The organism is Reichenbachiella versicolor, from assembly GCF_003171675.1.
Lineage (GTDB): Bacteria > Bacteroidota > Bacteroidia > Cytophagales > Cyclobacteriaceae > Reichenbachiella > Reichenbachiella versicolor.
Map to the genome: position 1 here is coordinate 115,343 of NZ_QFZQ01000002.1, position 57,671 is coordinate 173,013.

A 57,671-nucleotide genomic window follows, 5' to 3' on the forward strand; every position below is an offset into this window, starting at 1 on the left:
GATCTTAGATCATGAGCTACAATTGAAAACATCCTAGCCTTTGATTTATTAGATTCGGTCAAAGCATACTCCTTCTCTTTCAATTGTTTATTGAGAAGCTCTGAATTTTCTAATGCATTCATTAACTGCGTTTTGAAATGAATGATAAAATAGAATATTCCAAAATACATGATTACCAAAATAGCTATCAACTTATAGTAATCATCCAATTCAACTTCAATACCACTGTTTATACGTAGATAATTGAGAAAAGCTAAGGTGAAAAAATTGAGTACAAATGAAATGTTTAACCCTATGCCATTTAATAGTATTATGATAGCAACAGAACCTGGTATTAGAAAGTTTTCAATTTCATTGGCTCGCCCTTGTGAAATTGCGTGTATCGCACCTATAACTACTCCCAAATGGTAACCAAATAGGAAAAGGTATACTGCCAAATCATATCTCTCATTGTGATTAAGAAATAAAACAGGTAATAATATTAAAATCAACACACCAAGATCGATAATGATACCTTGATAGTTGCCAATAATAGTATTCATTACTATCAAACCAACATCAAGGAATACACTCAATACTACTAGCCTGTTGACGATTTGCAACTTGCAAAGCTCATAGGTGGTCAGTGACTCCTTTATCCCTAGGGAATAGAGTCTATTTATCACATAAATCATCTAATCGATTGAATTTCTAAAAATCAGTAATTACATAGAACCGACGGGGAGATTCTATAGAAATTAGCCAAAATTCATCAATAATAAACCATTGAACGCAAGTTATTTAGGCAAACCAAGCTTTAAAATTCAATCTTGGTCAAATCATGTACCACAAAATGTCTTGTAATTCATATCATAACCAGCAGGCACAAGATCTAATTCATGAACGATCTTATCTGATTGATCATTGTATGGATTCGTCAATCTATTTAGCAAAGTTTCAAACGAGGATAAATCTCCTTGATTGGCTTTATCTAATGCTTGTTCTACCAAATGGTTTCTTGGAATAATCATTGGGTTTGCTCGATCCATTAGCTGCAGACCTTCCTGTCGATTTTGCTTTCTATCTACAGCTTGGCTCCATCTCATGTACCATTCATTAAACGCCTCGTCTTTAAGTAATTTTTCCGCCAATGAATCAAACCTCAACGAAATAAAGAAATTAGTATAATCCAAACTATGTTTTTCCATCAGATCAAATAAATCATCGACCAGAGCCTTGTCTTTAGATTCATCAACATGGACAATACCTAACTTCTTATACATAGCTACATCTCGTCTTACATTGTACATTGATGGAAATTCATCTATTAAAGCTTGTGCTTGTTCGATAGCTTTGTCTTTATCTTCATCTATTAATGGTAAAAGAGCTGATGCTAACATCCCAAGATTCCATTGAGCAATTGGTGGTTGATTGGCATAGGCATAGCGTCCTGTTCGATCAATAGAACTAAACACTGTCGATGGTGAATAAGTGTTCATAAATGCACATGGTCCATAATCAATAGTTTCCCCAGCTATAGACATATTATCCGTATTCATTACACCATGTATAAAACCAACTCTCATCCAATCAACGATCAGATTTGCTTGTCTTTCCATAACGGATTTCAAGAAATCTATTGCTTTAGATTTTGAATCAACTAGCTCTGGATAATGACGCTGAACCGCATAATCCAACAAAGGTTGTGGTTGCTTGGCTATAAAACTCGCATATTCAAAAGTTCCTACTCGAATATGACTTTTAGCTATTCTAGTTAATACTGCTCCAGATTCGACTTCCTCTCTGTAAACTGGTAACCCTGTTTTAGTCACTGCCAAACTTCTAGTGGATGAAATACCTAAGTGATGCATAGCTTCACTAATCAAATATTCACGTAACATTGATTTTAGAGTAGCACGCCCATCTCCTCTTCTTGAGTAAGGAGTCTGACCAGAACCTTTGAGTTGAATATCATACCTTTCATTTGATTCAGTGACCTTCTCGCCTAGCAAGACAGCTCTTCCATCTCCTAACATCGTAAAGTTACCAAACTGATGTCCTGCATAAGCTTGCGCTATTGGAGTACTATTAGGTACTACTCCACTTCCTGAAAGAACTTCTTGGATTTCAATCTTACTTTCGTTCAAACTAGGCAAACCTAGATCCTTGGCTAACTCATTATTGTATAATAATATTTCAGGATTAGTTGCTGGTGCTGGAGCTTGTTTCTGATAAAAGTCTTTAGGAAGCTGTTCCAGATACGTATTATCGAGTTTCCACATATTTTCTTGATTATTCTCCATCATACGCATGTTCTATCAACATAGATATGTCTACATAGTCCAATGCTTCTTCAGCACAAGCTGTAAGAATCACTGGTGGAGCCACTTCATGATCATATGCTTCTTTCCAACGTAAAACATTGAGACACCATTTATCTCCTGATTTCAGCCCAGGAAACATCATCTCAGGCCTAGGACTTACTAGATCATTACCTCTACTGACACTAAAAAAAAGGAATTCTGTTGTCATTACGGCACATACTGTATGCTGTCCAGCATCTTGTTCATTCGTACGACAATAACCATCTCTATAAAACCCTGTAAGGGGATCAGAGCAAAATGCTACTAATGGCTCTCCAAAAACATTCAAATCCATGACTGACAAAACTAGGCCTTAGCTTTGACATATATTATAAAGAACTTTAAAAGAGAACTTCAGGCAATGGCATCAATCCAGTTTTTAATGGAATCTTTTTTTACGAAACCATTTTGATTATTTATTAGAAATTAACTTAAACTCTGTTAATTATCACTCCAAGATTAAAGGTGAAGTTTAGACAAATACTTTATAGCCTTAATTCCAGGCATAAAAAAATAGGCTCCCCCTTTTACATCTACGAATTTTTCAAGTCTTCTTACTCTAGTCCTTAGAAGATCTCCAGGTGCCGTAAAATCTCCAAAGACTCCATTATTCTTTTCAGCATCACTCACTTCTCCCAATAATGGATCTGCTTCACTGTATAATTCAGAAAACTTAGGATTGTTGACCCAGGTGTGTTGAATAAACTCAAACTGACGACCTATATTGGCATTGAAACACAGAAAATGAAGTCCTACTTTTCTATTTCCTGTATTGCCATCTTTGAGCATTAAGTCTGGCTCCATTGTTGGATTACCATTATTATCTAAACTAGGTTCACCATATGCTCGTCCACGACGTATTATCCGATGTTTATTAGCATCTACCATAGCATTTTTAGCTTCCTTGTCATTGAAATGTTTCCTTTGCAATGGTGAATTCCTTGGATTGGTTCTTCTTACATGAGATGCCATGGGACACTTATCGCCCTCTTTATCATCTGGATAATATCCAAAGTTATCTTTGTCTTTGAGTGTCGGATCGTCTTGGTCTGGTGACAATGTAATAGGACAACCACTTCTCCATCTACCTATCATTTTAGCTGCAAGTTTCTCGCTTACAGATTTATCAATTTCTCCGGATTCCAACTTTGAATGATCATATACATAATTCCAAAACTTGCCTACATGCTGCTCTAACTGACGAAAAACCAAATAGCTTCCATTTTTTCCAAAATCCTTAGCACCAGTTTCATCAATATCAAGAATATCATCTGTATCTGTTTCTTTTTTTACCTTCGGACTGTTAGGGAATTTTTGATAAGCATTAGGATAACCCAATACAAATTCTCCTGCTGCTATTATATTGTTATATGAACCTCCTTCCTGTAAAACGGAAGTTGATATATTTTTTCCCAAATCAGTCTTGTGCTTATCTAACAAACCAGCTACCCTAGGCTGCCCTATACCATCCCTAAAACCAAAATGCTCTTTGCGATCGGGTAAAAAATGAGTCTCTAGTCTCTTGATCTGAGACACTCCACCAGAGGCAAACTGTCCTGCTTCGTCACTATATAATTCCTCCAATAAAGTCTGATTTCCAGCATATAACAATAATAACACATGTATTGAGTCATTTGTAGGACCTCCCCATTCCCAATGTTTGGGATCACTAGTATTAAGATCGCCAAGAATGTTTTTGCGATGGTCTGTCACCATACCATCTTCAAACTCAATTGAGAATTTCTTCTCCCTATCATAGGCCTTTTCTATACCTAGTCGGTTAAGTCCTAATTGTGTAAAAGCTACATTGATACATTTATCAGTTGATGAGGGTTTATTTTCACCATTGTTGATACGATTAGCCAGATTTGCGAGCCATTTTTTAGTTTTTGACGAGTTATCAATTTTTAATAAAACGTAACAAGCCGCTTCTAGAGTACCGTAACCTCGTCTTATGATTCCTTGTATATCATTGATTTCTAACTGTATCATAGCAGTAATGGTTTTAATTGGTAGTTTGCACTTAGAATAGTTTTAACCATTCTGTAGCTTCTTGTTTTGACATTCGTCCAGCAGCAAGACCTTCTCTTATTTGCTTATTCTGAATGATGTTTTTGACTGTTAAATTACTATAAGCGGTATACCATACATCAGTGGTCACTTGCTGGGCTCTTGCCCAGCATTTAAACCTTTCTTCATCTTTAGATCCCCCCCATAATAGCCACCTTGTCCTTGGATATAAAACAGTATTACTCCAAACTCCTGTCAACCCTTTGGATGCCTTATCAATAAAATCACCAAGATAACTTTCCCAGCTACTTCCATAGTTGCTCATAAACATGAGTGCTCTCCCTTCATCCACTATGACCCATCTAGCGAAATGAATGGTTGGAATTCCTCCCAATTCTCCTTTGGTAAAAACATACCTTGCAAGTGTCTCTATACCAGCAAAAACTGTTTTTAATAAAAAACGCCTTCTAAAACCTTTCTTAATATCTACTAATAGAGACATCTCGTTTTGCACTACCTTATCTTCTCTCGCTGTATGATCTTTGGCTCTTTGATCATAACGTGTATAAGGATATATCTTGTCTGTCTTCTCTTTTCTCCTGATCATTAGCCAAAAAACCAATGCTAATGGCAGCCTTACAATCATTTCTATTCCTGACTTCCAACCTGTTCTTCTAAATAGTTTCCAGCCTATAGGAACTCTATCAGGGCTTTCAATAGACCAATTAAATTCAGAGCTACTTCTCACTTGATCTTTAATATCTTCTCGGATTAATTGAGGATCATTGACGTCCGACCAGCCTTTTGTATTGCTATTTTGATCAATAAAGTCTTGAATAAACTCTCTTAGTTTTCCTTCCTTTTGTATCCGAGCTACGGACATACCTTGGGCACCCACATGAAAGGCTCCATAAGTAGCTCGAATCTTCTTTAAAAAACGAAATCTATCTTTCTTAGACGGCGAATTGGGGTATTCATAACAATGAAAAAAAATCTGATCCATCCCATCTGATGCCACTTCTACTATTTCATGAAGATGATCGTTCTCACTACCGTCATAGTTGGTAGAAAACATTAAAAAAGGTTCATTTAAGTTCCTAAAAGTAGCTTCTTCAGTAAAGGATTTGTCTACTATTACAAAACGAGCAAAATGTATGGATCGAATATCACGGAAAGGGAAAATTGCTTTTTCGTTATTTTCAAAAGTTTGATCTAGATCCTTTAGAATACCTCTAAGTTCTTCAATGCTACCAGGTCTAATTTTCGCTAGCATAGATAATGCTCCTTGACTGACAAAGTCATTCATATGCTTGGTGATAAGATGGTTGTAACTCACAAATCGAGAAGTTCTTTTACCATAATTTATCAATCAAAGACGTTATATACAAATTGAAACACACATAACTATCTAGTAGTTAAGATTTTCAATCTTACAATTAGGCCAATACTATATAAACTAACTTACACTCTTGAAACGTTGCTATAACCCTAGACAAGTTCAATTCATTTGAACAGCGAATCACGTAATATTTTCAAAAAAACTATCAAATGAGAGAATGTAACCTTCTTTCAAATCAAGGTTATTCAATCAAATTTTGATTCTTTAAAAATTTAGTCAGGTCATCGATAATCTCTTGTACCTCTATAGATTTTAGCTGATACAATTCATCTTGTTTGACATTATGTGAATAATGATCCCAGTTCTTTTTAAGCTTTTTCAATACTCTAGGCGTGATGTCAAACTCCCCAAAGTCTAACAATTCTTTTGCTAGCATAGAGCTTTTATATGATCCAGATAAATAGATTTTGAATATATCAACGTACGACTTGCTGATATCAAATCCCTCAAGCATACCTGTAAGATCTCCCGCTATATTTTTATTCTCTTTCCAGTGGATAGCTTTTAACAAAGCTGGTAGGGCAACTGCATTATCGCTAATACCACTTAACGTTTTTGATGCTAAATATCGAGTATTTTCACTGGTATGACTAAGAAGAGTTATCAAAGATTGTACTACATTCTCATCCGCTGATTTCACTAATTGCTCCACAGCAAAAGAGGAAGAATCGGACAATTCTCCCTCTAGTATTTTAAGATATTTTTCTGGATTTATTTCAGACACTTATTGTTGTTTTCTTTCATAGAATATCTCAGCTCTTCTATTCTTAGCATGAGCTGTTTCACTATCATCGTGATGCATTAGATCAGTCTCTCCCATACCTTCAACTGCAACATCATGATGTTTCACACCTAAGCGGTGTAGATATTTTGCTACCGCATGTGCTCTTTTCAATGAAAGCTTCTTGTTGTAAGTATGACTTCCTCTTGTGTCAGTATGTCCTTTTATTGCTACTCTATATTCACCGCCTTCAAGTATACTTGAATATAGCTGCTTGAGCATATGTTCTCCTGACTCGCTTAAAGAATGACTATTAAAATCAAAAAATAATGATGATTGCCCTGACTTATCTGTCCTAGCCAAGTATGCTATGTGTTTTTCTTCATAGAAATTTTTCAAACTATCTGACCAGTGACCTACTTTGTCATGAGAAATAGACACTACAAAAGACTGAGGATCAAACTCATTGTGCATTTCCATATGAATTAATGTTGGCTCTTCACCATCTTCAAGATTGGCATTAGCAGTAGGAGCTCCTACTACATGTGGTACATGAAAGTTGTACACATGATCATCCTTTTCTCTGAAAAATACATCTACATAATATTTTTCTTGATGAAGCTTTTTACCATCCTTATTGAAGGTCATAACCATGTTTTCATTGACAGGAACGAACATTTCATAGTGTCCGTTTTCATCTGAATAAGTCCTAAAATAGAACTGATCATACTCAATCTCTATCTGACAATCAGGGATTGGTTCCTTAGTCTTATCATTTAGTACAAGTCCTTCAATTTTAAATTCGTTAAACATCATGACTCTGTATAAATCTAGAGAACCATAACCTCCTTTCCTTGTAGAAGAAATATAGGCTACTTTACCATGAATAGAGAAATATATATCCTCAGAAACAGTATTTATTGGAAAGTCTAAATTTTCAGGTTTAGACCACTTTTTAGTCGTCTTGTCATAGGTTGATTTAAAAACATCAAAGCCTCCTAAACTATGATGACCTCTTGAACTAAAATATAAAGTACTGTCTTCTGCTAAAAAAGGAGCATCTTCATCAAATTCAGTATTAAGCTCATCCATTGGTATAGCCTTTCCCCAAGTACCGTCAGTCTGCTTATAAGATACAAATAAATCTAGATCCCGTCCATGAGACCTGAAGTCAGATGCAAAAATGATAAAAGACTCATCATCAGCTATAAAACAATGTGTATCAACTCCGTCTTCTCCATGAATATCAATTAGTTCATCTTCTTCCCATGCCCCATTTTCTAAATGAGATTTGAAAAGTCTACCGTTATGAAATGTTATTAACTTCTTTCCATCATCATACACTTGAACCGTGGCATCATGTCTCTTTTCGTGACGTGTATGAAATTCAAAAGGATCAGCTACATGCCATGCATTCAAACTGTCGATAGATGTATCGTGAATGGTTTCAAATGCCATTCCATCATGTGCAGTATATTCACTAGAGTCGTTTCGTGTGGTATAGAGTAACTCTCCAGTTCCATGAAACATTACTGCAGCATACTCTCTATACTTTGTGTTTACCTCAGGTCCAAAGTTTTGAATTACATATCCTTTGTAGTCTCTATAGTGTTGTTTAGCGTAGTCGATTCTTCTTTTCATATCGTCTACATGATATGCAGCTGTATCTTTTATAAGCATTAGCTCCTTGTATGCTTCATCAAATTCTTCCAAAAAATAGTGTGACACAGCAAGCAGAAAGTCTAAATCTTCATTTCTCTCATCAGTCAATAAAATAACATCCTTAGCTGCGTGAGGAGCATGAAGTTCAAGATGTACTTGAGCTTGAATAGCTATAAGGTCCAAATCTCGATACCCTGAATCTAATAGCACTTGAAATTGCTTTTCTGCCTGAATGAAGTTCCCGCTATTGAAAAGTCTTACTCCTTTTTTGAAGGACTTATTTGATAAAGCTGAATCTTGTTTTTTTTCTGCAAATGATAATTCCGTGCCCAATAGGCACATTAAAATCAGGATAGTAGTTAGTAGGGTTTTCATTTTTAATAATACGGGATATAAGTGAATCAAATACGAAAGTATCTCATTTTATTGTAATTCATAGAATACTATGAAAATCAAATTATTAAACCGTTTCACACCAATCCGACCCAATCATCTATGCTATCATATAGTCTGTTGGTTTTTTTCCAAATCGTTTCTGAAAACTTGAATTGAAATGGGTCACATTATTGATCCCAACACACTTAGCTACCTCTGAAGGGTTTTGCATGTTTTTTTCCTTTATAAGCTTCAAGGCCAGTTGAAGTCGGATCTCTTTAATGTGTTCAAATGGTGTAGTGTTGGTTAATTTTTTGATCATTCTATAGTACTTTCTTTCACTGACAGAAATTCGGTCAGCCAAAAAAGTTACGGACAGATGCTGATCGTCAATATTTTTTAAAATCACTTGCTCTACTTTCTTCAATAGTGATTTTTCAATATCATCTAATGTCTCTTGATTGTTAATAAATAATGCATCTGGGTTGCCATTATTCCATAAATCCTTCTTCTCAAGAAGATTATCTATTCTAGTTAGTAATTCATTAGGATTGAATGGTTTACATAAAAAATCGTTCACTCCTCTCAGAAGTACTTTTTCCTTATCTTCATCAGAGGTTCTTGCTGACAATACCAGTGCTGGAATTCTCTTTAGCTTTTCATCTTCTTTTAGGTTTTCTAATAGTTCAAAGCCATCCAACCAAGGCATCATAAGATCAGTAATCAATAAATCAACTCTTTCTTTTCTCAATATTTTCAAAGCCTGTATTCCATTACCAGCTAGTAATACATCATGTCTTAGTCCTACTATATCTTTGATATGATCTCGAACCTCTGGATGATCCTCTACTATGAGTACAGTTCTTCTCTCTTCATTATTGGCAACTTCTATTTTATCTAGATTGACTACTATATCATCTGCAACGGGCTTATCATCTACATCTAGATATAGATTGCTCTTTTCAGAACTATAGCTGAGCTGTTCGATATGATATATATGTTTCTCTTCTACGTTGTAGGCTATTCTTAAAAAAGACACGAAAGTCGATCCTTGTCCTAGTTTACTGTAAGCCTCTACATTTCCTCCATGCTGTTCTATTATTTCTTTTACCACAGCTAAGCCAATTCCAAATCCTTCTCTAGCTAAATAAGACCGGTCTGGGGACTGATAATATCTTTCGAATATATAGGGAATTTTATCTGGTGATATCCCTTCACCTGTATCTGTTATTGAAATCATCAACTGATAATCCACCTGAGTCAGTATCAATTCTATCTTATCTCCATTAACTGTATGTTTCAGTGCATTAGTAAGAAGGTTAAAAAGTACTTTTTCTATCAAATATGGATCTGCATGAATAATAGGTGGATCAAAAGATTCATTGGTATAGGTCAACACAACCCCTTTATTTTTCGCTACATCAGTGAACATATCAGTGAATAAACTCAAGAGTTCTTCCACATTAATATACTTTTTATTCAGCACTAGCTTTCCATCTTCCAATTTAGCCAACTCATTGATCTCATTAGTCATGTGAAGAATTCTCTCTGTATTTATTTGTGCAATTTTCAATTGTCGTTCAGCCTTAGAATTGAGAAATACTTCATCATTTGATAGTAAATAGTGTAAAGAGCCAGTGATTAAAGTCATTGGACTCCTTAGATCATGAGAAATATTGGCTAAAAACCTCGACTTGGCATTATTAATAGCTTTTAGTTTATCAGCCTGTTCTCTATTAACTACTGAACGTCGAAATATCATTCCACAAAGCCCAATAATTACCAAAATAAGAAAAAGAATAAACCAGAATTGAGTGTTAATAACCATCTGTTGATCATCACTCGACACTACTGGCTGAGCTGTAAGTATCTGAGATGCTAAAAGTAATAGACTAACTACTAAAAATAGATTCCAAGATGAAAGCACGATGGCCTTTAAGGCTAAGACAATCTTTTTCATTTAATCAAATTCAACAGAACTAACGAGGGGCTCTGTGCTAATTTAATAAATGAAAAGGACAGATTTAGAAGAGTTAGCAGCAATATGTTATCAACTTTAACATTGCGTAATGGTAATTGCCAATATTTAAGACTTTGACCTACAGCCTATTGGATTTCTTAAAACAGATATAAGAATATTACCATCCTAAAGCATAGTAAGAAAAGCTTCTATTATAAGTTTAGTCTAAAGATGACTTAGTGGTTTAAACAATTAATAAATTACAACGGTAAATTGAAGAGAATTACCTCAAGAGTAGTTCTTAGATAATATTAGAAATATAAGCACCTAAAGGCTATCAAAACCACGCATAATTAATATACTTTGTCCGTAAATTAAGACAATCCGGTACTTCAGTATTTTAGGAGTTTTCTACTTATTTATTGAAATTCGATGTTACTAATTTAGATGCGTTCAATTAACAGATCTATTGATGTTTACGAACATACCAATATAGTTCAACTTATAACTTGATCGGCAGAGTAAAATAAAAAGAACTCCCCTTTCCTATTTCTGAATCTAACCAAATATCTCCTCCATGAATTTTAATAATTTTCATACAGTTTGCTAAACCTATACCAGTACCTTCATACTCACTTCGGTTATGCAGTCTTTCAAACAATTGAAATATTTTATCAAAGTGCTCTTTTTCAATACCAATTCCATTATCAGAAACACAGAATTTCCACAGACTGATAGTCTTTTCGCAAGAAATATGAATTCGAGGTGCATCACCTACATTTCTGAACTTTAATGCATTACTTATCAAGTTTTGGAATAGCAGACCTATTTCTAGCTTATAGGCTTTTAAAGTAGGTAAATTTTCAACGGTCACTTGAGCATTAGTTTCTTTTATTGATTTATCTAAATCTTTCGTTATGTTTTTAATTAATAGTGAGATATCAACCTCTTGCAACTCTCTTTTTTTTCCTATTCTCCCATATTCTAACAAATCTTTAACCTTATTACTCATCCTGTCCGCACCTTCCTGTATATGATTTAAGTATTCTTTTAAAGAATCATTATTAGCAGAATCAGCCTCTTGAGAAGATAAAGAAATCAACATTTGTATAGTTTTAAGAGGCTCTTGTAGATCATGAGAAACAACATAAGCAAACTGTTCAAGCTCCTTATTCGATTCTTTCAGAACTCTTTCATTACTCACTAATCTACCATTGACTTCCTCCAAAGTGTTGTTCATATCCTCCAACATTCTCTCTACTTCTTTTCTAGCATCTATTTCAACCAATAGTTGCTCATTGGATGTAGTAGTTTTCTGTAATTCATCTAACATTTTGTTAAAAGAGCGAGCTAGTTGTCCCAACTCATCTTTAGCACCATGATTTATTCGACAGTTCATATTTCCTTTCGCAATCTCACGGATACATTTCATTAACTTTTCCATAGGGTGATGAATTGATCTCCAGAAGGCAAGAGAAAGCGTAATGATGATCAGAATATTTAATGCCAACACAATACCTAAATTAAGATTGGTATGATATATAGCTTTATCAGGTGCTATACTTCTAATTTCAAGTAACCTTATTTCCTCCAATTTCAGACTATCCATTTGAAGTCTAATTTGCTCCATTAGGGATTTGCCTAAATCAGTATTAATTACTTTCTGAGAAGCTTCAAAACCATCACTCTTTCTTAATGCTATTGTTTTGTCCAGTTCGGCTATTCTTTGAGCCAATAGATTTTTCACTTCTACGATACGTCGTGTCTGTTTGGCATTATCAGAAGTTAACTGTTTGAAATCCTCTAAATCTTGATAGATAATAGCAATGCTCTTGTTGAAAGGTTCCAGATATCTTTCATTACCAGTAATTACAAAGCCTCGTTGCCCCGTTTCGAGATCTACAATTTCTTTCTCAATACTTGATATCTCACTTAAAGCTTGATGTGTATGAATTATCCAATCTGTACTATGAATAAGGTTTTTAGAATTATTATAAAGCAAAATAACAATAGCTATTACAACTAATTGAATTGTGGAAACAAGAATTAGGAGACGTTGATTAATCTTAAGCCTGTAGAACATTCTTTAGTTTTATAGTTATTTAATCAAAATTGTCATAAAGATTAATGTTCATTACTTAAACTACTTAAAATCAGACACACCAATTAACTTCATCTAATCACTAAATGATTACATAGTTAATTATGAACTTTCTGATTTATTGTGTTTTGAGTCTTTTACACTATTTCCTTTAACAAAATTAGATTTTAAGTTCAGCACAGGTATGGACTTTCTTGAAACTAAAATTTAAAACGTGCTGATTTTAAAAGTAGTTCATCAAACCGATATTATAATTATCGATCTACTCATTAGATAAATTGATATAATTTAATTTTTTAGTCGAATAGTCATGATTGTACTAATCAAGAATCAACAAAAATTATTCTCTGGACATTGATATTTAGCCATAGACTCAATAAATAGTACATATCCTCCCTATTTCCCCTAGTATACTTTACAATAGCTTATCACAAATTTCCAATTGCTTTATTAATATTGAAGATTATGAATAAATTAATACGATCTCAATTAATCACGCCTACAGGAATGGAACGTCTCAAAGAAGAGCTAGACCACTTATGGCGTATAGAAAGACCTGATGTTACTAATAAAGTCTCTTGGGCTGCAAGCCTAGGTGACCGATCTGAAAACGCAGATTATCACTATAATAAGAAACGTTTAAGAGAAATTGACAAGCGTCTTCTGTATTTAAGAAAATGTATTGATGATTTCAAAGTGATAGACTATCACCCACACATGGATGGCAAAGTACATTTTGGAGCTTGGGTAGACATAGAAAATGAAGATAAAGGTTTCAAGAAAAAACTACGCATTGTTGGATACGAAGAACTGATTGGAAATAAGGATTATATCTCTATGGACTCTCCTATGGCCAAGGCTTTGATGGAAAAAGAAGTTGGTGATGAAGTAGTTGTGGAGACCACTGCTACTAGATTCATATGGAAGATTAAAAGTATTGAATATGAAAAGGACTGAATATTAATTTTATAGTTGTGCTTTTAGAATCTTTGTTTCAATATTTCAATAATAAAGCAAGGTTAAGACCTTATTATCTTATGTCATGCGAATATTGGAGCGGAACTTAAGACCACATTTTAACACAACCTTATTTGATTAACTTCGGTAAGAAGAATTTTGATACTTTAAATCATACTGTAGCATGTCCAAAATACTCGTTCTATTTGCTCATCCAACCTATGAACACTCTCGGGTAAACCAAGCTCTAATTGAAAGCATAAGTAAAAAAAAGGGGGTAATTGTTCATGACTTATATGAAAAATATGCTGACTTCAATATTGATGTCAAGTATGAACAGGAACTACTTTTGAAGCATCCAATTGTCATTTGGCACCATCCCTTGTATTGGTATAGTTGTCCCCCACTGATGAAACAATGGATTGATATGGTACTGGAATACAATTGGGCGTATGGTCCAAATGGAAATGTGCTTAAGGGTAAAAAAATTATGAATGCCATTACTACTGGAGGAAGTCGAGAAGTTTATTGTACCGAAGGATCTAACAATTACACTATTAACACATTTCTAAAACCATTTGAGCAAACCGCAACTTTATGCGGAATGGACTATTTACCTCCTTTTTCTGTGATGGGAACCAATTTAATTACAGATGAAGAATTAATAGAAGCTACACAGCAGTATAACGTAGCCATTGACCTGTTACTTCAAGAACAACTTTCTGACAATGATCTTGAACAATGCGAATATTTAAATGATTTACCAGAATTAAAAGATATCGAATTATAATGAGTGGAGACATACTTTTTAACGCCATTATATTTTTAGCTGGAGCTATTATATGCGTTCCTATTGCTAAAAAATTCGGTTTGAGTTCGGTTCTTGGATATTTATTCGCAGGTATCATCATAGGTCCTTATGTCCTAGGTTTTGTAGGTGAAGAGGGCGAAGACATCTTGCATTTTGCAGAATTTGGAGTAGTTATTATGCTGTTCCTAATAGGGTTGGAAATAGAACCGTCAAGTTTTTGGAAAATGCGAAAGAGCATAGTAGTTATGGGAGGAGCTCAGGTAATTATTACCTTAGTAATGGCTGACATCATATTCATTCTACTAGGATTCGACTGGAAAGTATCCTTAGTCATTTCCATGGCAGTGGTTCTTTCTTCTACAGCAATAGTGTTACAAACCTTGAAAGAAAAAGGATTAATGGACACGTCCTATGGTGCAGCTTCATTTTCAATTCTTCTTTTTCAAGATATCATTGTAATCCCGATGCTTGCGATTATACCTCTATTGAGCGACCCTGAAAAAGTAATACATGCAAGTGATGATCATGGTATCAATATTTTAGAAGGCTTGCCTTTAGCCGTACAAGGTGGAGCAATTATTCTTTCCGTCGTATTAGTCGTATTAATGGGTAAATACCTGATCGTCCCTATGCTAAGATTGGTAGCTATTACTAAACTGAGAGAACTGCTATCAGCCTCTGCTTTACTAATTGTATTCTTACTGGCGCTATCTATGGAGATAGTTGGATTAAGTCCGGCTCTTGGAGCCTTTCTAGGAGGCGTAGTACTCGCAACTAGTGAATTCAAACATGAACTTGAAAGTAATCTTGAACCATTCAAGGGTCTATTATTAGGGCTATTTTTCATGGCTGTAGGAGCCTCTATTAATTTCATAGTGATCAATGAAAACCCGGGTATGATTGCGGGATTGGTGACAGGTATCATCATTATGAAAGCAATAGTAATTTATGCTGTAGGCCACCTATTTAAGTTAAAACAAGACCAGAAGTTATTGCTTAGTGTAGGTTTAGCTCAAATCGGTGAATTTGCCTTCGTATTACTTTCATTTGCTTTTCAACTTAGTATTTTGGATCGAAACCAGCTTGACATGATGCTGGTAGTAACAGCACTAACAATGACTTTAGCTCCTATTTTAGGAGTCATCAATGAACGCGTTGTTTTACCACATGTAGGCACAAAGGAAATAGCATCAAGACCAATGGACCATATAGCCAAAGCTCAAAAAATAATACTTGTTGGTTTCGGACATTTTGGAAGTACTGTTGGCCGTTTTCTGAGATCCTACGGAATAGAGGCCACTGTATTGGATCACAATTCTAATCAAGTTGACCTACTTCGTAAGATGGGATTTGAAGTGTACTATGGTGACGCTACCAGAATGGATCTATTAGAGTCTGCTGGTATAGCTGATGCTGAACTTTTAATTTGTGCTATTGATGATCCTGACACTACCAATACTCTGGTAACTATGGTTCAAGAAAAGTATCCAAAATTGAAATTGATGGTAAGAGCCAAAAGCCGATATGATGCCTATGAATTGTTGAATATGGGAGTTGAACATGTCTATCGAGAGTCGCTAGAGACTTCTGTAAAACTAGCTGGAGATGTTTTATCGCATTTAGGGTTTAGGAAATATGGAATAGTACGACAAGCTCAGAACTTTATAAAGTACGATGAAAAGAGCCTGAGAAGACTAGCATCTCAACCAAGAAACACTGAAGAATATATTTTCAGAGTTAAAGAAGAAATAGCTCAATCAGAAAAGTTGCTTGAGGAAGACCTTAAGCGAGGTTTGATAGACACCAACCATCACTGGAACAGTGAATTGATGAGAAAAGATTCTTATACTGGAGAAAGTTGAATTTAAGCATTCAAGATAAGCTAGAGACTGATTATTACTCTGTAATATATTAGTCTCTAGTTCATCTTTTAAATCAATTAATCTTAACTAAGAACACATCTGATAAACACCTCTTAATCAAATGTTTAATCTCTAAATTATCCCAGAGACAGATAAACATCATTCTACATCTATTGAATTGAAGACAAGGTTCTTATATCTTTAAAGTTCTCTTTCATTACACACCTCACTATGTCTGACTCTTTTGCCGCTACTGAAACTGGGATTGAAACTATGCCTACAGATTGGATATACAATGACATTCAAATAGCGTTTCCCATAAAAGACTTTCCACACATCAATTCTCTTATTTCGCAGTATGCGTTACACATGAAGAGCCATAACGACTCTATTTATCAGTGGGCTAAGACTTTTACTATAGTACAAAAACAGCAAGCTACTAAATCTCTTTCTAATGAATTAATCTACCAAACTGGTTCAAACCAAACCAAAAAACGAGTTGTCGAAGATAAGATACTTGAATTAGCAGAGAATCAATTGATCATAGGAGGTGCTGGTAGTGGAAAAACTACGACTCTCAAAAGATTATACCTTCATCAAAAGACGTCTGACTTAAAAAACAGTAGATATAAGACCGCTATTTTAATCAGGTTAAGAGAATTAAAGTCTGAAAGTATATCACACGAAATACTTAAAATATTAAATATCAAGACTCACCTCAAAACATTCGAAAGCGTCTATTTTATTAATGACAGTCTCGGTCAACGAGTTCAAAAAACAAAACTTACGAGATTAGAATATGTTGGTGAGCAAAAAATTGATGAGTTTGTTACGAATATTCTAAATGCTGGGAATACTATTCTATTTTTAGATGGGCTAGATCAAACCCCATTGAACGTACAAGCCGACATCAAAAGAAATATCGAACAAATTGCCTCTAGTTTAACAACTTCTAAAATAATCCTTACCTCTAAAGGAAATTATGATAAGACTAAAAATAAGGGGTTTAAGACATACCAAATATCGCCATTAGATTCAGTCTCTGCTGCTACTCTGTCCAAAAACTCTTTGAATGATAATAGTGATCTTTTTTTCAAATTATTAACCCAAAAAACATACGTAGATATAGCCTATAAGCCTCTTATATTTAATTTATTGGTATATCATTTTGAACATTATCATGAGCTTCCAAATTACTACTTCGAAATATATAATAGAACCTCAACCCTACTAGTCAAAAAATGGCACCAAAACAGTGAACTTATAGCTTCATTTGATGCAGATCAAAAACTTGATTTTTTAAAAGAAATAGCTTTTTATTTCTCATATCCAGAACAAAAAATCACTTTCTCATTAGAGAATATTAACGCTGTATATCAACATCTCTACTCAAAGTATGACTTACCAAAAACAGGTATTGAAATCATATTACAAGAAATAGAAATTCATACTGGCTTGATCGTAAAAGGATCAGATAGCCATTATGAATTCTCTCATCTTACAATTCAAAAATATTTATTTGCTGAATATTTAGTAAATAAACCTATTGATGCGAAAAGTATTGAACAGTTTTTACAAGTTCCTGAAGCTTACGCCATTGCAACATGTATAACTTCATCATCAGAAAGTTGGATGGCTAATCTATTACTTAATCCCAGTTTTGGACGTTCTAAATTTCATGGTAAGAAAAGGCGCAAGGAACTTTTCAACTTATCTCTGTTCACCTATCTCGAAAGATTGATCAATGAATCACCAAGGTTTTCGGTTTCAATGGATTTAGGGTATGTAGTGATCTATCTATTATTTCATGCGAATGAAAAAAAGACAATTTCATTTAAAAACACACTTAACAAGCTCTTTTTAACCCCTAACGTTCAAAAGAGTTTTTTATTAGCACTAGAAAACTATGATGTTAGTAATAGAAACACTGACGCTTACTACATTAAGCTAAAGAAGGATGTAGAGCAATTTGATGAAGTTAAATATCCTGTAGAAGGCTACTTACCAAAAAACATCGCCATTCAAATCGAGAGACAAAAGTTTTAAATTGGATAAATAAAGTGATTCCTTCTTTGAAAAAAGGTCACAAACAGTCTTTGCAACTTCCAGTCAATAAAATTGACATGGTTTCAATTTTATAATCTTGTATTTGAGGAATTTCCATATTTATATCAATACACTCTGTTTTTCCACACTGAGTGCACTGAAAGTGAGGATGAACTTGCGTACAACCCGTATTAGAACAGCATTTGTATTTCGAATACCATTTAGCTCCATTTTTTCCTATGAAAGAATGAAGCTCCCCATCGTCTTCTAATCGATCAAGTATTCTATACACAGTTGTTCTATTCATTTCATCACCTAGCTTATCGAGCAGTTCTTGAATAGAAATTGCTACCGTACTATTCTCAAAGAGTTTTAAAAGAGAATTAACTGATTTTGTCTTTCGGATAACACCCATACCGCAAGTTTATCGCACCTATGTTGCGTTTACAAGCTAGCTGATTATTTTTGCAACCGTGTTGCGATATTAAAATTCTTTGATGATACGATTACAAAAAATTACACAACCAGATACACTGGGTGCGACTGCAAGTACACTTTGTATTGCACATTGTCTGGCTACTCCTTTATTATTTATTGCCAGTGCTTCATATAGCACAGAGTCACCTACATGGTGGAAGGTAATAGACTTAGTGTTTTTAGGCATTTCATTCTTCGCTATACTACAAACAAGTAGAACGACTACAAAAGCATGGATAGGAAATGCACTCTATGTAAGTTGGGGTATACTCACCGCGGCTATCCTTAATGAAATATTCGAAGTTGTACACTTACCTGAACTAGCAGTTTATATACCTGCTATAGCTTTGATTAGTCTTCATATTTACAACCAGAGATATTGTAAATGCGTTGGAGATAACTGTTGTTCAAACTCATAATTTTATGGAAGATAAAGTACTTGAAGAGATAGAAATCATAGGTGATAATCATGCATCTACTAATGTAGAAACACCTATGCGTGACGATGCCTTCGATAAGTCTAATGATGAAAAAATCACCAATATTCAAAAGTATTTTGGTCTAATCATGGAAGAATTGGGCTTAGATATGAATGATGACAGTTTATCTGGAACTCCCTATAGAGTAGCAAAAATGTATGTAAAAGAGCTATTTTATGGTCTAGACCCAAAAAACAAACCGAAGTTATCGACCTTCGAAAACAAATATGGGTATGGCAAGATGTTAGTTGAACAGAATATCACTATTGACTCAGCATGTGAGCATCATTTTTTACCTATCACTGGAAATGCTCACGTAGCATATATACCTAAGGATCGCGTAGTTGGTTTGTCAAAGATCAATAGATTAGTTAATTATTATGCTCACAGACCCCAAGTACAAGAGAGACTTTGTTTGCAGATTATGAAAGACCTTCAAGAGGCTCTGGGAACTGAAAGCGTAATGGTGGTTGTGTCAGCCAAACATTTATGTGTTTCCTCAAGAGGAATAAAGGACAAGTCTAGTTTCACCACTACAATGGAATACTCAGGAGAATTTGAAAAAGAAGAGGTTAGAAACGAATTTTTCAACTGTCTAAATAATAAGGTAGACTAATTTTCTAAAATAGAGATAGGTTTAAATTAGATCGCTGATTATGCTTAAATGCACCTCTCTGAGTTTTGCATATAGTCCAGAAACTCAATTCCGATTTCCAGATTTCACAATAAATAATGAGGAGCATCTGACTATTCTTGGTGAATCGGGAATAGGAAAAACTACACTCTTGCACTTGCTCGGAGGTTTGCTTATACCAAAGTCTGGAAAAGTAGAGCTGGATGGAGTTAATCTCAGTACTTTACCCAGTAGTCGAAGAGATAATTTTCGAGGACAAAACATTGGAATGATATTCCAGTCGTCCCATTTTATACAGTCATTGTCCATTGGTGAGAACATGGCTATGGTGCAATACCTTGGAAAGGTAAAGAAAGATAATCATCGTATCAACGACATTCTGACGAGGCTAGGCTTAGAAAATAAAGTCAAAAAACGTCCGAACGAACTTAGTCAAGGGCAGCAACAGCGAGCATCGATAGCCATGGCTGTATTAAATAGTCCAAAAGTTATTTTGGCGGACGAACCCACATCTAGTCTTGATGATAAAAACTGCAACACTGTAATTGAACTGTTAAGAGAAGAAGCCTCATTATCTAAGGCTAACTTAGTGGTCATTACTCATGATCAAAGACTAAAGAATGAGTTTCAAAAGATCATAGAGCTATGAAAATATTCTGGCTGAGCGTAAAAAATGTAATCTCACGACCGATGAGTACGGTTTTGAGTCTTTTACTTCTAGCTCTGGGTGTAGGTATTATTTCCCTACTTCTTCAACTCAACAGATATCTTGAAGATGAGATGACCAAGAATATAAGAGGTATAGATCTTGTTATTGGAGCCAAAGGAAGTCCCTTGCAATTAATCCTATCAGCAGTATATCACATAGATGACCCTACAGGAAACATCTCTCAAAAAGAGGCTAATAGAATCTTAAAAAACAGAATGGTAGATTTTGGTATTCCATTATCCTATGGAGATAATTATGCTGGATACAGAATAGTCGGTACTACTCATGAATACACTGAGCTGTACCATGCAACACTAGCTGAAGGAACACTTTGGAATAAAACATTTGAAGTTACGTTAGGATCAAGAGTCGCCGAAGTTCTAAATCTTAAAATTGGTGACACTTTTAGTGGTTCTCATGGTCTAATGAATAGTATTGAAGTACATGAAAATGACTCTTATAAGGTAGTAGGTGTACTAAATCCATCAAACTCCGTTCTTGATCAACTCATTCTTACACCTACGGAAAGCGTCTGGGAAACACATCATGATGAAGAGGAACATCATGAGGGAGATGAAGAAAAAGAAATTACTGCTATGCTCATTGGATTCAAGAACCCTGCCGCATTGATACAAGTCCCTAGAATGATCAATGAAAAAACCAATATGCAAGCAGCAGTTCCTGCCTACGAAATGGATCGCCTTTACAAGCTCATGGGAGTTAGTATTACAGTATTGAAGTATATAGCTGCTGTAATAATTACAGTATCAGGAGTAAGTATATTTTTTAGTCTCATTAGTACTCTTAAAGAAAGAAAATACGAACTAGCCATCATGCGAACTTATGGAGCCTCTCGCTGGCAATTGTTATTAATGATGCTCTTTGAAGGGCTCGTATTAACAATTGTAGGATTTTTATTGGGTATATTAATCTCATCAGTTAGTTTGAATTTTATTTCGCTGTTACTTGATTCAAGCTTTCATTATTCATTTAGCACCATGCAATGGACAGCACAGGAATACGTTCTTATGGTGTCTACATTAGGGATAGGATTAATAGCTGCATTAATACCAGCGCTAAATGCTTTCAATCTCAATATATCAAAAACGCTCTCCAATGCTTAGATTAAGTCTTATCATATTGATGTTGTTGGTTTCTCCAGCATTTGCTCAAATCAAAATTACTTGGGAGACACTTGCTGATGTTTCATTCACCGATAAATGGAGTGAAGAAGAACAAGGTTATTATTACTATCCTCATTTTGGCCCTCGTGTCAAGGCTATGAGAAATAAAGAGATATTCTTAAGAGGATATATGCTTCCACTGGAACCAGAGGAAGGGTTTTATGTACTATCTAAAAACCCGTATGCCTCATGTTTCTTTTGTGGATCAGGTGGACCTGAAACTATTGCACAAATAAGATTCAAACCTGGCCACCCAAAATTCAAAATGGATCAAATTGTTACAGTAAAAGGAATCTTAAAACTGAACAAAGATGATGTCTACACTTGTAATTATTTAATAGATGAAGCCGAGGTATTTTAATGATAATCATCATTAATGAGTAAAACGTTATAAGATCAAAATTTCAAAAACCTATACTAATATATATTTACAAGACAAGTTGACATTTAAACCTCGATTACAATTCCGACTATGTTACAAAGAAAGTTTGACAAAATAGTCCAAGAACATTATCCTAATGCCATGGACGCGAAAGACACATCCATCCATTATTTAGGATTAATGCAGAATGATCATAACATTAATGTATCTCGAGTTTTGATGGCTACATCGGTATGTTCTGACGATATTAATGTTCCTTCCACCACTTTTTTCAATGTATTATTTGGCCCATTTATTCTTGGAGGCTTAGGCGGATTACCCTTTGCAGGTATTACAGGTATGACTGCTTTTGCTCATCACATTCCGGATGAAGGAACAGCTTTCATTTTCTATGGCCCTCATATTGGTGTAACTCATGATGGAGAATTAGGGAAAATGTATAGACCTCGTCAAGAAGAAACTGGAAACTCCTGTGGTGCATTAATGCTTGCCTTAAGTAGGCTTCAAGATGAAAATTACAAACCGACCATCAGTGAAAATGATTATCAACAAATGAAACTAGAAGAAAGTTTACTTCCTTATAGAAATGAATTTGTAGATAGTGAAAACCCTCAAAAAGCGATTACTGATACTGCTTACAAGATAATCGATCAGAAAGTGCATGAATATGTAAAAGCATGTAAAAACGAATTTAGTGTCGATAAAGTAGCTCTTTTGGGTGGAGTTGTTATCAATACAGACTATGGGTTAGATGACTATTTCGATGCTCGAAATTTTCAAGTAGTCGATTTAAAAAGTCTTTAAGAAGAATCTAACTAATATATAACAAGTAGCTTCAGAGACCTCTGTCATAGCAATGAAACTCTACGTTTAAAATTCCAAAGTATACAGGTAGCCAATTAATATGACCAAAAGACTTATTGATATAATTTAACAGTACGTTAATAGGTACTTTGCGACCATCTAATAAAGAATATCAAAATTTGAGGCGGAAAGTGAACTAGTTCATTTAGATATGCTAGTTCACAAGAAGCGATTGATTTACGATGGAAGCGATTATTACTGTTGTTGGATTTTTAGGGGCTGGCAAAACAACACTTTTAAAGCGATTATTGGAAAGCTGCCTGAATACTGGCTGGAACCCATTTATCATTCTCAATGATTACGAAAATGCGAGTCTAGACATACAACAATTTACCGAAAAACTAGATCAAAAATGGGTTCGTGGACTTAGCGGTAGCTGCATATGTTGTAGTGGAATAAGTGAACTCAGAGACTTTGTAAATAATATCCCTGAAAGAGAGAATGGTATAACGCTCATTGAAGCAAATGGAACATCTGATGCTTGTTCTTTGATGGGTTTTTTAGGAGTAGGAATAGATGAACGTTTCCTTCCTCCTATTCAAGTATCTGTCGTTGATGTAAAAAACTGGCAAACAAGAGGTGAGCATAATGAGCTAGAAGCCAATCAAATTCAAGTATCCTCATTAATCGTTCTTACTCATACTGATAATACCTCTACAGAAAGAATATCTGAAGTAACTGAAGAATTACTAAAACTAAATCCTAATGCCCAAATATTAGACTTTGATAAGATTGATGTAGCATTGCTGCCATCACTAGTACCCTCATCCAACCAAGCACAAAAACTTGAACATTTAAAGGCTCATTGGTCTTCTTGTTCGATTGACTTACCAACCCTTCCTGATCTTGAGTGTATCCAAGAGATCTGTAAAAACATCCCAAATAGTATTTTAAGAGTAAAAGGCTGTACTGAAGTCAATAATGAAGAACAGTTTACTTACTTCGAAAGAACTCCTGATGGAACTGTCAATATCAGACCCTTCAATGGTATTCCTATTACTGGAGCTAAACTATTGACTGTAGGTCCTGGCAGTAATTCATCTTCTCTTGAGAATATTGTAAACGAAAGTATAGCACACGCTCAATCAAGATAACAAAAGCTAAAAAGTAAATAACTGTATCTAAGCACGATGTCAAAAGAATTAACGAAAGAATATAACCGTAGAAAATTTTTAACCTTCTTGGGAAAGGCAGGTATTGGAGTAATTGCGTTTCCTACCTTTCTAACCAATTGTGGCACTAAGTCTAATCCTACTATTTCAAATGAACTAGCTGAAGAATACCTAGACAAGCTGAAAAAAACACCTCTTAAAGGGTTAATTCCTTCAGATAAGGACGACCTTCTACTAGCTGAGGGTTTGAATTACCAGACTTTGATCAAATGGGGTGACAAAATTAGTGACACTGATACTTTTGGGTTCAATAATGATTTTATCTGCTATATCCCATTAGATGAAAATAATCCTAAAGAAGGTCTTTTATGGGTTAACCATGAATATACCAACCCTTTGTTTGTATCTGGTTTCAACAAGTATGAGTTTGAAAACCCACGAGAGCATCGAAGCAAAGATCAAATCACAAAAGAATTATACAATGTAGGTGGAAGTATCATCAGAATAAAAGAAGAGAATGGTACGTGGAAAGTAATACCAAACGACGCCTACAATAGAAGAGTGACTGGTCATACACCTATCTCTCTCAACTGGGACGAACCTATTGAAGGTAAGACTGAAGTCATAGGTACTAATAGTAATTGTTCTGGAGGAATCACTCCTTGGAATACTTTTTTGACTTGTGAAGAAAACTACGCGGATTGCTTTGGTGAATCCGAGTATGACGAAAGCAATGTGAAAAGCCATAAAGAAAGTAGATATGGTTGGGAACAATTCTATAACTATCCTCCAGAGCACTACGGATGGGTAGTCGAAATAGAGCCAAAGACTGGTAAGGCACAAAAGCATGTAGCATTAGGTCGATTTGCTCATGAATGCTGTACGCTCTTTGAGCTAGAAGATAAAAGAGTAGTTGCGTACAGTGGAGATGACACTAATGATGAGCACCTATATAAATTTGTTTCTTCAAAGGCAGGCTCTCTGAAAGAAGGCACGCTCTATGTAGCTGATACGATTAATGGAAAATGGCTTTCATTGGACTGGGAAAGTCAACCAATATTAAAGTCAAAATTCAAGAACCAAACAGAGGTGCTAGTGAGAGTGAGAGAAGCTGCCAAACTACTTGGAGCTACTGAACTCAATCGACCTGAAGACATTGAAATTGATCCTATAACTGGACATATTTTAATCTCATTAACAAATAACAAACCAAAAGGCGACTATCATGGGTCTATTTTAAAAATAGAAGAGACTGATGGAGCTTTTGATTCACTTACTTTTAAAGCATCTACGTACTTGGCAGGTGGTGAAGAAAGTGGATTCTCCTGCCCTGATAATTTAGCATTTGATTTATCTGGTAATCTATGGATGACTTCAGATATTTCCGGAGACTCTATGAATAGAGAAGACAAACCATATGCTCCATTCAAAAACAATAGTCTTTTCGTAATACCAAGGTATGGAGAAGATGCAGGTAAAGTAATCAGAGTAGCTTCTGCACCTAGAGACGCTGAGCTTACAGGTCCTTGGTTTTCTCCTGATGGAAAAACATTATTTTTAAGTGTACAGCACCCTGGAGAACTTACTAGAGATTTGCAAAACCCAACAAGCAAATGGCCATTTGATGAGGATAACATTCCAAAGCCAGCTGTGGTTGCAATTAAAGGAGACTTGATAGAAAAAATGAACTTCTTGAATCAAATTTGAATCTAGATAAGCGAAGGTTCCTGATTCAGGAATTGGAATAAAACCTGATATAAAAGGAATTCAGCATATATGAGCTCTAAAAACATTATTCCCTCCCTTGATTCCATCTTGGGAGGGCCTGTTCAAGTATCAAGTAAGTCTTGGGAAAATCATCAGATAATAAAGCAATCAGATGTTAATTTATTTTGCTGGACAAGAGACTATGATCAATCGATAAGCTCATATATCTATGAAGCAGTAATTAATAATGTATCTGAAATAAACGTCAAGGTAGAAACAGCATCTATTGAAGATATTTTAATCACTGCTTCTAATCAATGGAATTCCATTATCAGTACTTCGAATACTTCAGGCAATGACTTTTGGAATGATATTCTGTTTCTGACTACAGATTTTCTAAAACTAACTGAAAAGCCAGGTTGTAATTTACATTTAGGAATAGTTGATGATGAGACTTGCACTCAATTTCATATAGACCAATTCGACTACAAACTATTTTGCACTTATTATGGTTCTGGAATAGAATGGCTTCCTGAGAAAGCCGTAAATCGTGAAGGTTTAGGAAAATCTAATGAGTTGATTATTAAAGACTCTAGTGAAATTCAGAAAATGGAAACATTCGAAGTAGGGATCTTAAAAGGAGACAAATCTCAACACACACCAGCTACAAAGGGAATCGTATACAGGTCTCCTTCAATAGAATCAAACAATATGAAGAGGCTCGTTTTCAGACTAGATTAGAACGATCATTGGTAAGATTGAATACATACTAAAATCTCGTTAATCTTTTTAATAGTCTCGGTACTAGCTTCAGAAGTCTTTAGCCAACCTAAATGCTGTCTGAGTTGATCAATCACATGTGTCTTATTTTCAACATTTTTGATGTGAAACTGATCAGGTCTAGAAAGCATATTAATGTAAATGGAATCAATATCAATTAACCCTTCCTCAACTAGCTGCTTATGCAGACTTGTAATCGCTGCAACATTCAAAGCACTAATAGTCGGGGCTATTTCCAACTGAACATGTGGACATTCTGACTTTATCACCTTAAGGTTTTGCTTGATTGTGCTCCAGTCAGAGTCTCGTCTTATCTTCTCCCCTAGTTCTCCTGCTGCATCTATACTAGCGCTTACCGTTACTTTATGGAATTGCTTCCAATATTCTATCACCGATTTGCCTTTAAAGTCTAGTAGAGACAGGTTAGTATTATACCTCAGGTGAACACCCTTTTTTTCTTTCTTCAAAAGAAGTTCCAACACCCTGTAGTGCTGATCCATCACCAGTGGCTCTCCTCCTGCGAAATAGAACTCCTCCACTCCAGAAACTATACTTTCTAGTTGTTGAAAGAACTCGTCTTCCTTATTGATAGCCTTTATAATAGCAGTTTTAGCAACATTGGTTCCAGTGGCTTTCGCTTCTTCAAACCATTTAGAGCTGGCACCGTGCCAGCAAGTGACACATCGAAAGTTGCATACGTTCGAGAACCGAATATCTAAGTAGACAGGTTTGGAAACAATATCGTCTTGTATTATATCATTGATCTTATACCCATACTTTTCTAGTGTTTCTTGTCGAATACTCTTCACTCCACTATCCTCAAGATCATAACATCCTCGACATCGCTTATCCTTCTTGCCAGAAAGTAAATTGGATCTAAACTCGTTGATCTTTACCCCATTCCAGATTTCACCTATTGTTTGCTTATTGATATCTCCAAAAGTAATAGGTGCTATACAGCAAGCTTGACAAAGTCCTCTGGTGCTGACATGTAGATGCAACCAAGGCATCAAGCAAAAGGCATCATTTCCTTCTATTTTAGAAGTATTTGTGCTCATAGAATGTATCAGAAAGATTAGTCTACTCCTTAGGCTTGTATTTACTTAAAATACTCTTTTTAGGTCTTGGTCCACGAAGGTGAATGATCAAGCCATCTAGAAAATTACGAAGGATTTGATCACCAGCCTCTACATATTTCGGGTGGTTTTCATCCCTAAACATATCTCCCAGTGATCCTTTAGTTATCTCAAAGTCTACCAACTTCAGGATATCTACAATGTTTTCATCTCGTAGTTTATGTGCTACTCGAAGCTTTTTTAGAATATCATTATTGGTAAGCATACTTTAATATTTCAAAACCCAAGCCTCTTCACCATCTACAGTATTGAACGAAGGGGCAGCTGCTACGGCTTCCTCTAGAGAACTATAATCCGCAATAGCGATTCTATAAAACTTGTTGCTTCCGTATGGCTCGATGATTTTAGACCCAGAACCTTGATCCGACAACTCATTGGCATAATCCATCGCCAAGTCACCATCCAGACTGCTAGAAACGATTACATAAAATTGTCCTGTAGCGGAGGTAATATTCTCTATTGTACCTATTTCTGGTTCTTCTAGCTTCTCTTCTACTATACCCAATTGGTCTTGAGGATATTGTTCATTAGGAAAGAGCGTTAGAGCTTCTCCATAGAGCTTAAGTGATTCTTCCCAGTTTTCAAGTGCAAATGCCTCGTCAGCACTAGATATAATCAACTTATACTCGTTTCGTTTTTGCTCAGCTTGACGCTTAAGACGTTCTTTTTTCTTCTTTGCAGCATTTCGTTTCGCTATCTGCTCTTGACGAAATTTCTCTTTTGCCTCTTGAGCTGGTACGTGGCTAAAAAAATACCATGAGGCGACTAGGCCTGACAAAACAACTAATATGATGACTGCTATGATCGCTCCTTTATTCATTTTCTTGTAATCTATTGTCTATGGAATAGCGAAAATACCATACTTAATGAGGTTTTAACAAGTTTTCACACTCTCCTATTTTTAAATATCAAATAAATTCTTCTACTTTGAATCTCAAAGTACTTTTTATGGAGAAGCAAAAATACTTAGACGACCTACAAGACATTAAGACGATCATGGATCGTTCTTCAAGGTTTATATCCCTCAGTGGTATGTCTGGCGTGATAGCTGGAATATCTGCACTTGTCGGAGCCTACCTTGCCTATTCCACTGTATATTCTGGGCAAGATTATCTCAACTATCGCCATGCTAACCTTTCTTTTTACAATCTTACCATCTTGTTTTCTATAGCAGTCGGTGTGCTTATCACTTCTATCGTGGGTGGAATCTATTTCACGCATCAAAAGAGTAAAAAGACCAACCAAAACATCTGGAATAGTCAATCCAAAAGATTGATCATCAACCTTTTGATCCCATTGGCTACTGGTGGGATTGTCTGTCTTATATTAATAGGAAAAGGGTTAATAGGAATAATAGCTCCTTTCACACTGATATTTTATGGACTGGGTTTAATCAATGCAAGTAAATACACACTTTCAGAGATAAGGAGCTTAGGTATGATGCAGATTCTATTAGGTATAGTTGGATGTCAGTTCATAGGATATGGATTGATACTATGGGCCTTAGGATTTGGGGTTTTACACATCGTATATGGTATAGTGATGTATAAAAAGTATGAAGCGTGAAGAATATCCTCGAGGATTTAAACAAAGCATTTGAAAATAAGGTCAGGCTTGGAATTATGTCTGCCCTCATGGTTAATGATGCCTTGAATTTTAATAGTCTAAAGGAACTCCTTGGTGTCACAGATGGCAATCTTGCATCTCATATCAAGGCACTGGATAAACAACAGTATTTATCAATTAAAAAGGAATTTTTGAACAACAAACCACATACACAATATTCGGTAACTCAAGCTGGAAGAGATGCTTTCACCAAGCATATCAAGGCTATAGAACAACTTTTAAAGAACTAAAAAAATTTTACTCATCCACTTTGAATCTCAAAGTACTTTTAATCTAATAATATGAAAATCAAACTCATCATCTTACTCGTCTGCATGACGCAAGCTGTTTTTTCTCAAAACTTCGAAAAGGCTGAATCTCCCTACGTAATAGCAACAGACTCAAGCGGACAAAAACTTTCTCTACCTATCCAAAAAGTAGATGTAAAAGCTACCATTTCAGGAATTATTGCGGAAGTGACTTCTCGTCAGGTTTATGTAAACGACCAAGATATTCCATTAGGGGCTACCTATGTTTTTCCTGGTTCTACGAATGCTGCTGTCAATGCCATGACAATGACTGTAGGAGATCGAATCATCGAAGCTCAAATCAAAGAAAAGGAACAGGCGAAAAAAGAATTTGAAGAAGCGGTAGATGAAGGCAAAACGGCTTCCCTCTTCCAACAGCATAGACCTAATGTCTTTCAAATGGACTTAGGAAACATTCCAGCACATGAGACTGTCATCATAGAGATCAAATACACAGAGCTTTTAATTCCTGTAAAAGGTGTCTATGAATTCGTTTATCCTACTATAGTTGGCAGTAGATACAACGCTGAAATAGAAAAAAAAGAAGAGTGGATAGTAAATCCATATGCTAATCTTGACCATCCCGAAAACCCAATAGTAGAACCCGTATTTGATATTGAAGTTTCTTTAAACGCTCCTATACCTCTGCATGGCGTCAGTGTAGATTCACACAAGACCTTGATCGAATATAAAAGTGATAAGAATGCGACTATCCTTTTGGACAACAATGGTTTAAGCAATAAAAAGGATTTTATTCTAAAGTATAAGCTCGCAGGAAATGATATTCAAACTGGAATTACACTTTATGAAGGTGATGAAGAAAACTTCTTTTTATATATCGGACAAAGCCCTAAGAGGATCAAGAAAAGTAAAATTCCGAAAAGGGAATTCTTCTTCATTATAGACGTATCCGGATCGATGAACGGGTTTCCTTTAGAAGTTTCAAAAACACTCATCAAAGAGATTCTATCCAACCTCAACCCCAATGAGCGATTTAACATACTCCTTTTCTCAGCGTCTTCTTCCGTCTATAGTCAGGAATCAGTCCCAGCAACTCCTGAGAATATCAGTGACGCCATTAATTACATAGATAGCCAAAACAGCGGTGGAGGAACGAACATGCTTAGCGCATTTAAACATGCCTTTAGTATGATAAAAGATAAATCTTCGACCTCTATGGTGATTCTTACTGACGGATATGTATCAGTAGAAAAGGAAGCTTTCAATTTCATTGAGAGCAACTTATCCAAAGCGAACTTTTTCCCTTTTGGAATAGGCTCATCGGTGAATAGACATTTGATAGAGGGAATTGCTCATTTTGGTCAAGCACAGCCATTCATTGTGACCAACAAAAAATTTGCAAAACAAACAGCTGCTGATTTCTGCGAATATGTGAGAAGTCCCGTCCTTACCGACGTAAAAGTTAAATTCAAGGAACTCGACGTCTATGACATTACCCCTGTTCAACAACCTGACTTATTCGCTGAAAAACCAATCGTAGTACTTGGTAAATGGAAAGGAAAAGCTAACGGCAAAGTCAAACTTACGGGGCATACCTCGGATAATAAGTATGTAAATGAAATCGGTATTAGTGCTAACAATATCGACCCAAACCAACAAGGCTTGAAGTATCTATGGGCTAGAAACAAACTTAAATATTTATCTGATTACGAGTCTGTTTCTGGTTTTGAATCAAACAAAGAAGAAATTACAGCTCTTGCTTTGAAGTATTCCCTATTGAGTGAATACACCTCTTTTGTAGCTATTGACCACGATGGAACGGAAACAGAGCAAAACGATCAACATACTAACAACTCAGGAGCTGTGCCAGAGCCTCACGAATGGGCATTGATCATGATAGGCATAGGGCTATTAGTATTTATGTATTGGAGATCCCAAAATAGCACAACTACCGCATGACTTCATTAAACATAAATACGCTGAAGGATTATAAGTTATGGCTGCTAGCTGCAGCCATACCCTTAATCATATTCGGGATTATGTATCCTCATTACTTGAGAGACCATACGTTCTTTTGGATATGCCTCGTTACTCTACCACTTTCTGCTCAGCCTGCCTATAATAAAGTGAACCTCAACCTCTATTGGATTGGGCTGATAATAGGCGCTGTTTCACTGCTGCTACCAACCACCATTGGTATCTACATGATCATGTGCACCCTATTGATATTGCTACTGCGGTCAGCTATGGGAAACATCCAACTGACTTTAATCATTCATGCATTCATTGCATCTCCGTTTTTTAGCTATTTCAATAGCTTGGTGAGTTTTCCTCTGCGGCTGAAGCTTTCTCAGATAGTCACCTTTATTCTCGAAAATGTTGGCCTGGAAGCTCGAATAGAAGGTAATATGGTTTACATGGAAGGGACTTCCTTTCTGGTAGATGAAGCTTGCGCTGGATTGAAGATGCTAGGATATGGCCTATTGTTTGGTACTATTATTATAGCCCAGTTATCAAGACATAAGAAAGTGACCTTGCCTCGGTTGTTGGGGTTCTATACGGTCTTGCTTGGTTTGATAGTATCAGGAAACATTGTCAGGATCACTTTATTGATTTTATTCAAAATCATGCCTGAACACTGGCTACATGAAGTCCTTGGGATTAGTATCTATGCTATCCAGATTCTTATCCCTTTTTACTTTGTTGTAAACTGGAGCCTTAAAAAGCAGGAAGCTGTCAAAGAATCGGCAGTAGACTTTGTCCGAGTCTTCCCTACCCCAAAATATTTCACGCTTTTATCAGTCTTCCTAGTGGTCATATTACTACAACAGACCAAGCGTAATCATCTACCTCATGAGCCAATTCATATCCAAGGCTTTGTATCTAAACAAGTACATGGTGATGTAACCAAACTAACGAATGACAATGCCCTTATCTATATCAAACCTCCTGTCGCTCCCTATCGTGCAGATCACAATCCTATGATTTGCTGGCAAGGGAGCGGCTATTCTTTCAAGAAAATAGACAAATGGAATATGAACCAAACAATAATAAATCATGCTGAACTGATTAAAGGCAAAGACAAAATTTATACCGCATGGTGGTTTCAAAGCCACCAAAGCATGACAGGAGATCAGATCGAATGGCGCAAGCAAGCTATTATGAACAACGAGCCATTTTACTTGGTGAATATTACTTGCGACTCTAGAGAAGAACTCAAACGACAAATTCATATTCTACTGGATCAGAACATATTATCATAAATCGAAAATGAAGTTCCTCGCTCCATAGACATGAATTATCTTCGCATTTTTCAAGGCTGTATCTAAGAGTCGGGAAATTAGACCCAATTGGCTATCGCCCTGCGATTGAAATTTATATCTAGCCGAAAAGACAATTACGCGGTAACGCTACGTTATAGAAATCAATATCAATGAACCTTTCCATTTGAGAAATATTATATAGAATGAAATCAAAAATCACAGCATACCTACCCTCAGCGCTATTCTTCACCTTCATAGTCTGGATGATCACCCAAGCAGATACAAATCAAAAAAACTTCATCATGGATATTGGACATAGTGTCCCTTTTGGTGATAAAATAGGTCATTTCACTCTTTTCGGGATCATGGCACTGCTACTCAATATGGCACTTAGATTCAACCGTGTAAGAGTTTTCAGCAGAAGTTTTCATCTAGGATCGATCATAGTTTTGGTCTTTGCTATTGGTGAAGAGTTTAGCCAGTTAGCCTTTAGCAATCGTACCTTCGACTTTGTAGATATGCTATTTGACCTATTAGGAATAGGGATTCTTTCCTCTATTGGATTTAGAAGGTACTTGATTGAAAAGTTCAGAGCATTTATAGACTACTTGGCTGGTCGCCTATTGGTAGAATAGTGAAGAAGGCTAGAAGCCTGGGGTAGAGATCCAAATAATCAATCCTAGCTGGCATGTTATTGCTTTTTGGGACGACGGTTTTAGATGATGTAGGCCGCAAGCATCTCGTCATCGCGAGGTACTGCTTGTCCCGACTTTTCGGGAAAGCGATCTATTCAGGTAGGCAGCTGCCTCACTTTGACAGATTACTTCACTTCGTTCGTAATGACGCAGATTCTTTGATTTTAGCCCCTATCCTACTATACCAACTTCAGCATGGCGATAGGCTCATGCAATCTTTGATTTCAGAAGTATTTTTTTCAAAAAAAGCTCCTCCGCTGCGGAGCGACCAATTGTTTAGCGTAAAAACCTTCCTCCGCCGCGGAGCGACCAATTGTTTGGCGTAAAAACCTTCCTCCGCCGCGGAGCGAGGTTTTGTTCAGCGTAAAAAGCTTCCTCCGCGGCGGAGGAAGCTTCCGACGTCAGTAAAAATCGTGCTCCGCTGCGGAGCTAGAAATAACTTCCATCTATTTTATCTCAGAATTTCACCCTATTCGCTGTCATCTAGGGTGATTAACCGCATTTTATGTATTGGAACATTATAATGAGAGGTGAAATGACTCTACGCTATAATTCTGCCCCTATTCGCTAAAAAAAATGGCGCTACGCACTTTTGGAAGGGGTATTCGCTGTTTTGGAAGGCCCATTCGCACTTTTTTATAGCCATTCGCATGCGAATACCCCTTCAAAATCAGCGAATGGCACTCAAAAAACCGCGAATGGCTCCTGAAAATGTGCGAATGACCCCAGAAAATCTCCGTAGACTCATTTTTTTCAGCGAATGGTCATTTTTTCTGGGTTTTTATTACTCAAAACCGCTTAGCGTCATTTCTTGAGAGATTTGGTGTGTTTTTTCTGGTTTTAATGGCTGTTTTGGGGAATCATTAATAAGGCAAATAGTATATCCCCCGTCGTTTGTAATTGGTTGTTGTCGTTTATAGTATTGTATATCAATACGAAAAAAAAGGAGTGTTATTACTCGGTCGTTAGGTTTCATGTGGAGAACGAGACAGCCTACGCACATTTGGCACATTTACAAGCTTTAACACACAGACTGATTCTTCAGTTTGTAAAAGAGCCTAATTTTTACTGACAAGCAGAGACTGTTAAGACAAGATGGATTTAAATGAATTATATCAAGAAATACAGGACAGACTTCGAAAGCAACTTGCTTTAATAATTGGAACTGGAAGTTCAATTTCGGTTGACTTTGATTTTGGTATGGGAGCTTTAGAATCTCATCTAAAGTCAGTTATCCCAATGGTTGTAAAAGGTAACAAGCAAGCTGAGAGTGAATGGAAATTAGTTTTGGAAAACCTAGATAGGAAGGTTGATTTTGAGAACTCTTTAAATGTTGTAAAGTCTGATTTTTTACTTGAAAGTATTATTGCAGAAACTGGAAAACATGTTGCGAAGGTTAGTTATAAAAATATTTCCAAGATTTCTATTGGTAACATTCCGATAATAGCTCTTTTTGAGCGGCTTAAACATGCATTATCTTATACCAACCCAATAATTGATATTATTACACCAAATTATGACTTGATTATTGAGAATGCTTTATCGCATTGTCAAATAGATTACAATGATGGATTTTATGGTGGAATACAAAAGAAGTTCGATTGGGGAGAATCAGAACAATTATTCAATAGAATAGAAAATAACAGTAAAACTGGCAAAATTTATCCTAAGGTTTACCCACATATTAGATTACACAAAGTGCATGGTTCGCTTAACTATTTTGTAAAAAATGAAAATGTCTATCGGAATGATAGTTTATCTTATTTTGAGAGTATCGATGATTACGAAAGGTTTATTATAACCCCAGGAGAAACAAAACATAAAAGAATTGTTGAGAATAGGCATTTCTATCTTGAAATGGATAAAGCGATAGATAGAGCTCGTACATATTTATTCATAGGGTACGGCTTTAATGATATAGATATTGACAAAAAAATATGCCAAAATATTAATCAAGTGAGTCACAGAGCTGTAATTGTGACTAAAGATTTAATAGGGAATGCAAAAACAATACTCGATAAGAATCCAGAGATAATTGCAATTAGTGACAATTATAATGGAGGTGCTACAATCAGATACAAAGGAACTGAATTAGAACATAACAAACCGATTTGGCAGATTGACGAATTTGCAAATGAAATATTATAAATAATGGCGAAGCTTTTTGATTTTAATGATGAAACAGATTATGTAGGAAAAGTTGTATATGTTGACACAACTAAATTAAGTTTAGATGTAAAACCTAAGGAACTTAAACTTGCCAGAGTCGGTCGTTTGGTTGCTGTGAAAATTTCATCTGTAGTAGAAGAATGGGCAATTGCAATTGTAGAACGTGTAATTAAAAATCCTTCAACTGAACAGTTGAAAAATATCGTCCAACCTAATGAAGAGGAAGAAACTAATCCTGTAAGTGCAGATTCTATTCTTGAAAGAGTATCGAATATTGTAACAATAGCTATTGTTGCTACATTTAAAGGTAAGAAAGGAACAGAAACCAACTACTTTTCACGTTCTATTCAAGAAATACCAGATATAGATGCCAAATCTTTTTCTATTGAAAATGAAAACTTGGAGAATTTTATGGGCTTGCTTTCTGCAAAATCCAAATCTGACGTTTCTCTTGATTTAGGTAAATATTCATTAAGTGAAAAGGCACGCGCACAATTAAATGGGGATAAGTTTTTTCAGCGTCATGCTGCAATATTAGGAAGTACGGGTTCTGGTAAATCTTGGACTGTTGCTTCAGTATTAGAAAAGGCAGCAAAGTTACCAACTACCAAAATGATTGTTTTTGACTTACATGGCGAATATTCAACTCTAAATTTTGCTAAGCAGTTACGTATTGCGGGTCCTGATGATTTAGAATCTAAAGATGAGAGTATCTTATTCTTGCCATATTGGTTGTTGAATACAGAAGAAATGCAATCCATGTTTATAGATAGTTCTGAGTTTACAGCTCATAATCAAGTCACTATTTTCCAAAAGCAGGTTGCCGAAGAAAAATTAAAACATCTTGAAACCAATGGTAAAAAGGAAATTATAAGCTCGTTTACTATTGATAGTCCTGTTCCGTATAATTTGAATTCTGTTATTAGTGAAATAAAAAGGCTGAATGAAGAAATGGTTCCAGGCAAATCAACACCAAAACAGGGACCTTATTTTAGTAAATTTAGTCGACTATTAACTCGTTTAGATGTCAAGATAACAGATAAGCGATATGGGTTTCTTTTTAAACACCCAGCAGAATTAGATAGTTATGATGCATTGACAAAAATAATAGAACAGCTTATTGAGTTTAAGGATAATAATTTGGGTATTAAAGTAATTGACTTTTCTGAAGTACCTACAGATGTACTTCCAATAATGATTGGATTAGTTGCTAGGATTTTGTACAACATTCAATTTTGGACGGAGAAAACGGAGAGACATCCATTAGCTTTGGTTTGTGATGAAGCGCATCTATATCTTCCCAAAAAGGGAGAAAGTAATCCTAATGAGAAAAGAGCATTAGAGAATTTCGAAAAAATAGCTAAAGAAGGAAGAAAGTATGGGGTTAGTTTACTTGTAGTTAGCCAAAGACCCTCTGATGTTAGTGAAACGATACTTAGTCAATGTAACAATATTATGTCATTAAGACTTTCCAATAAACAAGACCAAAGCACAGTTAAGTCTTTCATGTCTGATAATCTTACTGTTTTTGCGGATATTCTTCCAACATTAGATGTTGGAGAAACTATAGTATTGGGAGATGCTGTACTTCTTCCTTCACGGATTATGCTAGATATGCCAAAAGAGGAAAACAGACCGTTAAGTAGCACAATTGATTTTTGGACTGAGTGGAATAAAGAAGAGAAGAAAACAGACTATAATAAAGCTGTAGAAAACTATAGAAAACAAAGTAGGAAATAGCCCCCCTTCACAACCATACACATTACCCGTTGTTTGAAGTCTTCCGAAGGGTGACTTCAAACTTAAAAATGAAACCCTAGTGTCTCCCGACACGGCCTGCTTATCAAATCATCTCTATATCCGACCCCAGCTGATTAGCATAATCTTTTACACTTGGGTAAATAATAGTGCCTAGTATCTCGTTTATTGACACTTTGATTTAAAGATAGCTCTAGTAAGGCCGTGTCGGGAGACACTAGAACTTCATCGTCTATTTTAAGTGCCGTTGCACTTACACTTAAAATAACGGGAGAATTAACAAGAACTACTATCTCAAATTAAGGCGACTCACTATCTCCCATTCAACTCTTAAAAGTTCATAACACTGTTCGGCTAAAGGAATTAAGTTTTCGCCACTAGCTAAGACTGCCACTTTATGAGCTTCACACATAAAACTAACATAGATGTCAATCCATCTATTATCAATATTCTCTTCAGGAACACCCATCAACTTAGCAACAATCGATAAAATATCTAAATCATAATCCCCTCCATGATCCAAACCAATTTGAATTAAACCTTGAGTCAATTGATTATGCTTTAAATCTTGCTGAATTAACTGAATAATAAGTTTCTCTTGTTCCATACCTATCGAATTTAGAATAATGATAAAAAACCTTAAAAGTATTTTAACCTCCCTTTAAAGCATTTCAAAGTTACATAAAGATTTTTAAAACTCCCATTAAAGCATATTTTCATCCCTCAATGGAGTTATTATTCTTTTATACATTTGAATAAACACTGAATGAATTCAATGGAAAAATTCGTTTATAACAGAATAAAGGCTGTTTTAGCTGAGAAAGGTAAAACCAACAATTGGTTGGCAGATGAGATAGATATGAATACAAATACGATCTCAAAATGGTGCCGAAATGATATGCAACCTAGAATTGAGAGTTTGTTTCAAGTTGCTAAAGCTTTGGACGTTGATGTCAGAGAACTATTAGTAAGCACAAAAAACTAATCCTCTATTAATTAGCTACGTTTTCGAAGTCTTGGGAAGAGGGACTTTAAATTTTAAAAGGAGACGCTAGAACTTCATTTTCATCTTCAGGTGCTTTTACACCTACTCTGAAAATAATGGGTAGATGTCACATATTATTGATTGTTCTCGTTTATAGCATTGCACTCAATTTATATGAACACTGAGTGTTATTTGCAACCTGAAATAACCAAAATTGTGAAAACTAAAATCGATACTATTTGGACTGACCTTAGTGAAGAACTTTACAAGTTTATTTTGGGAAAAATAAAAGATGAACAAACGTCAAAAGATATTCATCAAGAGGTTTTCTTGAAAGTTCAAACTAAAATTCATCAATTAAAGCATACTTCTAAACTTACATCTTGGGTCTATCAGATTACAAGAAATAGTATTATTGATTATTTCAGAAAAGTAAAACGCGACGATATTTCAATAGATGATTTAGATTTCCCAGAAATAGACACTGATAATTTCGATTATTCAAAATTAACAAGCTGTATAAATCAAAAAATAGAAAGCCTTTCTTCTCAACATAAAGAGGCTATTATTTTAACTTCATTTAAAAATTACTCACAAAAAGAGTTAGCAGACCATTTAAAAATCTCTTATTCGGGAACGAAATCAAGAGTTCAAAAAGCTAAAGAAATCTTAAAAGAAAAAATTTTAGATTGCCCAAATGTAGAATCGGATAGTAGAGGAAATCTAATAGATTTTGAAAATAATTAGGATTTACTACGTCTTTTTCTAACACATAGCGTCCATCGGTTGTAACATATCAACAATAAAAATGGACAATTCTAAAAAAACAATTAAGGTACAAATCCTTAATGCTTTCGCAGACAAAGGTAAAGGTGGCAATCCTGCTGGTGTAGTCTTAAATGCAGATAAACTATCTGATGAAAATAAACTTGAAATTTCTAAAAAAATAGGTTTATCAGAAACTGCTTTTGTCTCAAAATCTAAAACGGAAGACTTTAAATTAGATTTCTTTACTCCAAACAAACAAATAGCACATTGTGGACATGCTACTGTAGCTACATTTTCCTATCTAAAACAAATAGGAATTCTAAAAAATAATAGTTCCTCAAAAGAAACCATAGATGGGAAACGAAAAATAGAAATAATAGGAGATTTAGCATTTATGGAACAACTAGCTCCAAAATATACTGATGTAGTTAATAAAGCGAGTGTGATTCTAAAATCGTTAGGATTAAAGAAAACGGATTTGATTCATAATGCTCCAATTCAAATTGTAAATACAGGAAATTCATTCTTACTCGTTCCTGTTAAAAGTAGTGAGGTTCTAAAAAATATAATTCCAGATTTTGACTTGATCAGAGAAGTTAGTGATGAATTCGATTTGATTGGTTATTATATATTTTCTACTGATACAGAACATGATGCTACTTCAAGAATGTTTGGTCCTCGCTATGGAATACTAGAGGAATCAGGAACAGGAATGGCGGCTGGACCTCTTGGATGTTATTTATTTGACATTTTAAAAATCAAGAAAAAAAGTTTTAACATTCAACAAGGGAAATATATGAAAGAGCCTTCACCAAGTCTAATTATTGTTAAGCTACGAACCGAAAACGAAAAAATAAAGGATTTAATGGCCGGTGGAAAAGGAATACTAAATAAGGAATTAGATATTGAAATAAACGTTTAAAAAGTCAGCAAACAATCGATTGGACGGCTGGTTGTTTGAAATTTGAAGTCTCCTGAAGGGTGACTTCAAACTTAAAAATTAGATATTATTGTCTCATCTTCAATTTTAAGTACCATTGCAGTTAGACTTTAAATAACGGGTAATAAAGCTCCCTGCCCCAAGAGTACGAGGTATCTTTGAGATTTTATTTTTACTCGACCCAACCTCAAAAAATCAACAAGATAAAACCAGTGAGATACATATATTTAATTGCTCTTATAGTACTTTCCTCTTGTAAAACAGAAGAAGATAAATATCCGGAAATGGCTGTCTTTAGCCCAGATATGAAAGGAGATTTTGTTTTCGAAAAGATAGACCCTATCCCTACCTATTATAGAGATACAGATGAGTATGTTTTTTTTATAACTGACAATTCAATACCTCAGAGTAAAGTTTTAATCTACGATAAGGAGTCAAAAGAATTAATAAAGGATCTAGTACTGGCAAATAATCGAATTCATGTTGATACTGGTGGATCTATCTATGGTTTTGATGAGAAAAGAGACAAGGCATTTAAGTATGAACCTCCTCGATTCATAAAAACATTTTTAAAAACAGCCTCTTTGAGTTTTGTCAATAATAAAAGCTTAGAAAAGAGATTCTCTTCTGAAATAGAAGATAGAAAGCTAGAAGGAAGAGAATTGAGTGATTTTTTGACAGCAAAACGATATGAAATCCTGAAAAAAGAATTTATCGACTCATTATTATGCTTAACCCAACTAGATGTAATCAAAAGCAATGCTGCCGTAGCTCATTTTAGAAACGAAACAGTTTATTTAGAAGAAAGCGATCTACTATATACTGGTACGATTATCAAGTCTGCACTAGCAGGTGTCACAGATTGCAATTCCAGCAATTTTGACTTGGATGGAACTCAATATTTCGGCGAAAGTCCACTATCTCTTATTGATCAAGTAACGCTAAATTATAGTTTGGATGGAAGTAACCATTATGTAATAGGTGTGACTTCCAAAAATTTGTACTACTATGAATTAAACATAGACGGAAAGAGCACAAGGTTTAAGTGCCCTGACCCAATAGAAAATGTAAAAAACTTAGAAGAGCAGGTAATTTTGAAAACGGTAAATGGATACTACAAAGTATCAATTAAGAAATAGAGTTACGCTCGTTGTCCGAAGTCTTCCGAAGGGTGACTTCTAACTTAAAAATGAAACCCTAGTGTCTCCCGACACGGCCTGCTTATCAAATCATCTCTATATCCGATCCTCCTACTTATTAGCATAATCTTTTACACTTGAGTAAATAATAGTGCTTAGTATCTCGTTTATTGGCACTTTGATTTAACTATAGCACTAGAAAGGCCGTGTCGGGAGACACTAGAACTTAATCTTCTATCTTAAGTGTCGTTGCACTTACACTTAAAATAACAGGCACATGTCACATATTCCCGTTTGTAATTGACTGTTGTCATATATAGCATTGCAGTCATTTTAAAATGAAGACTAAGTTTTATATACTCAGTTGTTATCAGTAACATGATTATCAATTAACCAAAGCGATATGAACCTATGAAAAACAAAATTACTACCACACTTATTTTCAGCATTATTTTTCTGTATTCCTGTGATCAAGATGAAGAAATCAATCGAGCAAAGACATTGAAAATAAAGAATGTAGCTGCTGGCACTTCACATACATTAGTAGTTGACACTAATGGATCGCTTTGGGCCAATGGTTTAAATAATAATGGGCAAATCGGAAATAATACCAGAGGGCAATTCAGAGCCAAACCAATTAACCTTATGTCCGATGTTGCTTTAATTGCTACGGGTTCTCGTCATAATTTGATCGTTAAAACGGATGGCTCCCTTTGGTCCAACGGATATAACCGATCTGGACAACTTGGAGATGGAACTACAGACGATTGGTCGACACCTGTTAAAATTATGTCTGATGTAACTTTTGTTTCTGGTGGCGATAATCATTCTCTAATGATTAAGGAGGACAAGTCGCTTTGGTCTTCAGGCGACAATTATTATGGACAACTTGGAGATGGAACAGAGGAAGACAAATACACGCCAGTAAAGGTTTTGACCAACGTATCCACTGTTTCTGGTGGAGGACGTCATACATTAATCATCAAAACGGATGGTTCGCTATGGGCGACTGGAGATAATTCAGCAGGTCAACTTGGAGACGGAACTTTAGAGAACAAGAAAACTCCAGTAAAGGTTATGACAGATGTAGCTTCTGTTTCCGCAGGCGATCGACATTCTTTAATTGTAAAAACTGACGGTTCTCTATGGGTTACTGGAGATAATTCAAATGGTCAACTTGGAGACGGAACTATTCAGAGCAGGAAGACCCCAGTAAAGATTATGACTGATGTGGCTTCTGTTTCCGCAGGTGATCGACATTCTCTAATTGTAAAAACTGACGGTTCTCTATGGGCAACTGGAGACAATGAATTTGGACAGCTTGGCGATAGTAGTACAATCAATAAGAACGTTCCAATAGAGATTGCTTATAAAGTTATTTCATCATCGGCCGGTACTTTCCATTCCGTTTTTATAAAAACAGACAGTTCGCTATGGGCGACCGGCCTTAACATGTATGGTCAGCTTGGAAATGGCACAACTGATCAAGCGCTTGAACCTATACTAATTCTTGACTCCAATGATTGAGATTACCAATCATTAAGAAACTGATAACAAAGAAGAGAATAGCACACACAGATTACTCTATTAAATAAAATTCTTGAAAGAACCAGTTATTTAAAAATGAGGTACTAATATCTCCGGTACTTTTTTACCCATATTCAACAAACAGAACTAGAGTCGAGACTCTAAAGGACGGACCATATATTGATTGAACAGCTTTTCAAAATATTCTTTTTTAATATCTCGACCAATAAAGACCAATTTACCAGTTCGATTTGTCATGTCTTCCCAAGGAGTACCATCCGTCGCGACAAAAGAACTATGAGCTGACTGTAGGATTACTCGATTGGGATAATCTGGGATCGCTATAAAACCTTTAACCCGATATACTTGATCACGATAAAGATTCGCTATTCTGTTTAGTTCTAGCGTCAGGCTGTTCAAGTCAAGAGGATATTGAAAACTAAGTGTGAAAGTCGTGATCTTATGACTGTTGTTGATTTCATGATTATGATTATGATCTTTCAGTGCCGCAGCTGCACCTGACTCTACAGTCCTTGGCTTTATGGTTCCTACTTCTAGCACTTGACTAATTGAAAACTTACCATGCTCTCCCTTCCAGACCTTGGCTAGAGGATTGATATAATCAATCGATGATTCTACCTCTTTCAGTTCCTGAGGATTGACTAAGTCAGATTTATTGACCAAAATACAATCCGCCAATGCTATTTGCCTAAGAGCTTCCTCTGTCTCTTTTAGCCATATTTTCAGCTGACTTGCATCTACTAAGCAGACCACTTGTTGAAGATCAAAAAACCTTTCTACTTGCCTATCTTCTAGAAAAACCTGAACGATCGAACTAGGGTCAGCGATGCCTGTAGTTTCGATGACCAATCGATCATATTGATCTCTATTTTTAGACGCTTCATACAAAATATCCAATAGGCCATCAGACAATGAACAACATAGACACCCTGCGCTCAACTCTATCACTTCTTCTACTCCATCCATGACTAGTCCTCCGTCAACATTCGTCTCTCCACACTCATTTTCTACTACCAAAATGCGCTCTGGCAAACGCTCTTTGATGAAATGATTAAGGAATGTTGTCTTACCACTTCCTAAGAAGCCTGTAATAATATGTACTGGTATTCTGCTCATTACGCTACTTTGCTATCACTAGAATGAATGAAACTCCCCTACCCAAACGGGTACCAGAGATTTTTGATAGTTAATTTAAAAATCAAACATTCAAAGATAGATAAGTATCGATCCTAACTACGAGAAGAACATCATCCATTGGAATCAAAGTGGGAATGAAATTGAGCTTAAATCAATTGTGATTAACTATAAAAGGCGTTTTCTCTTGAAAAGTTACTTGATTAGGTTATCAAGTAACTCTTTCGAGGTTTTGATAAACAATTAAGAGGCCTGATTAAGTTGGTACTTTATTAATTCCTCTAGTTCTACGACTAATTCTTTCACTTCTCTACCTTTCGGATCAATTGGGCTCAAGGCAGTATAGTTAAGCTTTGTACCAAAGGTCAACGGAAAGCCTTTATTGGGCATTAGTTTATGATTTCCGTCTATGACCAATGGAACAATCACGGCACTAGGAGCCATTTTAAGTAAAGCATCTAATCCCCCTTCTTTGAATCGTCTCACCTCTCCCGTTTTACTACGAGTTCCTTCCGGAAAAATACTAGCGCAAGTGGATTCAATTTCTATTCGCCTGCCAAGTTTTAATATTTCAGTAATGGCCTGTCTAGAATTCTTACGATCTATCAATGCCGATCCTCCGTGTCTTAGGTTGTATGAAATACTAGGAATTCCTTTTCCTAGTTCTTGCTTGGAAACAAACTTTGGAGTGAACTTGCGAAAGCCCCATACTATGGGAGATATATCGAAGTGATTTTGATGATTGGAAACGATGATGAATGGCTTATCACTCGGTAACTGATCAAAGCCTTTAAATTTAATCTTGGCTCCCAAGATGGTCAGTCCATAAAGCAGCATTGCATTCAATATATCTACTGCCTTTTTTCTAGTCTTATCCGTCCTACCAAATGACTTACATATCACCTGAATAGGATGAAAAATCACTAGGAGCAGCCCAAAGTATAACCAAAAGACAGGAGTCAATAGATAACTTAAAAATTTTCGAATTGGATGCATAGGAATGATGTGATAGTAATCCAATGCAAATTGAACAGAAACTAAATGAGGTAAATTGCTTCAAATTAGTTGGATATATGATTTTAGTCAAAGCTCATTCTAACCTTAGCCGGATAGTAATTTTTATTGAGAGAAAAGTCTTAAACTTTGATTGAGCCAATAGTCCGTAAGCCTATTTGATCATATCATTTCTCAAATCAATAATGTTTATTACTTTCATTCTGTGAGACTTTTCATTCGAATACTTAAGGGCCTATTAAAGCTGGCCTTACTCCCTTTGATTCTACTGGCATCCTTCGAGTTTGGGCTTAGATACATTTTTCATGACCTATTGTTAAATGAGTTCCAGTCCCAGATTGAGGATCAATTACAAGGTGAGATTTCCTTCTCAGATATAGATATTACTACTATCACTAATTTTCCTTTGGCTACAGTAGCCATTGATTCTATGTCTCTCAAAGATGCCAACCATGAATTGTTGCAAGTGAATCACCTGTCTGTAAAATTGGATCTCAATAAACTGTATCAAGAGACTTTTCCTGTAGAGGAGGTAGACTTATCAGGAGTCGTACTCTACCTTCCTATAGATTCTACTGGTCAACTACTCACCATAGAATCCACAAAAAAAGAATCTCCTAAGCCATCTGGGTATCCTGAGATAGAAATTCCTCTAATTAATATCAGTGATTTATCGGTTGTCATTGAAAACAAATTTGATAGCAGTAAAATAGAAATGACGCTAGATAGTGGAATATTCGAACAACACTCTACGCATGATTATTTCCAGCTTGAAGGAGGTGCTTTTATGACAGTAGACACTCGAACGAGTTCATTCAATATGGATCAACATAATCCAAGGCTTCAGCTATTAGCAATGCTAAAAAATGCAGAACCAGAAGATTCGATTCAGTCTCCATATATAACCATCAACTTTGGTATCGAAGAGGTAATCAGCTCATCTGTTACAACCAACAAAATTGACAGTGTGAAACTCAAAGGGTATTACTCCAATGGGGTCAACCGAAACGCTAGTTCCAGCAGAGCGGTAATTGAATATGGCAAATTCAACTATAACCAGAGCTATTTCGACTTTTCCGGTCAATACATCAATTTCAATAATCCATTTATCGTACTGGATTTAAAGTCAGATATTCATCTCACAGACTTGAAAGAATTACTTGATCTAGATGAAATAGAAATGACCGGTGACATTAGCCTCGAAACTAACATAAAAGGTGATTTGGAAACGCTAGACCAAGGACTTAAGTCTGCTGATGAAATTTCTGATGCTTCATTCGTACTAAATGATGTTAATTACATAGATCGAAATTCAGATTTGGCAATAAAGCACCTGAATGGTAAAGCTTCATTGAAAGAGGCTTATCTAAATATCCAGCATATCAACGGAATGTATAACCAAACCTCATTTTCTTCTAAAGGAACCTTGGATAATATCTTACCCCTCTTAGGTTATTCAAAAGGGAGAAATACAATAGCCAACCTTAATATATATGCAAAGGACTTGGTAATACCTAAAACAGAACCTGAGACCGAATCAAAACCTAATTCGATTAACCAATCTTTTCTTCCAAAATACTTAGAACTCAATATTGACTTCGCGTCCAACCGAATAATATATGACTCATTATCGGTATCAAACGTAGATATATCCTTATTTGCTAGTAAAGATTCTATCAACGTATCTAACGCTTCTTGCAATTTCGAAGACGGAAAAGTTACCCTAAATGCCAGTAGTCAAATTATCGATAATGAAATAGTCAATAAGGTTGATGTAACGGCTGACCTACCTTACATCGATGTGAATAAATACTTAACCTTACAAAACGACTCTTCTGAATCTAAGACCTCATCAAGTACCAATAATCACTTGGAATTGGTCTCTGATATTAAAGTAGGTAAATTGAAGTACAACAATATTGAGTTAGACAAACTCCACTTAAAAGGCCAACTCGATGACACCTTATTTCATGCCAGCGTTTTAGGGTTTGAATTCCCTTTTGGACGAATTCAATCATCACTGAGTGTTGACTTATCTGATTCCATATATGTAGTGAAAGGAGCATCTACAGCCCGATTGAAGAGATTTAATATCGATTCGATCAAAGCTTATTACAACCAAATGGACTTTGGTAAAAAAGAGCCAAAAGATAATTCTGCTAGTACTGACAACTCATTACTCATAGAAAAATACACTTTGAATTTTTCTACTCCAGAAGCAACTTATGAGGACTACAGCCTCCAGAGCTTATCCTCTACACTTACTATTCGAGACAATGATCTTAGAATCCATAGAGCCAAATTCGACCTTCTTGATGGTACGTTCAAACTCAATGGAGATATCAACTATGATGAACAAAAACACATGCATCTAGTCTGCAATGTAAACGCCAAAGAACTTTCATTGAGCGAAGTCATATCAAAATTCGGAACGGATGATCAGGAACTATTTGGCAAGGAACATTTCAAAGGTGAAATGGATCTTGATGGGATTATTGTTTTGGATTATGATGAAAGGCTGGATCATCAAGAAGAAAATATGATTGGCAACTTTGATATATCACTTAGGGACGGACAAGTAATTAATTATGCCCCTATTTCTGAATCCATGAAGTTCATCAAGCAAGAGAATCTAGAAATAGTCTACTTGGCCAATCCGAGTTTCAAAGTCCTATTTCAGAACGAAGAACTAGTCATCCCTACAACTATTTTCAAAACTAGTCTCGCTAACATCGAACTATCAGGATATCATACTGGAGCTATTGACTACCGATACGATCTCATGATAAGTATCAAAGACCTTCTCTTAAAATCGCAGGAGAAAAAGCTAAAAGAAGTAAAAAGTGATAGTGCAACGTTTGGAAGACTAAAACACTACCTAGCAGTAGAAACCACCAATGACAGTATGGAAGTGTTTTCAATAAAGAAAAAACATTATGAACAACGCCTTTCTCTACTTCAAGAAAGAGAATCACAAGTAGACTCTACGCTCAACTTAAGAAAAGCCTCCCTCTAAGTATTCCAAAGTAATCAACTAAAGATAAAATCTATTGCTCTTTGTTTAAAGCAAACGAGTATTGCTTTATGAATTCATCCTAAATCTTATGTTATAAATCATATTACATATTCATACCTGCTGATCTTCTGCATCTAAGTGCCTAAAACCTTTTATTTTGAAGCAAAATGATAATCTTTGTGTCGCTTAACGAATTATGAACCGTGCAGAGCACAATCATTTTAATCCATGGTAAACCTGCACATGAAAATATTACAATCGAAATGAAATTTAAGCCAGGAGTTTTATCAGGAGAAGAGGTAACTGAGTTGTTGAACTACGCTAATGAAAACAACTTCGCTCTTCCTGCAGCAAATGTAATCGGAACTAGCTCTGTCAACTCAGTAATCGAAACTGCAAGAGATTTAGAATCGCCAATTATGGTTCAATTCTCAAACGGTGGGGCGGTATTCAATGCAGGTAAAGGTCTTTCAAACGAAGGTCAAAAAGCGGCTATAGCAGGAGCTGTATCTGGTGCATATCACGTGCATGCAATGGCAGAAGCATACGGAGTTACTGTTATTTTGAACACTGACCACTGTGCAAAAAAATTATTGCCTTGGATAGATGGTATGCTAGACGCTGGAGAAGAGTTCTTCGCTAGAACTGGCAGATCCCTATTCAGTTCTCACATGATTGATCTTTCTGAAGAACCAATCGAAGAAAACATTGAAACTTGTAAAAAGTATCTTGAGAGAATGTCTAAAATGGGCATGACTCTTGAAATTGAGCTTGGTATCACAGGTGGTGAAGAGGATGGAGTAGATAACTCTGATGTAGATGAGTCTAAATTATATACTCAACCTGAAGAAGTAGCATATGCTTACGAAGAGCTTAGCAAAGTATCACATAGATTCACAATTGCTGCTGCTTTTGGTAATGTTCATGGTGTTTATAAGCCTGGTAACGTAAAGCTTACTCCAAAAATCTTGAAAAACTCTCAGGATTACATCCAAGAGAAATACGGAACTAAGCCAAATCCAGTAAACTTTGTATTCCACGGTGGATCTGGATCATCTACTGAAGAAATCAGAGAGGCTATAGAGTACGGTGCAGTGAAAATGAATATTGATACTGACTTACAGTGGGCATACTGGGATGGAATCAGAAACTATTACGCTGAAAAGAAAGACTACTTACAAGGTCAAATCGGTAACCCTGAGGGAGCTGATGCACCTAATAAGAAAGTATACGATCCAAGAGTTTGGACAAGAGAGGCTGAGAAATCTTTTGTTGCAAGACTTAAGAAATCTTGTGAAGATTTGAATAATGTAGGAACTAATAAATAATAGTTTCCTTTTATGATATTGAAGGGTTTCGAGAGATCGGAACCCTTTTTTTATATTTATTCTTAGATAACAGCGCTGTCCAAAATCTTCAGTTCTTGCTTATCAGTGTCAATACTAGCCTCAATTCCCATCGGAAGTGTAACATTATCAGCAATGTGACCAATAGGCAATCCATATATTACAGGAATACCCAGTTTGCTAAACCTATCAAATAGTACAGCTTTTAAAGTAGCATGCTCGAGATAGCTTGGGTCTTTGGATTTGATTTCACAACCACTAAATACTCCAAGTACAATTCCAGCTGCATTATCAAACTTCTTAGCATTTAATAATTGAGTAATCATTCGATCAATTCGATAGGTATCCTCTCCTATTTCTTCAATAAAAACCACCTTACCTGAAAAGTCAATATCGTAGGGTGTACCTACTAGTGAACACATCAAACTTAAATTACCTCCAACCAAAGGTCCCAATCCAAATCCAGAAGTGATTGTATGATAGGTATATTCTGTACTTTGAAGACGATCCCATGACTTAGGACGACTGACTTTAAATGATTTCTTTCCTTTTCTTACTATCGATTCAAATGAATCTTTAGTAAACGATGAAAAATCCGAGCTAGCAACTGGTCCATGAAACGTCACCAAACCTGTTTTGTTTTGAATGGCATAATGTAATGCAGTAACATCACTAAAACCACAAAACACTTTAGGGTTACTTTTAATCAGATCATAATTAAGAGATTCCAATAGACGACCAGTTCCATAACCACCTCTTCCACAAATGATTCCATCAATATCTGGATCTTCAAACATGCTATGGATATCTTCTATTCTTTGTTGATCACTTCCTGCTAAAAAACCATTCTTTATATTCAAATTTGAAGAGAGCTTAACTTGATAGCCTAGATTGTCTAAGTTTTTCAAAGCTTTATCAAAGAGGTTTTTTGACATTGGGCTAGCAGGAGTTATCATACCTACCTGAGCGCCTTTTTTCAACTTAGCGGGTTTGATTAGAGGCTGATCAGATATTTTGGTAGCATTTGCATTTCCTATGTAAAATGAAGCTCCAGCAGAAGCTAGTATTGTTTTGGATATAAACGAGCGTCTCTTCATAGTTCGAAATTACAAGAGAAAATAATAAACCTAAGCTTCAAATAGCAATGATTGCGTCGAATTATATATATCAAAAACCTCTAAATAGCTTTAAATTCTAACCAGCCTTAGTTTTAATATGTACATCTCGCTGCGGAAAAGGAATTTCAATATTATTCTTCTGAAATGCCTTATATATTCCTAGCCTTATTTCACTTTTAATATTCTCTATTTCCCACATCCCAAGACTCCAAAAGTGTACTTCAAGGTCTAAAGAACTATTACAAAAATCAACGAACCGAGTAAAAGGCTTTGGATCATTAACTACTTTCTCACTTTGCTGAGCAACTTCGAGTATAATCTTTTCAGCGAGTTCAATATTCGAACCATAAGCTACTCCTACCGATACATTAAATCTTGTTGGTTTACGATTATGAGTCCAGTTTATAACATTGTCACTTACCAGTTTGGAGTTAGGAACTATGATAATAATACCTTCTCGAGCGAGTAATGACTTCACTTGTACGCATGTTGATCTCTGTGATTTTCCCCACAAGACCGTCTATTTCGATTATATCTCCAACGCTTACGGTACCCTCAAATAGAAGTAGAAATCCTGAAACTAAATCATTGAACTGTTGCTGAATACCAAGCCCCAACCCCACCAAAAGTGCAGCAGAACCTGCCAGCAATAAGGTAACGTGAACTCCTACTAACTCGAACCCATAAATAATTGCTGCTATAATTACTATGTACTTGGCAAGCTGATAAAAGGCTAATGCTCTTCCCGAATCCATAGCCGACAACTCTATCTGTCGTTTAATTATTCGTTTCATCAAAAATAAGATGAAACGAGTCCCTACAAGAAGTGCTACTAGCGCTAGAATATGGTAGACCATAATCTGTAGGCCGCCAATATGAAGTAACTTAAAATGGAAGAAATCTTGTAAGGTCATTGGTACTGTCTTAGAGTATTATTCCTTTTTCTCGAAACCTAAGGAAACAGAATTCACACAATATCTCAACCCCGTTGGCTCTGGCCCATCAGTAAATACGTGACCAAGATGACCTCCACAGTTAGTACACAGTATCTCTGTTCTAGTCATACCATGAGAGGTATCCAGTACATTAGTAATTTTAGACTTCTCAGTAGGTTGGTAGAAACTCGGCCATCCACACCCTGAATCAAACTTATGATCGGACTCGAATAGTTTTTCTCCACAACCTGCACAGACATATTGTCCTTCTTCTTTATGGCTATTGTATTCTCCAGTAAACGGTCTCTCGGTACCTTTTTGCCTTAGTACTCTATACTGTTCTGGAGTTAGTTTTTCTTTCCACTCTTGCTCTGTCATAATTATATTCAATTTTTAACTGTAGAAACTTTCTTTCTTCTTTCTAAGGAATAACTGTCTAAAAGAATTTCCTGTAAAAGCTCCTAATCCACCTGCAAAGGCTCCAATAATACCAGACAACAATACCAACATGTTAGTATCATCCATCATCAGCAACTCAGCAACTTTTACTGAAAGAACAGACTCAGTCTCCACATCTATCTTCCATGCCATAATTAGCCAAAGTAGACCTACTCCCAAGAAACCGCTAAGAAATGCGTTGATATTATTACTCGGAAATACAAAAGCTATAGCTGCTGCCATCAATATCAAAGACCACCAAGGTGTGTACATAGAAAAGACAAAACCTAAAGTAGACATTAATAATAGTTTAAGTATAAATAGCATAATTAGTCTTTTTTAAAGGTTATTGATTTCACAATATTTTTATTACTTGTCCATTCCTTATTCAAAAAATTTATTTGAAAATAATGTCCTTTAGCCCAATCTTGAACCAAATTGGCATAAGCTAAGTTTCCTGGATTACCAGTTTGGCTACCTGGGTATACTCCCCAACCTTTTACTCCATCCTTTGACAGTTCCACAACCATTCTAAAAGATGGCCCATGGTTTTTAGAGACGGCGTTCACAATATTTCTGTTCCCTCCAACAGGGACATCTTTCACAGAAAATGGATCTATGTCTAATAAGTGGGTAATTTTTGTCCCTTTATATTTATACCATTCTATTGACCCTTCCTTATCCTTATAGGTCTCTAGCTCTTTCATAGCATTCTTGTAAGATTGATTGACTAAATCTTCTAAAACCTCTACTTTGTTAGTCTCTTTTATATCAAAATACTTATTTACAGAATCCTCTTTCATTAATCTAATAGTATTGTAGATATATGGCTTTTTCAATGCGATATCATCGCGGTCAAACTCGTCCCATATTTTATGATACAGGGTATTCCACCACGCTTCATATATTGAAGGTGCTTCTCTTTTTGGCTCATTGAAATAATCCCATTTTCTAAGTGTAGAGTAAGCTTTTGTTTCACTTACATTGAGAGCAGCCGTATCCAACAAATCCAACATTAAAGGTAAACTCTCAGAAGCTCTAAAGTTATAGTTATCGTTTTGTAACTTCATTGCATCCTTTACTGTAAACTGAGCTAAATACTTCAGTCTATCATTGATTCTTCTATTGCGATACATCTCGTAGTTATAATCATAAACGTAATAAGGATACAAAGAATCTACAGGATGCTGGTTAGCAGAACTTAAGAACCCTTGGGTTGGGTTTTTAATCGAGACTTTGTGTTCGTGAGGAATATCTTGGCCCCATTCGTAATCAGAATTGGCCCCATCCATTACAAATTTCCCTTGTTCTTCCCATTTCAAAGGAAATCTACCGTTCACCCACATTCCAATATCCCCATTGGCACTTCCAAATGCAAAATTCTGAGCAGGAGCAACAAAATGTCTAAGTGCTTTCACAAAGTCATCATAATTATTAGCCCTGTTCAATTCATAAAAAGTCATTAATTCCTTGGACTCTTCATGAGCTGTCCACTTCATAGCATAGCCTGATTGATGTGATTCGTTCTTGTAGTTTCTATCATATACTACTGGTCCATAATGAGTATGAACTATAGTATCATAAAATGGACTACCATCTCTAACTTCAAACCGTTCAATCACTGTCTCAGTTTTTAGCCATTTATCATCGTATTTATATTCCTTACGATCTGGATTTCTAAACTCAATTTTATACCAATCAACCACATCACGTTTAGCGTTGGTCACTCCCCAAGCTATAGAATCATTAAACCCTGTAATTACACCTGGTGCTCCTGGTAACGAAGACCCAAAGACATTCATATCGGGAGTAGTTAGTTGGTTGAGATACCATATACAAGGTAAGTTCAATGACAGATCCGTTTCGTTGGCAAAAACTACAGTTCCATTCATGGTTCTACTGGGTCCAACGACAAAATTATTTGACCCATTTTGTGGATCTACTTTATCTATCAAATCCTTTTCTTTCTTAAAGGTATTCTGATAAATATTTTCAGGCTTATTCACATTCATTGGTGTAAAATCCCAGTTTGTCCCTGTTGGAATGACTGGATCTATTCTTTTGAGATTATCTGGAAAAAGCATGTCAAAATCCTCTCTCCCAAATAGATTCAATGCATTAGTGTTTTCAAAATCTGCTTCCCATGAAGAAAGCATATCTGCCATGTACTTCAATAGAAGCATTGACCTATAAGGAGACCATTTTTCTGGAGAATAATCTAGTATTTTATACTCTATCGGATAATTCTTGTATTGAAGTTGATCAATATATGCATTCACCCCATCTGAATATGCTTGAAGCATATTCATAAACACCTTGTCATCTTTAGCTTCCTCAAGTGAACGTTTGGCGGCATATTTCAACCCTTTTCTTCTTTGTTCACGATCAAAATCTAAGATCTTCTTTCCTCTTATCAATTCAGAAATCCTGCCCTCAGTTGCTAAGACTTGAAAGTCCATTTGCCAAAGTCTATCAATAGCAGTAAGATAACCTTGGGCAAAAAACACATCATAATCATTTTGAGCCTTAATATGAGGTATAGATTGTTTATCATATTTAATATTTACCTGCTCTTTTAACTCTTTAAATTTTTTATCATTCTTAATTTGAATTTCTTCCAACTCGCTATTTTGCCAAAAACCACGATACGGATTCATAAACTTAGCAAGAGGAGGAATTTCATCTCTCTTATAATTCATATAAGAAAAGAATACTGTAGTCAATACAAGGGCAAAAAAGAACCTAATGAATTTCATAGGATTGTATTTGTAGTCAGTTATCTAATATAAAAACAAAGCCTCTACCTAATCATAAATGCTAAATCGATTTATGAATTTTTCTATTAACGGTTCCCTTCCTTGATAGAACTATTGACTTGTTTGATAAACAGCATTTCATATTTTCTATTCTATCGCTCACCGTAGAAATTAATTAAATATGTAATCATGCATATTATCAAAAGCTAACAAGTCTATCAATTTGAATAATTCTTTTTTCTTCAGAACTACATAAACTGCTAATAACTAGACAGGTAAATAGAATTGACTCTATATACTTTCAAAAGAAGTGAAATTACCTCAAACTTTGTCAAAGTAGTAAAGGCAGAATTAATAATTGAAATTAATTTTGCCTAAACTTCAATCGATTGAATTTAAAAGAAAATTTAAAACCTGAGGTCGTTTTCGACGCTATTACTGATGCTTCATCACAATTAGACCTTGAGACTTATGTCATTGGTGGATTTGTTCGAGATATTTTACTGAAACGACCCAGTAAAGATTTAGATTTCGTATGTGTAGGCAGTGGTATCAACCTTGCAAAAAGAGCTGCAAGTATTCTCCAAAGCAAGAAAATCGCTGTTTATAAGAATTTCGGCACAGCCATGGTGAAATTCGAGGATCATGAACTAGAATTCGTAGGCGCTCGTAAGGAGTCATACCGTAAGGAATCACGTAAGCCAGTTGTTGAAAATGGCACGTTAAGAGATGATCAAAACCGAAGAGACTTTACGATCAATGCACTGGCTATTGACCTCAGCAAAAATAACTTTGGAGCGCTTGTAGATCCTTTTGATGGTCAGAAAGATCTTAAAAGAAAAATCATTCGTACACCGCTTGACCCTCTCATCACATTTTCTGATGATCCTTTAAGAATGATGCGTGCCATTAGGTTTGCAAGTCAGTTAAATTTTGATATTGATCCTGATACCTATTCTGCAATATCTGATCAAAAAGACAGAATCAAAATCGTCTCAAAAGAACGCATTATCATTGAGTTGAATAAGATAATCTTATCCAAAACTCCGAGCTATGGATTCAAGCTTCTCTTTCAGTGTGGTCTTTTAGAACTAATTTTTCCAGAGATGATGGCGTTATATGGTGTAGAGACCAAAGATGGAAAATCTCATAAAGACAACTTTTATCATACTCTTCAGGTTCTAGATAATATTTCAGAACATACTGACGATTTATATTTAAGGTGGTCTGCTATATTACATGATATAGCTAAACCTCCTACTAAAAGGTTCAATAGAAAGGTAGGTTGGACATTTCATGGACACGAAGATAAAGGTGCTCGAATGGTTCCGGGTATTTTCAAGCGTTTGAAGCTTCCGCTCAATGAAAAAATGAAGTATGTACAGAAACTTGTCAAGCTTCATTTAAGACCTATAGCACTGGTAAAAGATGAGATCACAGACTCAGCAGTCAGAAGGTTGTTATTTGAAGCAGGTGATGACATTGAAGATTTGATGACTCTCTGCAAAGCAGACATCACTACAAAAAACTCTAATCGAATGCAGAAATACCTTTCCAACTTCAAAAAAGTTGAAAAGAAATTAAATGAATTAGAGGAAAAGGATAGGCTTAGAAATTTCCAACCTCCTATTTCTGGGGAAGAAATCATGGAAACTTTTGACCTTAAGCCTTCACGCGAAGTAGGTGAAATTAAAAACGAAATAAGAGAAGCTATTCTTGAAGGTCATATTTCAAATGACTCCAATGAGGCACGAAAATTGATGTTTGAATTAGCTAAACAAAAAGGATTAACCACAGATAATAGTAAAACATGAAAAAGTACATATATACGCTGGTAGTAGTTGCTAGCTTTTCTGCCGTAGGTTTTGGGCAAGAAAAAGCAGAACCAGACTCTACTAGCTTTATAGATTTTGATTTCAATAAAAACTTTGGGATCTACGAAATAGCAAAAAGATTCAATGATCCAGCAGTGGCTAGAATGGCACTTTATAATTTACTTTTTATTACCGATAATCAAGTTGCTATTCTTGATTCTCTTGCAGTGAATTACTTCTCTTCAAGAAACTACATTTCATCTGCTTTAGTGGCTCAAGAAAATGTTGAATTAAATAGTAGAAACGAATTGGCATTGGAGATTGGAGCCATTTCTTTTAACAATATCGGAGCTAAAACAAAAGCTTTAGAATTTTATGAAGACCTTGCTTTAATTAATGATAAAGTACAAACACATTTTCAAGTAGCACAACTTCAGTTTGAACTAGGTAGGCTGAATGAAGCTCAGACTACTGCTGAATTTTTAAGTAAAAAGACAGGTATAGAAGAGGCAAAACTTGTTTATCCTAAAGTTGATAAATCAAATCAAAATGTGTCAATGAAAGCTGCTATATACAACCTGCAAGGTTTAATCGCAGAAAAACAAGAAGACGCTAATAAGGCTACAGAGCTTTTCCTAAAGTCTCTTCAAGAAGAACCAAGTTTTGAAGTTGCTCAGTTAAACATCAAAAGGATAAAAGAGGCCAAGAAAAAGTAGCTAAGAGTTAAGTAAAAAATCCTTATTGAATCTATAAATAAATTCAACAAGGATTTTTTTATACTATTGGAGTTCGGAGAGGCTAATAAATGATTTATCATAAACTGACTCGTCGTTAAATTGACTATCAGAATTTATACTCGAGATAACTATATTTAGTGAGTCTTGATTAAAACTAGATAAAGACGAAATTAAGCTCCCATCAGAGCCAATAAATTCAATCTTAGACACAGGATTAATTGCTAATAATTCTTCATCATAGAATTTAGAAGAACTCAACCTAGTTATATTATTCAAATAATTTCCAATTTTCACCGAATCTAAAACTTGACCTGCCGAATACCATTCACCCTTAAGTTTTTCAACGACAAAGGACGAATCACCCTGATAATTAAATTTAACAGTATTTATAGAATCTTTATTTAAGAAGTCAGTAATAGTCTTAAATCTGTAGCTGTTGGGATCTGAAGGCACCGAAAAACTCATAAAATCTCTCACTACATAAGTTGCTTCATCTTCATATAGCCTTACAAAT

Annotated in this window: 52 protein-coding genes (2 of these 52 running past the window's edge); 29 read left to right on the forward strand and 23 right to left on the reverse strand. The window is 35.5% G+C overall.

Going from position 1 to position 57,671, the window contains the following annotated elements; genetic code table 11:
• The 9 genes from DKG80_RS05410 to DKG80_RS05450 form a co-directional block, all read right to left on the reverse strand.
• Nucleotides 1-665 carry the 5' portion of a sensor histidine kinase gene (locus DKG80_RS05410; RefSeq protein ID WP_162555701.1) on the reverse strand. It extends 628 nt beyond the left edge of the window, so 665 of the gene's 1,293 nt are visible here — the first part of the coding sequence; the start codon lies at nucleotides 663-665; the stop codon falls past the left edge of the window.
• 153 nt (nucleotides 666-818) lie between these two features.
• The gene (locus DKG80_RS05415) at nucleotides 819-2,282 is read right to left on the reverse strand and encodes a protein adenylyltransferase SelO (RefSeq protein WP_109830838.1); all 1,464 of its coding nucleotides are present in this window, start codon (nucleotides 2,280-2,282) and stop codon (nucleotides 819-821) included.
• On the reverse strand, nucleotides 2,272-2,637 hold the full coding sequence (locus DKG80_RS05420; protein WP_109830303.1) for a DUF2237 family protein: 366 nt from the start codon (nucleotides 2,635-2,637) through the stop codon (nucleotides 2,272-2,274). Before DKG80_RS05420 ends, DKG80_RS05415 begins: the two co-directional genes overlap by 11 nt.
• 164 nt (nucleotides 2,638-2,801) lie before the next feature.
• On the reverse strand, nucleotides 2,802-4,334 hold the full coding sequence (locus DKG80_RS05425; protein ID WP_109830304.1) for a Dyp-type peroxidase: 1,533 nt from the start codon (nucleotides 4,332-4,334) through the stop codon (nucleotides 2,802-2,804).
• A 31-nt stretch (nucleotides 4,335-4,365) separates the two neighbouring features.
• Nucleotides 4,366-5,688, reverse strand: coding sequence for a hypothetical protein (locus DKG80_RS05430; protein WP_221409054.1), 1,323 nt, complete (start codon nucleotides 5,686-5,688; stop codon nucleotides 4,366-4,368).
• A 244-nt stretch (nucleotides 5,689-5,932) separates the two neighbouring features.
• Complete coding sequence (locus DKG80_RS05435) at nucleotides 5,933-6,475, reverse strand: HEAT repeat domain-containing protein (protein ID WP_109830306.1); 543 nt, start codon at nucleotides 6,473-6,475, stop codon at nucleotides 5,933-5,935.
• A complete protein-coding gene (locus DKG80_RS05440; protein ID WP_109830307.1) occupies nucleotides 6,476-8,509 on the reverse strand; it encodes an OmpA family protein in 2,034 nt (677 codons plus the stop codon).
• Nucleotides 8,510-8,627: 118 nt separating this feature from the next.
• The gene (locus DKG80_RS05445; protein WP_109830308.1) at nucleotides 8,628-10,469 is read right to left on the reverse strand and encodes a hybrid sensor histidine kinase/response regulator transcription factor; all 1,842 of its coding nucleotides are present in this window, start codon (nucleotides 10,467-10,469) and stop codon (nucleotides 8,628-8,630) included.
• A gap of 502 nt (nucleotides 10,470-10,971) precedes the next feature.
• A complete protein-coding gene (locus DKG80_RS05450) occupies nucleotides 10,972-12,552 on the reverse strand; it encodes a sensor histidine kinase (RefSeq protein ID WP_109830309.1) in 1,581 nt (526 codons plus the stop codon).
• Between the two features lie 483 nt (nucleotides 12,553-13,035).
• Between DKG80_RS05450 and greB the strand changes: the two genes are divergently transcribed.
• From greB to DKG80_RS05470, 4 genes are all read left to right on the forward strand, one after another.
• Nucleotides 13,036-13,527, forward strand: a complete 492-nt coding sequence (gene greB / locus DKG80_RS05455) for a transcription elongation factor GreB (protein ID WP_109830310.1) — start codon at nucleotides 13,036-13,038, stop codon at nucleotides 13,525-13,527.
• Nucleotides 13,528-13,711: 184 nt separating this feature from the next.
• Nucleotides 13,712-14,317: a glutathione-regulated potassium-efflux system oxidoreductase KefF gene (gene kefF, locus DKG80_RS05460; RefSeq protein ID WP_109830311.1), complete on the forward strand. Its 606-nt coding sequence runs from the start codon at nucleotides 13,712-13,714 to the stop codon at nucleotides 14,315-14,317.
• Nucleotides 14,317-16,200, forward strand: a complete 1,884-nt coding sequence (locus tag DKG80_RS05465) for a monovalent cation:proton antiporter-2 (CPA2) family protein (RefSeq protein ID WP_109830312.1) — start codon at nucleotides 14,317-14,319, stop codon at nucleotides 16,198-16,200. The genes kefF and DKG80_RS05465 overlap by 1 nt, the downstream gene beginning before the upstream one ends.
• Before the next feature lie 231 nt (nucleotides 16,201-16,431).
• The gene (locus DKG80_RS05470; RefSeq protein WP_109830313.1) at nucleotides 16,432-18,246 is read left to right on the forward strand and encodes an NACHT domain-containing protein; all 1,815 of its coding nucleotides are present in this window, start codon (nucleotides 16,432-16,434) and stop codon (nucleotides 18,244-18,246) included.
• 37 nt (nucleotides 18,247-18,283) lie between these two features.
• Here DKG80_RS05470 and DKG80_RS05475 read toward each other — a convergent pair whose 3' ends face one another.
• Nucleotides 18,284-18,661, reverse strand: coding sequence for a Fur family transcriptional regulator (locus tag DKG80_RS05475; RefSeq protein WP_109830314.1), 378 nt, complete (start codon nucleotides 18,659-18,661; stop codon nucleotides 18,284-18,286).
• 82 nt (nucleotides 18,662-18,743) lie between these two features.
• Here DKG80_RS05475 and DKG80_RS05480 point away from each other — a divergent pair, with 82 nt between their 5' ends.
• From DKG80_RS05480 to DKG80_RS05520, 9 genes are all read left to right on the forward strand, one after another.
• A complete protein-coding gene (locus tag DKG80_RS05480; protein WP_109830315.1) occupies nucleotides 18,744-19,142 on the forward strand; it encodes a MerC domain-containing protein in 399 nt (132 codons plus the stop codon).
• 4 nt (nucleotides 19,143-19,146) lie between these two features.
• A complete protein-coding gene (gene folE / locus DKG80_RS05485; RefSeq protein ID WP_109830839.1) occupies nucleotides 19,147-19,818 on the forward strand; it encodes a GTP cyclohydrolase I FolE in 672 nt (223 codons plus the stop codon).
• A 40-nt stretch (nucleotides 19,819-19,858) separates the two neighbouring features.
• Entirely contained in the window at nucleotides 19,859-20,485 is a 627-nt protein-coding gene (locus DKG80_RS05490) for an ABC transporter ATP-binding protein (RefSeq protein ID WP_109830316.1), read from the forward strand.
• Entirely contained in the window at nucleotides 20,482-21,669 is a 1,188-nt protein-coding gene (locus DKG80_RS05495; protein ID WP_109830317.1) for an ABC transporter permease, read from the forward strand. The genes DKG80_RS05490 and DKG80_RS05495 overlap by 4 nt, the downstream gene beginning before the upstream one ends.
• The gene (locus tag DKG80_RS05500; protein ID WP_109830318.1) at nucleotides 21,662-22,090 is read left to right on the forward strand and encodes a DUF3299 domain-containing protein; all 429 of its coding nucleotides are present in this window, start codon (nucleotides 21,662-21,664) and stop codon (nucleotides 22,088-22,090) included. Before DKG80_RS05495 ends, DKG80_RS05500 begins: the two co-directional genes overlap by 8 nt.
• A gap of 111 nt (nucleotides 22,091-22,201) precedes the next feature.
• Nucleotides 22,202-22,915, forward strand: coding sequence for a hypothetical protein (locus DKG80_RS05505; protein WP_109830319.1), 714 nt, complete (start codon nucleotides 22,202-22,204; stop codon nucleotides 22,913-22,915).
• Nucleotides 22,916-23,157: 242 nt separating this feature from the next.
• On the forward strand, nucleotides 23,158-24,069 hold the full coding sequence (locus DKG80_RS05510) for a GTP-binding protein (protein WP_109830320.1): 912 nt from the start codon (nucleotides 23,158-23,160) through the stop codon (nucleotides 24,067-24,069).
• A gap of 36 nt (nucleotides 24,070-24,105) precedes the next feature.
• Nucleotides 24,106-25,794, forward strand: a complete 1,689-nt coding sequence (locus DKG80_RS05515; RefSeq protein ID WP_109830321.1) for a PhoX family protein — start codon at nucleotides 24,106-24,108, stop codon at nucleotides 25,792-25,794.
• A 69-nt stretch (nucleotides 25,795-25,863) separates the two neighbouring features.
• Nucleotides 25,864-26,535, forward strand: coding sequence for a DUF1826 domain-containing protein (locus DKG80_RS05520; protein ID WP_109830322.1), 672 nt, complete (start codon nucleotides 25,864-25,866; stop codon nucleotides 26,533-26,535).
• A gap of 5 nt (nucleotides 26,536-26,540) precedes the next feature.
• Here the strand turns inward: DKG80_RS05520 and DKG80_RS05525 are convergent, their stop codons facing one another.
• Genes DKG80_RS05525 through DKG80_RS05535 form a run of 3 tightly spaced genes read right to left on the reverse strand, consistent with a single transcriptional unit; the run spans nucleotide 26,541 to nucleotide 28,530 of the window.
• On the reverse strand, nucleotides 26,541-27,632 hold the full coding sequence (locus DKG80_RS05525; RefSeq protein ID WP_109830323.1) for a twitch domain-containing radical SAM protein: 1,092 nt from the start codon (nucleotides 27,630-27,632) through the stop codon (nucleotides 26,541-26,543).
• A gap of 22 nt (nucleotides 27,633-27,654) precedes the next feature.
• Nucleotides 27,655-27,915, reverse strand: a complete 261-nt coding sequence (locus DKG80_RS05530; protein ID WP_109830324.1) for a DUF1456 family protein — start codon at nucleotides 27,913-27,915, stop codon at nucleotides 27,655-27,657.
• Between the two features lie 3 nt (nucleotides 27,916-27,918).
• Nucleotides 27,919-28,530, reverse strand: coding sequence for an SPOR domain-containing protein (locus tag DKG80_RS05535; RefSeq protein WP_109830325.1), 612 nt, complete (start codon nucleotides 28,528-28,530; stop codon nucleotides 27,919-27,921).
• 128 nt (nucleotides 28,531-28,658) lie between these two features.
• Here DKG80_RS05535 and DKG80_RS05540 point away from each other — a divergent pair, with 128 nt between their 5' ends.
• From DKG80_RS05540 to DKG80_RS05570, 7 genes are all read left to right on the forward strand, one after another.
• Entirely contained in the window at nucleotides 28,659-29,276 is a 618-nt protein-coding gene (locus tag DKG80_RS05540; protein WP_109830326.1) for a hypothetical protein, read from the forward strand.
• Nucleotides 29,273-29,566, forward strand: coding sequence for a winged helix-turn-helix domain-containing protein (locus DKG80_RS05545; RefSeq protein ID WP_109830327.1), 294 nt, complete (start codon nucleotides 29,273-29,275; stop codon nucleotides 29,564-29,566). Before DKG80_RS05540 ends, DKG80_RS05545 begins: the two co-directional genes overlap by 4 nt.
• Nucleotides 29,567-29,617: 51 nt before the next feature.
• Nucleotides 29,618-31,543 carry a VIT domain-containing protein gene (locus tag DKG80_RS05550; protein ID WP_109830328.1) on the forward strand — a complete coding sequence of 642 codons (1,926 nt, stop codon included), beginning with the start codon at nucleotides 29,618-29,620 and terminating at the stop codon, nucleotides 31,541-31,543.
• On the forward strand, nucleotides 31,540-32,847 hold the full coding sequence (xrtN, locus tag DKG80_RS05555; protein ID WP_109830329.1) for an exosortase N: 1,308 nt from the start codon (nucleotides 31,540-31,542) through the stop codon (nucleotides 32,845-32,847). Before DKG80_RS05550 ends, xrtN begins: the two co-directional genes overlap by 4 nt.
• Nucleotides 32,848-33,050: 203 nt before the next feature.
• Nucleotides 33,051-33,482 (forward strand): VanZ family protein, encoded by a 432-nt coding sequence (locus DKG80_RS05560; RefSeq protein WP_109830330.1) that lies wholly within the window; start codon nucleotides 33,051-33,053, stop codon nucleotides 33,480-33,482.
• A 1,155-nt stretch (nucleotides 33,483-34,637) separates the two neighbouring features.
• Nucleotides 34,638-35,690 (forward strand): SIR2 family protein, encoded by a 1,053-nt coding sequence (locus DKG80_RS05565; RefSeq protein WP_109830331.1) that lies wholly within the window; start codon nucleotides 34,638-34,640, stop codon nucleotides 35,688-35,690.
• 3 nt (nucleotides 35,691-35,693) lie between these two features.
• On the forward strand, nucleotides 35,694-37,451 hold the full coding sequence (locus DKG80_RS05570; RefSeq protein ID WP_109830332.1) for an ATP-binding protein: 1,758 nt from the start codon (nucleotides 35,694-35,696) through the stop codon (nucleotides 37,449-37,451).
• 307 nt (nucleotides 37,452-37,758) lie between these two features.
• Here the strand turns inward: DKG80_RS05570 and DKG80_RS05575 are convergent, their stop codons facing one another.
• Nucleotides 37,759-38,076, reverse strand: coding sequence for a hypothetical protein (locus DKG80_RS05575; RefSeq protein WP_109830333.1), 318 nt, complete (start codon nucleotides 38,074-38,076; stop codon nucleotides 37,759-37,761).
• A gap of 168 nt (nucleotides 38,077-38,244) precedes the next feature.
• Here DKG80_RS05575 and DKG80_RS05580 point away from each other — a divergent pair, with 168 nt between their 5' ends.
• From DKG80_RS05580 to DKG80_RS05600, 5 genes are all read left to right on the forward strand, one after another.
• Nucleotides 38,245-38,454 (forward strand): helix-turn-helix transcriptional regulator, encoded by a 210-nt coding sequence (locus DKG80_RS05580; protein WP_109830334.1) that lies wholly within the window; start codon nucleotides 38,245-38,247, stop codon nucleotides 38,452-38,454.
• Nucleotides 38,455-38,670: 216 nt separating this feature from the next.
• Nucleotides 38,671-39,201 carry a sigma-70 family RNA polymerase sigma factor gene (locus DKG80_RS05585; protein WP_109830840.1) on the forward strand — a complete coding sequence of 177 codons (531 nt, stop codon included), beginning with the start codon at nucleotides 38,671-38,673 and terminating at the stop codon, nucleotides 39,199-39,201.
• A gap of 61 nt (nucleotides 39,202-39,262) precedes the next feature.
• Nucleotides 39,263-40,144, forward strand: coding sequence for a PhzF family phenazine biosynthesis protein (locus tag DKG80_RS05590; RefSeq protein ID WP_109830335.1), 882 nt, complete (start codon nucleotides 39,263-39,265; stop codon nucleotides 40,142-40,144).
• A 230-nt stretch (nucleotides 40,145-40,374) separates the two neighbouring features.
• On the forward strand, nucleotides 40,375-41,301 hold the full coding sequence (locus DKG80_RS05595; RefSeq protein ID WP_162555702.1) for a hypothetical protein: 927 nt from the start codon (nucleotides 40,375-40,377) through the stop codon (nucleotides 41,299-41,301).
• Nucleotides 41,302-41,712: 411 nt separating this feature from the next.
• Nucleotides 41,713-42,828, forward strand: a complete 1,116-nt coding sequence (locus DKG80_RS05600; RefSeq protein ID WP_109830337.1) for an RCC1 domain-containing protein — start codon at nucleotides 41,713-41,715, stop codon at nucleotides 42,826-42,828.
• Nucleotides 42,829-42,975: 147 nt separating this feature from the next.
• Here DKG80_RS05600 and DKG80_RS05605 read toward each other — a convergent pair whose 3' ends face one another.
• Both DKG80_RS05605 and DKG80_RS05610 read right to left on the reverse strand, forming a co-directional pair.
• Nucleotides 42,976-43,965, reverse strand: a complete 990-nt coding sequence (locus tag DKG80_RS05605) for a CobW family GTP-binding protein (protein ID WP_109830338.1) — start codon at nucleotides 43,963-43,965, stop codon at nucleotides 42,976-42,978.
• A gap of 261 nt (nucleotides 43,966-44,226) precedes the next feature.
• Entirely contained in the window at nucleotides 44,227-44,979 is a 753-nt protein-coding gene (locus DKG80_RS05610; protein WP_245906965.1) for a 1-acyl-sn-glycerol-3-phosphate acyltransferase, read from the reverse strand.
• Nucleotides 44,980-45,202: 223 nt separating this feature from the next.
• Here DKG80_RS05610 and DKG80_RS05615 point away from each other — a divergent pair, with 223 nt between their 5' ends.
• A complete protein-coding gene (locus DKG80_RS05615; RefSeq protein ID WP_162555703.1) occupies nucleotides 45,203-48,013 on the forward strand; it encodes an AsmA-like C-terminal region-containing protein in 2,811 nt (936 codons plus the stop codon).
• A 263-nt stretch (nucleotides 48,014-48,276) separates the two neighbouring features.
• Nucleotides 48,277-49,341 (forward strand): class II fructose-bisphosphate aldolase, encoded by a 1,065-nt coding sequence (gene fbaA, locus DKG80_RS05620; RefSeq protein ID WP_109830842.1) that lies wholly within the window; start codon nucleotides 48,277-48,279, stop codon nucleotides 49,339-49,341.
• Between the two features lie 62 nt (nucleotides 49,342-49,403).
• On the opposite strand, the gene DKG80_RS05625 is transcribed toward fbaA, so the two are convergent.
• The 6 genes from DKG80_RS05625 to DKG80_RS05650 form a co-directional block, all read right to left on the reverse strand.
• Nucleotides 49,404-50,456, reverse strand: coding sequence for a S66 peptidase family protein (locus tag DKG80_RS05625; protein WP_109830340.1), 1,053 nt, complete (start codon nucleotides 50,454-50,456; stop codon nucleotides 49,404-49,406).
• A 97-nt stretch (nucleotides 50,457-50,553) separates the two neighbouring features.
• Complete coding sequence (locus DKG80_RS05630; RefSeq protein ID WP_162555704.1) at nucleotides 50,554-50,955, reverse strand: mechanosensitive ion channel family protein; 402 nt, start codon at nucleotides 50,953-50,955, stop codon at nucleotides 50,554-50,556.
• Complete coding sequence (locus DKG80_RS05635) at nucleotides 50,909-51,271, reverse strand: mechanosensitive ion channel domain-containing protein (RefSeq protein WP_162555705.1); 363 nt, start codon at nucleotides 51,269-51,271, stop codon at nucleotides 50,909-50,911. The genes DKG80_RS05630 and DKG80_RS05635 overlap by 47 nt, the downstream gene beginning before the upstream one ends.
• Before the next feature lie 138 nt (nucleotides 51,272-51,409).
• Nucleotides 51,410-51,790: a peptide-methionine (R)-S-oxide reductase MsrB gene (msrB, locus tag DKG80_RS05640; RefSeq protein ID WP_109830343.1), complete on the reverse strand. Its 381-nt coding sequence runs from the start codon at nucleotides 51,788-51,790 to the stop codon at nucleotides 51,410-51,412.
• Nucleotides 51,791-51,805: 15 nt separating this feature from the next.
• Entirely contained in the window at nucleotides 51,806-52,150 is a 345-nt protein-coding gene (locus tag DKG80_RS05645; protein WP_162555706.1) for a hypothetical protein, read from the reverse strand.
• Nucleotides 52,151-52,179: 29 nt separating this feature from the next.
• On the reverse strand, nucleotides 52,180-54,606 hold the full coding sequence (locus DKG80_RS05650; protein WP_109830345.1) for a penicillin acylase family protein: 2,427 nt from the start codon (nucleotides 54,604-54,606) through the stop codon (nucleotides 52,180-52,182).
• A 389-nt stretch (nucleotides 54,607-54,995) separates the two neighbouring features.
• Here DKG80_RS05650 and DKG80_RS05655 point away from each other — a divergent pair, with 389 nt between their 5' ends.
• Nucleotides 54,996-56,420 carry a CCA tRNA nucleotidyltransferase gene (locus DKG80_RS05655; protein WP_109830346.1) on the forward strand — a complete coding sequence of 475 codons (1,425 nt, stop codon included), beginning with the start codon at nucleotides 54,996-54,998 and terminating at the stop codon, nucleotides 56,418-56,420.
• Complete coding sequence (locus DKG80_RS05660) at nucleotides 56,417-57,136, forward strand: tetratricopeptide repeat protein (protein ID WP_109830347.1); 720 nt, start codon at nucleotides 56,417-56,419, stop codon at nucleotides 57,134-57,136. Before DKG80_RS05655 ends, DKG80_RS05660 begins: the two co-directional genes overlap by 4 nt.
• Nucleotides 57,137-57,199: 63 nt before the next feature.
• On the opposite strand, the gene DKG80_RS05665 is transcribed toward DKG80_RS05660, so the two are convergent.
• Nucleotides 57,200-57,671, reverse strand: partial view of a DUF4340 domain-containing protein gene (locus DKG80_RS05665; RefSeq protein WP_109830348.1) — the 3' portion only. 437 nt of this gene lie beyond the right edge of the window; the window shows 472 of its 909 coding nt (coding positions 438-909); its start codon lies beyond the right edge, outside the window; it ends in the stop codon at nucleotides 57,200-57,202.

Coding starts and splice junctions, on each gene's coding strand:
- DKG80_RS05415 (WP_109830838.1), bottom strand. CDS start 2,282: ATGGAGAATAATCAAGAAAATATGTGGAAACTCGATAATACGTATCTG.
- DKG80_RS05420 (WP_109830303.1), bottom strand. CDS start 2,637: ATGGATTTGAATGTTTTTGGAGAGCCATTAGTAGCATTTTGCTCTGAT.
- DKG80_RS05425 (WP_109830304.1), bottom strand. CDS start 4,334: ATGATACAGTTAGAAATCAATGATATACAAGGAATCATAAGACGAGGT.
- DKG80_RS05440 (WP_109830307.1), bottom strand. CDS start 8,509: ATGAAAACCCTACTAACTACTATCCTGATTTTAATGTGCCTATTGGGC.
- DKG80_RS05445 (WP_109830308.1), bottom strand. CDS start 10,469: ATGAAAAAGATTGTCTTAGCCTTAAAGGCCATCGTGCTTTCATCTTGG.
- DKG80_RS05450 (WP_109830309.1), bottom strand. CDS start 12,552: ATGTTCTACAGGCTTAAGATTAATCAACGTCTCCTAATTCTTGTTTCC.
- greB (WP_109830310.1), top strand. CDS start 13,036: ATGAATAAATTAATACGATCTCAATTAATCACGCCTACAGGAATGGAA.
- kefF (WP_109830311.1), top strand. CDS start 13,712: ATGTCCAAAATACTCGTTCTATTTGCTCATCCAACCTATGAACACTCT.
- DKG80_RS05465 (WP_109830312.1), top strand. CDS start 14,317: ATGAGTGGAGACATACTTTTTAACGCCATTATATTTTTAGCTGGAGCT.
- DKG80_RS05470 (WP_109830313.1), top strand. CDS start 16,432: ATGTCTGACTCTTTTGCCGCTACTGAAACTGGGATTGAAACTATGCCT.
- DKG80_RS05475 (WP_109830314.1), bottom strand. CDS start 18,661: ATGGGTGTTATCCGAAAGACAAAATCAGTTAATTCTCTTTTAAAACTC.
- DKG80_RS05480 (WP_109830315.1), top strand. CDS start 18,744: ATGATACGATTACAAAAAATTACACAACCAGATACACTGGGTGCGACT.
- folE (WP_109830839.1), top strand. CDS start 19,147: ATGGAAGATAAAGTACTTGAAGAGATAGAAATCATAGGTGATAATCAT.
- DKG80_RS05490 (WP_109830316.1), top strand. CDS start 19,859: ATGCTTAAATGCACCTCTCTGAGTTTTGCATATAGTCCAGAAACTCAA.
- DKG80_RS05495 (WP_109830317.1), top strand. CDS start 20,482: ATGAAAATATTCTGGCTGAGCGTAAAAAATGTAATCTCACGACCGATG.
- DKG80_RS05500 (WP_109830318.1), top strand. CDS start 21,662: ATGCTTAGATTAAGTCTTATCATATTGATGTTGTTGGTTTCTCCAGCA.
- DKG80_RS05505 (WP_109830319.1), top strand. CDS start 22,202: ATGTTACAAAGAAAGTTTGACAAAATAGTCCAAGAACATTATCCTAAT.
- DKG80_RS05510 (WP_109830320.1), top strand. CDS start 23,158: ATGGAAGCGATTATTACTGTTGTTGGATTTTTAGGGGCTGGCAAAACA.
- DKG80_RS05515 (WP_109830321.1), top strand. CDS start 24,106: ATGTCAAAAGAATTAACGAAAGAATATAACCGTAGAAAATTTTTAACC.
- DKG80_RS05520 (WP_109830322.1), top strand. CDS start 25,864: ATGAGCTCTAAAAACATTATTCCCTCCCTTGATTCCATCTTGGGAGGG.
- DKG80_RS05525 (WP_109830323.1), bottom strand. CDS start 27,632: ATGAGCACAAATACTTCTAAAATAGAAGGAAATGATGCCTTTTGCTTG.
- DKG80_RS05530 (WP_109830324.1), bottom strand. CDS start 27,915: ATGCTTACCAATAATGATATTCTAAAAAAGCTTCGAGTAGCACATAAA.
- DKG80_RS05535 (WP_109830325.1), bottom strand. CDS start 28,530: ATGAATAAAGGAGCGATCATAGCAGTCATCATATTAGTTGTTTTGTCA.
- DKG80_RS05540 (WP_109830326.1), top strand. CDS start 28,659: ATGGAGAAGCAAAAATACTTAGACGACCTACAAGACATTAAGACGATC.
- DKG80_RS05550 (WP_109830328.1), top strand. CDS start 29,618: ATGAAAATCAAACTCATCATCTTACTCGTCTGCATGACGCAAGCTGTT.
- xrtN (WP_109830329.1), top strand. CDS start 31,540: ATGACTTCATTAAACATAAATACGCTGAAGGATTATAAGTTATGGCTG.
- DKG80_RS05560 (WP_109830330.1), top strand. CDS start 33,051: ATGAAATCAAAAATCACAGCATACCTACCCTCAGCGCTATTCTTCACC.
- DKG80_RS05565 (WP_109830331.1), top strand. CDS start 34,638: ATGGATTTAAATGAATTATATCAAGAAATACAGGACAGACTTCGAAAG.
- DKG80_RS05570 (WP_109830332.1), top strand. CDS start 35,694: ATGGCGAAGCTTTTTGATTTTAATGATGAAACAGATTATGTAGGAAAA.
- DKG80_RS05575 (WP_109830333.1), bottom strand. CDS start 38,076: ATGGAACAAGAGAAACTTATTATTCAGTTAATTCAGCAAGATTTAAAG.
- DKG80_RS05580 (WP_109830334.1), top strand. CDS start 38,245: ATGGAAAAATTCGTTTATAACAGAATAAAGGCTGTTTTAGCTGAGAAA.
- DKG80_RS05590 (WP_109830335.1), top strand. CDS start 39,263: ATGGACAATTCTAAAAAAACAATTAAGGTACAAATCCTTAATGCTTTC.
- DKG80_RS05600 (WP_109830337.1), top strand. CDS start 41,713: ATGAAAAACAAAATTACTACCACACTTATTTTCAGCATTATTTTTCTG.
- DKG80_RS05605 (WP_109830338.1), bottom strand. CDS start 43,965: ATGAGCAGAATACCAGTACATATTATTACAGGCTTCTTAGGAAGTGGT.
- DKG80_RS05610 (WP_245906965.1), bottom strand. CDS start 44,979: ATGCATCCAATTCGAAAATTTTTAAGTTATCTATTGACTCCTGTCTTT.
- fbaA (WP_109830842.1), top strand. CDS start 48,277: ATGAAATTTAAGCCAGGAGTTTTATCAGGAGAAGAGGTAACTGAGTTG.
- DKG80_RS05625 (WP_109830340.1), bottom strand. CDS start 50,456: ATGAAGAGACGCTCGTTTATATCCAAAACAATACTAGCTTCTGCTGGA.
- DKG80_RS05635 (WP_162555705.1), bottom strand. CDS start 51,271: ATGAAACGAATAATTAAACGACAGATAGAGTTGTCGGCTATGGATTCG.
- msrB (WP_109830343.1), bottom strand. CDS start 51,790: ATGACAGAGCAAGAGTGGAAAGAAAAACTAACTCCAGAACAGTATAGA.
- DKG80_RS05645 (WP_162555706.1), bottom strand. CDS start 52,150: ATGTCTACTTTAGGTTTTGTCTTTTCTATGTACACACCTTGGTGGTCT.
- DKG80_RS05650 (WP_109830345.1), bottom strand. CDS start 54,606: ATGAAATTCATTAGGTTCTTTTTTGCCCTTGTATTGACTACAGTATTC.
- DKG80_RS05660 (WP_109830347.1), top strand. CDS start 56,417: ATGAAAAAGTACATATATACGCTGGTAGTAGTTGCTAGCTTTTCTGCC.